This is a genomic window from Pseudomonas asplenii (assembly GCF_001293465.1).
Taxonomy (GTDB): Bacteria; Pseudomonadota; Gammaproteobacteria; order Pseudomonadales; family Pseudomonadaceae; genus Aquipseudomonas; species Aquipseudomonas fuscovaginae_B.
In genome coordinates this window covers 28106-83266 of the sequence record NZ_JSYZ01000027.1, presented here as the reverse complement: position 1 = coordinate 83266, position 55161 = coordinate 28106, and the positions used below count along the sequence as shown (strand labels likewise).

Annotated in this window: 56 protein-coding genes (1 of these 56 running past the window's edge); 28 read left to right on the top strand and 28 right to left on the bottom strand. The window is 63.3% G+C overall.

Annotated features, from left to right (window positions below):
- A protein-coding gene (locus PF66_RS28875) for a TetR/AcrR family transcriptional regulator (RefSeq protein WP_054056971.1) crosses the window boundary here: on the bottom strand, positions 1–292 show its start. The gene continues 332 nt to the left of window position 1, outside the view; only the first 292 of its 624 coding nucleotides appear in the window; the start codon lies at positions 290–292; the stop codon falls past the left edge of the window.
- Positions 293–497: 205 nt separating this feature from the next.
- On the opposite strand from PF66_RS28875, the gene PF66_RS28870 reads away from it, so the two are divergent.
- A complete protein-coding gene (locus PF66_RS28870) occupies positions 498–2018 on the top strand; it encodes a phytoene desaturase family protein (protein ID WP_054056970.1) in 1521 nt (506 codons plus the stop codon).
- The gene (locus PF66_RS28865) at positions 2011–3174 is read left to right on the top strand and encodes a 2Fe-2S iron-sulfur cluster-binding protein (RefSeq protein ID WP_054064549.1); all 1164 of its coding nucleotides are present in this window, start codon (positions 2011–2013) and stop codon (positions 3172–3174) included. The genes PF66_RS28870 and PF66_RS28865 overlap by 8 nt, the downstream gene beginning before the upstream one ends.
- 19 nt (positions 3175–3193) lie before the next feature.
- Here the strand turns inward: PF66_RS28865 and PF66_RS28860 are convergent, their stop codons facing one another.
- Genes PF66_RS28860 through PF66_RS28845 form a run of 4 tightly spaced genes read right to left on the bottom strand, consistent with a single transcriptional unit; the run spans position 3194 to position 5487 of the window.
- The gene (locus tag PF66_RS28860; RefSeq protein WP_239687910.1) at positions 3194–3607 is read right to left on the bottom strand and encodes a DoxX family protein; all 414 of its coding nucleotides are present in this window, start codon (positions 3605–3607) and stop codon (positions 3194–3196) included.
- Positions 3608–3618: 11 nt separating this feature from the next.
- Positions 3619–4371 (bottom strand): DNA-binding domain-containing protein, encoded by a 753-nt coding sequence (locus PF66_RS28855; protein ID WP_054056967.1) that lies wholly within the window; start codon positions 4369–4371, stop codon positions 3619–3621.
- Positions 4368–5192 (bottom strand): DUF692 domain-containing protein, encoded by an 825-nt coding sequence (locus PF66_RS28850; RefSeq protein ID WP_054056966.1) that lies wholly within the window; start codon positions 5190–5192, stop codon positions 4368–4370. Before PF66_RS28850 ends, PF66_RS28855 begins: the two co-directional genes overlap by 4 nt.
- A gap of 1 nt (position 5193) precedes the next feature.
- Entirely contained in the window at positions 5194–5487 is a 294-nt protein-coding gene (locus PF66_RS28845; protein WP_054056965.1) for a DUF2282 domain-containing protein, read from the bottom strand.
- Positions 5488–5704: 217 nt separating this feature from the next.
- On the opposite strand from PF66_RS28845, the gene PF66_RS28840 reads away from it, so the two are divergent.
- From PF66_RS28840 to PF66_RS28820, 6 genes are all read left to right on the top strand, one after another.
- The gene (locus tag PF66_RS28840; protein WP_054056964.1) at positions 5705–6289 is read left to right on the top strand and encodes a sigma-70 family RNA polymerase sigma factor; all 585 of its coding nucleotides are present in this window, start codon (positions 5705–5707) and stop codon (positions 6287–6289) included.
- On the top strand, positions 6279–6920 hold the full coding sequence (locus PF66_RS28835; protein ID WP_054064548.1) for a DUF1109 domain-containing protein: 642 nt from the start codon (positions 6279–6281) through the stop codon (positions 6918–6920). Before PF66_RS28840 ends, PF66_RS28835 begins: the two co-directional genes overlap by 11 nt.
- Positions 6921–7082: 162 nt before the next feature.
- Positions 7083–8441: a Na+/H+ antiporter NhaA gene (gene nhaA / locus PF66_RS28830; protein ID WP_054056962.1), complete on the top strand. Its 1359-nt coding sequence runs from the start codon at positions 7083–7085 to the stop codon at positions 8439–8441.
- 243 nt (positions 8442–8684) lie between these two features.
- Positions 8685–8894: a hypothetical protein gene (locus tag PF66_RS28825; protein WP_026145362.1), complete on the top strand. Its 210-nt coding sequence runs from the start codon at positions 8685–8687 to the stop codon at positions 8892–8894.
- Positions 8895–8924: 30 nt separating this feature from the next.
- Positions 8925–9086 (top strand): hypothetical protein, encoded by a 162-nt coding sequence (locus PF66_RS33130; RefSeq protein ID WP_162491358.1) that lies wholly within the window; start codon positions 8925–8927, stop codon positions 9084–9086.
- Between the two features lie 210 nt (positions 9087–9296).
- Positions 9297–10481 carry a sugar transporter gene (locus PF66_RS28820; RefSeq protein ID WP_054056961.1) on the top strand — a complete coding sequence of 395 codons (1185 nt, stop codon included), beginning with the start codon at positions 9297–9299 and terminating at the stop codon, positions 10479–10481.
- Positions 10482–10485: 4 nt separating this feature from the next.
- Here the strand turns inward: PF66_RS28820 and PF66_RS28815 are convergent, their stop codons facing one another.
- On the bottom strand, positions 10486–11502 hold the full coding sequence (locus PF66_RS28815; protein ID WP_054056960.1) for a GlxA family transcriptional regulator: 1017 nt from the start codon (positions 11500–11502) through the stop codon (positions 10486–10488).
- Positions 11503–11589: 87 nt separating this feature from the next.
- Between PF66_RS28815 and PF66_RS28810 the strand changes: the two genes are divergently transcribed.
- Positions 11590–12702 (top strand): DJ-1/PfpI family protein, encoded by a 1113-nt coding sequence (locus PF66_RS28810; RefSeq protein WP_081005889.1) that lies wholly within the window; start codon positions 11590–11592, stop codon positions 12700–12702.
- Between the two features lie 177 nt (positions 12703–12879).
- Here PF66_RS28810 and PF66_RS32395 read toward each other — a convergent pair whose 3' ends face one another.
- Positions 12880–13008 (bottom strand): type II toxin-antitoxin system RelE/ParE family toxin, encoded by a 129-nt coding sequence (locus PF66_RS32395; protein ID WP_239687909.1) that lies wholly within the window; start codon positions 13006–13008, stop codon positions 12880–12882.
- A gap of 242 nt (positions 13009–13250) precedes the next feature.
- Between PF66_RS32395 and PF66_RS28800 the strand changes: the two genes are divergently transcribed.
- The gene (locus tag PF66_RS28800) at positions 13251–13598 is read left to right on the top strand and encodes a BON domain-containing protein (RefSeq protein ID WP_054064547.1); all 348 of its coding nucleotides are present in this window, start codon (positions 13251–13253) and stop codon (positions 13596–13598) included.
- A 63-nt stretch (positions 13599–13661) separates the two neighbouring features.
- On the opposite strand, the gene PF66_RS32390 is transcribed toward PF66_RS28800, so the two are convergent.
- The 10 genes from PF66_RS32390 to PF66_RS28755 all read right to left on the bottom strand — a co-directional run bounded on the left by PF66_RS32390 (position 13662) and on the right by PF66_RS28755 (position 22412).
- Complete coding sequence (locus PF66_RS32390; protein WP_081005888.1) at positions 13662–14102, bottom strand: type II toxin-antitoxin system YafO family toxin; 441 nt, start codon at positions 14100–14102, stop codon at positions 13662–13664.
- 8 nt (positions 14103–14110) lie between these two features.
- A complete protein-coding gene (locus tag PF66_RS28795; RefSeq protein ID WP_054056957.1) occupies positions 14111–14617 on the bottom strand; it encodes a hypothetical protein in 507 nt (168 codons plus the stop codon).
- A gap of 157 nt (positions 14618–14774) precedes the next feature.
- A complete protein-coding gene (locus PF66_RS28790) occupies positions 14775–15746 on the bottom strand; it encodes an oligopeptide/dipeptide ABC transporter ATP-binding protein (RefSeq protein WP_054056956.1) in 972 nt (323 codons plus the stop codon).
- A complete protein-coding gene (locus PF66_RS28785) occupies positions 15743–16741 on the bottom strand; it encodes an ABC transporter ATP-binding protein (protein WP_193394241.1) in 999 nt (332 codons plus the stop codon). Before PF66_RS28785 ends, PF66_RS28790 begins: the two co-directional genes overlap by 4 nt.
- Positions 16738–17619, bottom strand: a complete 882-nt coding sequence (gene ddpC / locus PF66_RS28780) for a D,D-dipeptide ABC transporter permease (protein WP_054056954.1) — start codon at positions 17617–17619, stop codon at positions 16738–16740. The genes PF66_RS28785 and ddpC overlap by 4 nt, the downstream gene beginning before the upstream one ends.
- Before the next feature lies 1 nt (position 17620).
- A complete protein-coding gene (locus PF66_RS28775; protein ID WP_054056953.1) occupies positions 17621–18637 on the bottom strand; it encodes an ABC transporter permease in 1017 nt (338 codons plus the stop codon).
- A gap of 70 nt (positions 18638–18707) precedes the next feature.
- Positions 18708–20288, bottom strand: coding sequence for an ABC transporter substrate-binding protein (locus tag PF66_RS28770; protein ID WP_054056952.1), 1581 nt, complete (start codon positions 20286–20288; stop codon positions 18708–18710).
- 195 nt (positions 20289–20483) lie between these two features.
- Positions 20484–21023 carry a D-alanyl-D-alanine dipeptidase gene (gene ddpX / locus PF66_RS28765; RefSeq protein ID WP_054056951.1) on the bottom strand — a complete coding sequence of 180 codons (540 nt, stop codon included), beginning with the start codon at positions 21021–21023 and terminating at the stop codon, positions 20484–20486.
- A gap of 35 nt (positions 21024–21058) precedes the next feature.
- On the bottom strand, positions 21059–21919 hold the full coding sequence (locus PF66_RS28760) for a MurR/RpiR family transcriptional regulator (RefSeq protein ID WP_054064545.1): 861 nt from the start codon (positions 21917–21919) through the stop codon (positions 21059–21061).
- Between the two features lie 157 nt (positions 21920–22076).
- Positions 22077–22412: a DUF6124 family protein gene (locus PF66_RS28755; protein WP_054056949.1), complete on the bottom strand. Its 336-nt coding sequence runs from the start codon at positions 22410–22412 to the stop codon at positions 22077–22079.
- A gap of 428 nt (positions 22413–22840) precedes the next feature.
- Between PF66_RS28755 and PF66_RS28750 the strand changes: the two genes are divergently transcribed.
- Both PF66_RS28750 and PF66_RS28745 read left to right on the top strand, forming a co-directional pair.
- Positions 22841–23437, top strand: coding sequence for a helix-turn-helix transcriptional regulator (locus tag PF66_RS28750; protein ID WP_054064544.1), 597 nt, complete (start codon positions 22841–22843; stop codon positions 23435–23437).
- Complete coding sequence (locus tag PF66_RS28745) at positions 23430–24308, top strand: queuosine precursor transporter (RefSeq protein WP_054064543.1); 879 nt, start codon at positions 23430–23432, stop codon at positions 24306–24308. Before PF66_RS28750 ends, PF66_RS28745 begins: the two co-directional genes overlap by 8 nt.
- Positions 24309–24357: 49 nt before the next feature.
- Here the strand turns inward: PF66_RS28745 and queC are convergent, their stop codons facing one another.
- Both queC and PF66_RS28735 read right to left on the bottom strand, forming a co-directional pair.
- Positions 24358–25053 (bottom strand): 7-cyano-7-deazaguanine synthase QueC, encoded by a 696-nt coding sequence (queC, locus tag PF66_RS28740; RefSeq protein ID WP_054064542.1) that lies wholly within the window; start codon positions 25051–25053, stop codon positions 24358–24360.
- Positions 25054–25182: 129 nt separating this feature from the next.
- Positions 25183–25674, bottom strand: coding sequence for a winged helix-turn-helix transcriptional regulator (locus tag PF66_RS28735; RefSeq protein ID WP_054056945.1), 492 nt, complete (start codon positions 25672–25674; stop codon positions 25183–25185).
- A 113-nt stretch (positions 25675–25787) separates the two neighbouring features.
- On the opposite strand from PF66_RS28735, the gene fabF reads away from it, so the two are divergent.
- Both fabF and PF66_RS28725 read left to right on the top strand, forming a co-directional pair.
- Complete coding sequence (fabF, locus tag PF66_RS28730) at positions 25788–27056, top strand: beta-ketoacyl-ACP synthase II (RefSeq protein WP_054064541.1); 1269 nt, start codon at positions 25788–25790, stop codon at positions 27054–27056.
- Between the two features lie 253 nt (positions 27057–27309).
- Positions 27310–28371 (top strand): alpha/beta fold hydrolase, encoded by a 1062-nt coding sequence (locus tag PF66_RS28725; protein WP_054064540.1) that lies wholly within the window; start codon positions 27310–27312, stop codon positions 28369–28371.
- Positions 28372–28404: 33 nt separating this feature from the next.
- Here the strand turns inward: PF66_RS28725 and PF66_RS28720 are convergent, their stop codons facing one another.
- Positions 28405–28890, bottom strand: coding sequence for a PaaI family thioesterase (locus PF66_RS28720; protein ID WP_054064539.1), 486 nt, complete (start codon positions 28888–28890; stop codon positions 28405–28407).
- 95 nt (positions 28891–28985) lie between these two features.
- Here PF66_RS28720 and PF66_RS28715 point away from each other — a divergent pair, with 95 nt between their 5' ends.
- Both PF66_RS28715 and PF66_RS28710 read left to right on the top strand, forming a co-directional pair.
- On the top strand, positions 28986–30326 hold the full coding sequence (locus PF66_RS28715) for a PLP-dependent aminotransferase family protein (protein WP_054064538.1): 1341 nt from the start codon (positions 28986–28988) through the stop codon (positions 30324–30326).
- A 112-nt stretch (positions 30327–30438) separates the two neighbouring features.
- Positions 30439–31617 (top strand): GGDEF domain-containing protein, encoded by a 1179-nt coding sequence (locus PF66_RS28710; protein WP_192842736.1) that lies wholly within the window; start codon positions 30439–30441, stop codon positions 31615–31617.
- A gap of 76 nt (positions 31618–31693) precedes the next feature.
- Here the strand turns inward: PF66_RS28710 and PF66_RS28705 are convergent, their stop codons facing one another.
- Positions 31694–32434 carry a hypothetical protein gene (locus PF66_RS28705; protein ID WP_152973103.1) on the bottom strand — a complete coding sequence of 247 codons (741 nt, stop codon included), beginning with the start codon at positions 32432–32434 and terminating at the stop codon, positions 31694–31696.
- A gap of 595 nt (positions 32435–33029) precedes the next feature.
- The gene (locus PF66_RS28700; RefSeq protein WP_054059267.1) at positions 33030–33950 is read right to left on the bottom strand and encodes a LysR family transcriptional regulator; all 921 of its coding nucleotides are present in this window, start codon (positions 33948–33950) and stop codon (positions 33030–33032) included.
- A 174-nt stretch (positions 33951–34124) separates the two neighbouring features.
- On the opposite strand from PF66_RS28700, the gene PF66_RS28695 reads away from it, so the two are divergent.
- Genes PF66_RS28695 through PF66_RS28670 form a run of 6 tightly spaced genes read left to right on the top strand, consistent with a single transcriptional unit; the run spans position 34125 to position 41033 of the window.
- Complete coding sequence (locus tag PF66_RS28695) at positions 34125–34742, top strand: thermostable hemolysin (RefSeq protein ID WP_054059268.1); 618 nt, start codon at positions 34125–34127, stop codon at positions 34740–34742.
- Complete coding sequence (locus PF66_RS28690; RefSeq protein WP_054059269.1) at positions 34739–36304, top strand: AMP-binding protein; 1566 nt, start codon at positions 34739–34741, stop codon at positions 36302–36304. The genes PF66_RS28695 and PF66_RS28690 overlap by 4 nt, the downstream gene beginning before the upstream one ends.
- A complete protein-coding gene (locus tag PF66_RS28685) occupies positions 36279–37160 on the top strand; it encodes a TauD/TfdA family dioxygenase (protein ID WP_054059270.1) in 882 nt (293 codons plus the stop codon). Before PF66_RS28690 ends, PF66_RS28685 begins: the two co-directional genes overlap by 26 nt.
- A gap of 9 nt (positions 37161–37169) precedes the next feature.
- Positions 37170–38297, top strand: coding sequence for an aminotransferase class III-fold pyridoxal phosphate-dependent enzyme (locus PF66_RS28680; protein ID WP_054059299.1), 1128 nt, complete (start codon positions 37170–37172; stop codon positions 38295–38297).
- Entirely contained in the window at positions 38275–39615 is a 1341-nt protein-coding gene (locus PF66_RS28675) for an aspartate aminotransferase family protein (protein WP_054059271.1), read from the top strand. Before PF66_RS28680 ends, PF66_RS28675 begins: the two co-directional genes overlap by 23 nt.
- A gap of 2 nt (positions 39616–39617) precedes the next feature.
- Entirely contained in the window at positions 39618–41033 is a 1416-nt protein-coding gene (locus PF66_RS28670) for an amidase (RefSeq protein WP_054059272.1), read from the top strand.
- 6 nt (positions 41034–41039) lie between these two features.
- On the opposite strand, the gene PF66_RS28665 is transcribed toward PF66_RS28670, so the two are convergent.
- The 4 genes from PF66_RS28665 to PF66_RS28650 all read right to left on the bottom strand — a co-directional run bounded on the left by PF66_RS28665 (position 41040) and on the right by PF66_RS28650 (position 44492).
- Positions 41040–41951, bottom strand: a complete 912-nt coding sequence (locus PF66_RS28665; protein WP_054059273.1) for a DMT family transporter — start codon at positions 41949–41951, stop codon at positions 41040–41042.
- Positions 41952–42104: 153 nt separating this feature from the next.
- Complete coding sequence (locus PF66_RS28660; protein WP_054059274.1) at positions 42105–43295, bottom strand: cyanate transporter; 1191 nt, start codon at positions 43293–43295, stop codon at positions 42105–42107.
- 159 nt (positions 43296–43454) lie between these two features.
- Positions 43455–43655 carry a hypothetical protein gene (locus PF66_RS28655; RefSeq protein WP_152973102.1) on the bottom strand — a complete coding sequence of 67 codons (201 nt, stop codon included), beginning with the start codon at positions 43653–43655 and terminating at the stop codon, positions 43455–43457.
- A gap of 114 nt (positions 43656–43769) precedes the next feature.
- Complete coding sequence (locus tag PF66_RS28650; RefSeq protein WP_054064537.1) at positions 43770–44492, bottom strand: pirin family protein; 723 nt, start codon at positions 44490–44492, stop codon at positions 43770–43772.
- Between the two features lie 223 nt (positions 44493–44715).
- On the opposite strand from PF66_RS28650, the gene PF66_RS28645 reads away from it, so the two are divergent.
- Together PF66_RS28645 and PF66_RS28640 are read left to right on the top strand one after the other, a co-directional pair.
- Entirely contained in the window at positions 44716–45666 is a 951-nt protein-coding gene (locus PF66_RS28645) for a GlxA family transcriptional regulator (RefSeq protein WP_054059277.1), read from the top strand.
- Between the two features lie 185 nt (positions 45667–45851).
- Entirely contained in the window at positions 45852–47303 is a 1452-nt protein-coding gene (locus PF66_RS28640; protein WP_054059278.1) for an ATP-binding protein, read from the top strand.
- Here PF66_RS28640 and PF66_RS28635 read toward each other — a convergent pair.
- Positions 47295–50081, bottom strand: coding sequence for an ATP-binding protein (locus PF66_RS28635; RefSeq protein WP_054064536.1), 2787 nt, complete (start codon positions 50079–50081; stop codon positions 47295–47297). The genes PF66_RS28640 and PF66_RS28635 overlap by 9 nt on opposite strands.
- 243 nt (positions 50082–50324) lie before the next feature.
- On the bottom strand, positions 50325–50780 hold the full coding sequence (locus PF66_RS28630; RefSeq protein ID WP_054059280.1) for a helix-turn-helix domain-containing protein: 456 nt from the start codon (positions 50778–50780) through the stop codon (positions 50325–50327).
- A 260-nt stretch (positions 50781–51040) separates the two neighbouring features.
- Between PF66_RS28630 and PF66_RS28625 the strand changes: the two genes are divergently transcribed.
- From PF66_RS28625 to ycaC, 4 genes are all read left to right on the top strand, one after another.
- Complete coding sequence (locus PF66_RS28625) at positions 51041–51964, top strand: LysR substrate-binding domain-containing protein (RefSeq protein WP_054059281.1); 924 nt, start codon at positions 51041–51043, stop codon at positions 51962–51964.
- A gap of 250 nt (positions 51965–52214) precedes the next feature.
- On the top strand, positions 52215–52631 hold the full coding sequence (locus PF66_RS28620; RefSeq protein ID WP_054059282.1) for a DoxX family protein: 417 nt from the start codon (positions 52215–52217) through the stop codon (positions 52629–52631).
- Positions 52632–52677: 46 nt separating this feature from the next.
- Positions 52678–54516, top strand: coding sequence for an amidohydrolase (locus tag PF66_RS28615; RefSeq protein ID WP_054059283.1), 1839 nt, complete (start codon positions 52678–52680; stop codon positions 54514–54516).
- A 73-nt stretch (positions 54517–54589) separates the two neighbouring features.
- On the top strand, positions 54590–55161 hold a 572-nt coding region (gene ycaC, locus PF66_RS28610; RefSeq protein WP_054064557.1), incomplete at its 3' end, for an isochorismate family cysteine hydrolase YcaC.

Genomic DNA, 55161 nt, shown 5'->3' with positions numbered 1-55161 from the left:
CCAGGCTCGCGTTACGCAGTTTCCGCACGCCTTCGCTGTGGGCATCCCTGATCACCAGCACCTTGCCCAGTTCGCGAAAACCCTGGGCGGCCAGATGGCCGATGAGTTCCGCGCGGTTCGCGTAGTGGTGGTACGCCGCGGTTGAACTGACTCCGACCCGCTCCGAAACCGCCCGCAACGAGAGTTTGGTCGGTCCCACTTGCTCGAGCATCTGTCGCGCGGCGTCGAGCAGTTGCGGCGCCAGGTTGCCCACGTGGTAGGTATCGCGTGAGCGGGCGGAGGTCTTGGTCATGCGGGGGTGGTCTCGACAGCAGGGAATTGGAAGGTATCAGCGTGGCCACGATCTTAGCATGGCGAAGTATCTTGACAGTGCTAAGATTGCTTCGTAGCCTGTGCCCCACAACGAGGCCGAAGTCGTGAGTCGTGCGAACGGAGGCCAGCCCGTCCGGGGTGTTTTTTTAGCGTGATCTTAGCACTGATAAGTTAAGGGGAAGAACATGCAACACTATGACGCCGTCGTGATCGGCGCTGGCAACGCCGGATTGACCGCCGCAACGGCCTTGCAGCGGGGCGGCTGTCGCACCCTGCTGCTGGAGCGCCACAACATTCCGGGCGGTTGCGCCACGTCCTTCGTGCGTGGCGATTTCGAGTTCGAAGTGGCGCTGCACCAGCTCAGCGGCCTGGGCACCGAGGACAAACCCTTCGTCATGCGCAAGCTGTTCGACAAGCTCGGCGTGCTGGACAAGGTCGAGTTCGTCCAGGAGCAGGCGCTGTATCGCCTGGTGGTGCCGGGGGAGATCGACGTCACCCTGCCTGCCAGCTGGTCGGGGGTGCGCGATACCCTGCAGGGGCTGTTTCCGGCGCAATCCCAGGCGATTGCGGACTTCCTGGCGCTCTGCGAGAAGATCACCGTGGAAAGCTTCATGACCCTGCCCCAGGCGCGCCGCAGCAACAGCCAGGCGATGCTCGAGTCGATGTGCCCGTGCTTCGTGAAGTACGGTTTCCGTTCGGTGAAGGAGGTGCTGGACGAATTTTTCAGCGACCCCAAGCTGAAGCGGGTGGTGGCCACCTATTGGCTCTACCTCGGCGTGCCCCCCAGCAGGCTGCCGTTTCCAGACCTGGCCGCGATGTTGTATGCCTACGCGGCATTCAAGCCCTGGCATATCAAGGGTGGCTCCCAGGCCTTGTCCAGTGCGTTGGTGGAGTCGTTTCTCGAAGCCGGTGGCGAAGTCCGTTTCAACTGCGGCGTAGAGAAGATTCATACCCGCGACGGTCGCATCAGTGGTGTACGCCTTGAGGGGGGCGAGAGCGTTTCCTGTGCGGCCGTGGTGTCCAATGCCAGCCCACTGACCACCTTCAACGAGTTGCTGGATCTCGAGCAGCCCCCGCTCAAGGTCCGGCAGGATTTCAAATCCCGGCGCATGGGGACCTCGGCCTTCGTCATCTACCTGGGCCTGGATTGCACCCCGCAGGAACTGGGCGTCACGCAAGCGTCCAGTTTCATCTACGAGACCCTGGACGAAGAGCAGATCTTCCAGCGCATGGGCAGCCTGGAACCCCCCCTGGGCGGCATGCTGACCTGCTACAACCTCGAAGATCCCGAGGCCGCGCCCCCCGGCAAGAGCCAGGTGGTGCTGGTTTGCCTGCAATATGCCGAGCCCTGGAAGGCCGTGTCGCCGGAGCATTACGCGCAAACCAAGTACGCGTTCGCCGAGCAACTGATCGGGGTGATCGAGAAGGTCTACCCGAAGGTGCGCCAGTACATCGAGGAGGTCGAAGTCGCCACGCCGCTGACCATGATGCGCTATCTCAATACGCCGGGTGGCGCCATCTATGGGTTCCAGCAAAGCACACAGGATTCGGCCTTGCTGCGCGAGCGCCTGGAGGGTGTGCCCGGTCTCTATATCGCCGGCTCATGGACCACCATGGGCGGCTTCCAGCCGACCTACATGGCGGGTGAATCCACCGCCAGGGCGGTGCTCAAACAGTTGAAAACCAGGGAGGTGGAGCATGTCTGAGCAGAACCTGCTGAATGCCGTCGCGGGCTTTCGTGAAGCCTGGCAAGCCAAGGAGGTGCTGGAGCGGACGGGCAGCGACTTCCGCGAAATCAGGGGGGAGGTCGCCAGCACCGTGGTGCAGTTGCATCCCAAGCGGCTGGAACTGGAGGTCGCCGAGATCATCGATGAGACCGCCAGCACCCGGACCTTGCGCCTGGTCGCCGCGGACCGTGGCGTGCTGCCACCGTTCCAGGCCGGGCAGTACATCAACCTGTTCGTCGACATCGATGGCGTGGCCACCGCTCGACCCTATGCCATGTCTTCTTCGCCCGCGCAGCGTTCCCATTACGACCTGACGGTGAAGCGGGCCGCAGGTGGTTTCGTGTCCAACCATCTGCTCGACAGGGTCGTGGTGGGGCAGCGCCTGCTCGGTTCCGGGCCGATGGGCAGCTTTCACCACAATCCGCTGTTCCATGGCGATGACCTGGTGTTCCTGGCCGGCGGCTCGGGCGGTGCGCCGGCGCGCAGTATCCTGCTGGACATCCTCGAGCGTGGCCTGCCGTACCGTTTCCACCTCATTTACGTGAACAGCTACATCGATGATGTGATTTTCGATGATGAACTGCGTGGCCTGGCCGATCGCCATGCCCACTTCACCTTGAGCGAGGTGATTTCCCGTCCTCCGGCCGACCACCGGGGCCACACCGGTCGCCTGACGCAGCCACTGCTGCAGCAACTGCTCGGCGAGATCGGCGACAAGATGTTCTACGTGTGTGGTCCCACGCCGTTCAATGACAGTTGTATCGAGCTGCTCATGGCACTGGGTGTGAAGCGTCGACGTATCCGCGTCGAGGCCAATGGTGCGCCCAAGGCGCCGAATGAGCAGCCAGGGTGGCCTGAAGGCGTCTCACTGGATGATGAGGTCACCGTCACGGTCAATGGGCGCGGTCAGTTCCGCAGCCGCGTGGGCGAGCCCTTGCTCAATGCCCTGGAGCGCAATGGCTACGGCACCGAAAACGCCTGCCGTTCAGGCGAGTGCAGCCTGTGCCGGGTCAAGTTGCTTCGTGGCACGGTGTTCAATCCGCAGGAGGCCCATTTGCGCAAGTCCGATCGTGACTTCGGCTGGATCTACTCCTGTGTCGCGTTCCCCACGGGAGATATCGAAATCCTGCTCTGAAAGGGCGACTACCGCGATTTCAGCGCCAACCCAGGCGTCGATCCAGCGCCCAACTGCCAGCACCGCGGCCGACCAGCAGCAACAGCAGGGCGGCCCAGGTCAGGTGGGTCGGCCAGGCATCGGGGTAGACGAATATCTCGATCACCAGGGTCATGCCCAGCAGGGCCAGGGCCGAGAACCGGGTGGCCAGGCCCAGCACCAGCAGCAGGGGGAACAGATGCTCGGCGTAGGTGGCCAGGTGTGCCGCCAGCTCCGGGGGCAGCAGGGGCAGGGCATATTCATCGCGAAACAGCGAATAGGTGCCGGGCCTGATCGTCAGCAGGCCTTCGACCTTGGTGCGCCCGGAGAGCCAGAACACCGAAGCGATGCCCAGGCGGGCCAGCAGCAACAGGAGGTTGTCACTCAGCAGGCGGGTCAGCACGGAAGCGTTCATGGAAGGTACCTTCATTCGAGTGGGAGAGGGGCGAAGACCTGTGCGGCCATCAACGTGCCGAACAGCGTTGTGAAATCAAGATCCGGTTCACGCCGCTGGGCGTGGGTGCTGGCGGCGTCCAGCGACAGCCCGTCGGCGCAGGCGTCGAGAAAGGCCACCGCGCCAGCACTCAGGGGCGCATGGGTGACCCCGTCCAGTTCGCCGACCAGCAAGGTGCCTTCCCCGTGCCAATGGGCTGGCTGCCGGGCGATGCCCTCGAAACGGCTGCAGTACCACAAGGCATGGGCCGGGTGTTGCGCGCACCACTGCCAGCGCACACTGGTGCGGGGGCGCAGTGCCTGTCTGCCGAGCGCTTCCGGCGCGACGCTGGCCAGTGCCGCAGGCGCCAGGGCCGCTTCTACCGTCGAGCAGAAGGCTTCCAGCCAGAGTCGGTCCAACTGCGCCACATCCGGCAGGTAGGGCAAGTGCTGGGCGCCGGGATGTTCCGCCAGGAATGCCGGGAACTCATGGCCATACAGCGCCAGCCGTGCATCGATGGGGGGGTGTGCCTGGGCGTAGGTGTCCGCAGCGGCCCGCATCCATGCTTCGCCCACCAGGGTGAGCACGCTCGGGAAGTTGTCGCACAGGGCGTCGATGCACGCGGCTCGCACGGTGTTGCGGTACACGGCGAAACCCGGCTGTGCGGTGAGCGACTCCAGCGCCGGTGCCGGGTGTTGGTAGAGGGCCGCGACGAAGTCGTCCTGAAAACGGGCCAGGGTACTCATGGCGTGTTCTCCAGCAGCGTTTGCGCTTGCGTGCGCCCGCTCATCAACGTGTCGAAGTCCGGCAGCGCGTCATCGCGTTCGATCAGGGTGGGCAGGGGCCCCGTGCGTGCCAACAGGTTCCGGTAGAGCGCCCAGACCGGTTCGCTGATCTCGGTGTCGTGGCTGTCGATCAGCAGTGCGCTGGCGTGGTCGGCGCGATGCCCGGCCAGGTGCACTTCCATCACCTGGTCGAGAGGAAAGTCCCTGAGGTAGACGTCGGCATGTTGGCCGAGGTTGTGGGTGCTGACGTAAACGTTGTTCAGGTCCAGCAGCAGGCCGCAACCGCTGAGGTGGGCCAGTTCTCCGAGGAACGCCGGCTCGTCCAGCTCATGGCCTTCCAGGTGCAGATAATGGCTGGGGTTTTCCACGGCGATGCGCCGGCCCAGTGCATCCTGGGTGCGGGCGACGTTGTCGGCGATACGTGCCAGGGCCGTGCGGCTGCGTGGGCACGGCAGCAGGTCAGGGTAGTAGTGGCCGCGCCAGGTGGCCCAGGCCAGGTGTTCGGAGACCAGCACCGGCGCCACGGCATCAGCCAGGTGGCGCAGGCGGGCCAGGTGTTGTGGGTCGGGTGGGGCGTCGGCAGCCAGTGACAGCGATACCCCGTGCAGGGCCAGTGGATGGCGCTGGCCGAGGCGTTCGAGCCAGGCACGGCGGGGGCCGCCGAGCAGGTAGTTCTCCGCGTGCACCTCGAACCACAACCCGGGGGCTGTGGCCTCGAGTGCCTCGGTGAAGTGCTGGGGCTTGAGCCCCAGCCCTGCGCCCAGTGAGGCGGTGCTGTTCATCTCAGGCGTTTTTCGGGGTCAGCGAGCCGGCGCCGTTGGGCGTCATGATCCCGGTGCAGGTGCCGGCCGGCACTTCCTTGAAGGCGTTACCCTGATAGTCCTTTTTCGCGGTGCCTGCGCAGGTGGTACCGGCACCGGCCTTGCAGTCGTTCTCGCCGGCCTTGGCCACGCCGTAGCATTTTTCCATGGCCGGGTTCTTGCTCATGGCGGCGCCTTGGCTGGTGGTGTCGGCCATGGCGGTACCGGCGAGGGCGGCCAGGGCGAGGGCGGCGGCGCTGAGGGCAATAGCTTTCATGAGGTGGACTCCAATGATGTTCAGGATTGAATGGGCCACTGTTCGCAGTGGTCAGTAGCTAATTCGTTGCGCCCTGAGGTTTGGTTACAGCGGTACCGATTTTTTTTCAGAGGGTCTGTTTGGGTCGATCTTGTGAGTCCGCCGGGAGCTTGGGTAGGATCTGCCGCTTGCAACGGCCCGTGCATTTTTCAGCCACGGGTTGTAACCAGGGCAGCGTATGCAACGAACTAACCATCAGGAACGCCTTGCCGAGCGTGAACAACAGCTCAAGAGCCTGCTGCTCGCCGGATTGGCCGGTGATGCCGCTAGTTATCGGGCGTTCCTCACGGCATTGGCCGGTCACCTGCGCGCGTTTCTGGGGCGGCGTCTGATCGGCCGGCCGGCGGAGGTGGAGGATGTGGTGCAGGAGGTGCTGCTGGCGGTGCACAATGCACGACACAGCTACCTGCCCGGGCAGCCGGTCACCGCCTGGGTGCAAGCCATCGGGCGTTACAAGCTGGCTGATTACCTGCGCACGGCACGACGCGTCCAGGATCGGCAGCTGCCGTTGGACGATCAGGCCGAATGGTTCGCCGAGACTGACGACCAGGCCACCGAAGCGAGCCGGGACCTGGGGCGCCTGCTGAGCCAGCTGCCCGACCGGCAGCGCCTGCCCATCGAGTACGTCAAGCTCGAAGGGCTGTCGGTGGACGAAACCGCGCACAAGGTGGGGCAGTCCATCTCCGCGGTGAAGGTGAACATTCACCGTGGCCTGAAAAGCCTGGCGAAAATGATTCGAGGTGAGCGTAACGATGAACACTGACGAACTGATCGGGCTGCTGGCCACCGGCAACCCCCGGGTGCCGCCCCATGTGTTGGCGCGCCGCCTGGTACTGGCGCTGGCCGCCGGCGGGCTGGGTGCCGTGCTGCTGATGGCCAGCCTGTATGGCGTGCGCCCGGACCTGGCCGAGGTCGCACGTACGCCGCTGTTCTGGGCCAAGCTGGCCTTGCCGGGTGTACTGCTGGGCGTGGCACTGGTGTTGGTGCACCGTCTCGCTCGCCCTGGCGTGAAGACCGGGCCGGCCGCAGGAGCATTGCTCATACCGGTGGCACTGGTGTGGCTGGGGGGCGCTCTGGAGTGGTTCGGCGCATCGGCGGGTGATCGCACAGGCCTGTTGTTCGGCACCACCTGGAAAACCTGCGCGCTGAACATCGCGCTGCTTTCGCTACCGGCGCTGGTCGCCAATGTGTGGGTGCTGCGCACGATGAATCCGACCCGCTTGCGCGCCACAGGGGCTGCCGGTGGTTTGCTGGCGGGCGCCACCGCCACGCTGGCCTACTGTCTGCATTGTCCGGAAATGAACGTGACCTTCTGGTGCGTATGGTATCTGGCCGGGATGCTGCTGCCCACGGTGCTGGGGGCTTGGTTGGGACCGCGACTATTGAGGTGGTAGCGGGCCCGAACCCGATCGGTTCGCAGCGCAGGGCCTGGTATATCGGTTCGACCGGGTTGCAGCCACACTGGCATTCACCCTACGATATACAGGGGTGTGGCTTTCCATCGAAAGGCGCAGGTTAAAGACTTACGCCGGTCGGGCCGCTGGTGAGGATGGCTCATGCCCGCACCCAACACACCCGCGTCCCACTCTATCCCTCGCGTTCAGCAACTCACCCAGCAGGCGCTCGCCGCCATCGAACGCTTCAGTCATATCGAAGCGGTCAGCGGTATCGTGCTGCTCATTGCCGCCATCGTCGCCCTGCTCTGGGCCAACCTGCCGACATCTGTCGGTTACGAGGCCTTCTGGCATGCCCGCCTGAGCATTTCATTGGGCAGTTTTTCCGCCGGAGCGACATTGCACTACCTGGTCAATGACGGCCTCATGACGATCTTCTTCCTGGTGGTCGGGATGGAGATCCGCTCTGAGATGAAGGACGGTTCCCTGTCCAACATGCGTATGGCGACACTGCCGGTCATGGCGGCTTTGGGCGGGGTGGCAGTGCCGGCCCTGGTCTACGTGTTCTTCAACGCCGGCCATGCGTCCATCAGCGGTTGGGCCGTGCCGACGGCGACGGATATCGCTTTTGCCGTCGGGGTGCTCGCCCTTCTCGGGAAAACGATTCCTTCCGGGGTGCGGGTGTTCCTGCTCGCCCTGGCGATCATCGACGACATCGTGGCGGTGCTGATCATCGCCCTGTTCTATACCAGCTCACTCAATCCGCTGGGCGCCGTGGTGGCGCTGGCGGGGATCCTGGCGGTGCTGCTGTTCCAGCGAATGGGGATCGCCAATGCCTGGCTGTACCTGATTCCGGGCGCCATTCTCTGGGCCGGCTTTGCCATCCTGGGCGTGCATCCAACCCTGGCCGGGGTGGTGCTGGGGCTGATGACCCCGGTCTATTCCCGACCCGCCACGGAGCGTCCGCTGGCGACCCTCAGCCAGGCCATTCGTGAGCTGGTCGTCCACGTCAGTGAGCGTCCGGACCACGATGCCGTGCATCAACCGCTCGCTCGGATTCGCCAGGCCCATCGTGAACTGCTGGCACCGGTCAAGCGCGTGCAGGTTGCCCTGCATCCCTGGGTGGCCTACGGCATCATGCCGCTGTTCGCGCTGGCCAATGCCGGGGTCGAGATGGGCCATCTGTCGCTGGATTCCGGGTCTACCCAGGCGGTCATGGTCGGCGTTTTCCTGGCTCTGGTCCTGGGCAAGCCGCTCGGAGTGGTGCTGTCCTGCCTGGTGCTGGTCAAGACGCGGCTTTGCCAACTGCCGGAAGGCGTGGAGTGGCGGGGCGTGGTGCTGATCGGTCTGCTGGCCGGTATCGGTTTCACCATGTCCATCTTCATTGCCGGCCTGGCCTACACCGACCAGAGCCTGCTGGGGATTGCCAAGCTGGGTGTGCTGTCGGCTTCCGGCTGCGCTGCGCTGCTCGGGTTGCTCTGGGGGCTGGGGGCGTTCGTTTTCCGGCGCGTCAGATCCTGATTGTCCGGCCCTGGCGCCTTAATTCATTTTTTCAGGCAGCCAGGGCAGTGTTCTCTCTGTGGTGTACTGTCTTGGAGAGATAGCCACGAACACATCGCAGCCTGGCGGCGTTGCACGGCGGCTTGTGAAGCTGCCGTGGCGAGACACGTTCTTCGGGTCGCCAGGAAGACAAACGTGTCTTACTTTCAGTAGCGGGCCTGGCGTGGTAAAAAACTCCATCCCTCCTCAATCGAAGTTCGAAAAATGCCCAAGACACAGCTGGCAGGTAGCTCGGCAGCGACAGCGGCCGATATCGAAAAGTCGATCCAGGCCCTGAACAAAATGGCCGAACGCCTTTGGGGTGATGGTCGGGAAGCAGAGGCCCAGGCGCTGCTCAATGCCCTGGACGCCTTGAATCGTGCGCTGGACCGCATCCGGATCGGCCAGAGTCGTCGCGCGGCGACGCTGCACTGAAAACAGGAGGAACCCGCGCTATGGATGCACATGAGCGAGCTACTTGATCTGATCGCCGGGATTCTGAATCTGCCGGACGGTTCGAACCATCGCAGAAAACGCGTGTTTTCTCCGGGATTCCTGATTTTCGCGGCGTGTGTAGCCTTCGTGGAACTGGTGCTGCTCAATGCCTGGTATGGGTCAGGCGCTTGAGTATCGCTGCCACTGTCCTATCTGCGAGGCAGTACAACTGTTATGTTGCAACGTGACCGGGGCATGCTCGTCAGTTTCCAGCCATCGAGCTGCCTCAGGGAGCGAGCCTTGCACCCTGTGCGTCACCCAGGCTTCACCTGCTTTTCTTCGGGCGTCGGGCCCCTGAGCCGTCGATGGCCCGATCCTCGATAGCGTAAGACGGATTGGCAAATGACCACCCCAGCAACTGAAAACACCGGCAACTGGCAACAGGTGATCGCCCTGGCCCTGGCCGCCTTTGTCTTCAACACCACCGAATTCGTGCCGGTCGGGCTGTTGAGTGCCATCGGCGAGAGCTTCGACATGTCGACCGCACAGGTCGGCCTGATGCTGACCATCTACGCCTGGGTGGTGTCGCTGACTTCGCTGCCGATGATGCTGCTGACCCGTAACGTCGAGCGACGCAAGCTGCTGATCGTTCTGTTCGGGTTGTTCATTGCCAGCCATGTACTGTCGAGCATCGCCAGCAGTTTCGGCGTCCTGCTGGTGAGCCGGATCGGCATTGCCCTGGCCCACGCATTGTTCTGGTCCATCACCGCGTCCCTGGCGGTACGGGTGGCGCCGGCGGGCAAGCAGGTGCAGGCGTTGGGGTTGTTGTCGACCGGGACGTCCATGGCGATGGTGCTGGGGATTCCGCTGGGCCGGTTGCTGGGCGAAGCCATGGGTTGGCGTACGACGTTCCTGGTGATTGCCGTATTGGCTGGCGGCCTGGTGCTCTGGCTCGGGAAAACCCTGCCGTTGCTGCCGAGCCAGAACTCGGGGTCGCTGAGAAGCCTGCCGGTGCTGTTCAAGCGCCCGGCGCTGGTGGCGGTCTACTGCCTGACGGCATCGGTAATCACTGCGCAATTCACTGCCTACAGTTATGTCGAACCGTTCATCAAGACCGTGGCGGGCATGAGTGGCGAGGTGGTCACCCTGATCCTGCTGCTGTTCGGGGGTGCCGGAGTCCTGGGCTCGTGGCTGTTCAGCAGGTTCAACCGGCAACACCCGCAGCCGTTTCTGCTGGTGGTGACCTCGTTGCTGACTGTTTGCCTGCTCCTGCTGTTGCCGTTGAGTGGCAATGTTTCGGCACTGAGTGTGCTGAGCGTGTTCTGGGGCGTGGCGATCATGGGCTTTGGCCTGTCGCTGCAGCGCAAGGTGCTGGAACTGGCGCCGGACGCCACCGACGTGGCCATGGCGATGTTTTCCGGGATCTACAACATCGGCATTGGCGGTGGGGCGCTGGTGGGGAGCTGGGTAGGGCGGCAGCTGGGGTTTTCCTACATCGGCGTGGTCGGCGGTGCGCTGGCGGGTGTGGCGTTGGCGCTTTACTGCGTGTCGCTGTACCGCCACTCACTCAAGGGTGCCCAGGGCTAGGGTCTCAGTAGTCGGGTGGGCCCCGGTCAGCGCGTTGTGCTCCAAATCGCTCACGATAGAAGCCCGGCGTTGCGCCTACACGTTTGAGAAACGCCCTGTGCAGGGCGTCCAGGCTGCCGAAACCGGCGCGATCGGCAATTCTTGCCAATGGCCACTCCGATGTTTCGAGCAATAGCTTGGCCCGGTCGACGCGAGCGGTTTCGATGAAGTAGCCCGGTGGATGGCCTGTTTCCTTGCGGAACATCCGCGACAGCGTTCTTTCACTCATACCGGCCCGTTGAGCCAGCGCCGGACCGCTGAGGTCCCCACTGGGGTCGTCGATGATTTCGGCTATCAACGAGCGCAAGCGCGGTGTTGCGTTCGCTGGAACCTTCAGTCCGGCACTGAACTGCGACTGCCCGCCTGGTCGACGCATATAGAGCACCAGCTCACGGGCAACGGCCAGGGCGACAGCCGCCCCACAGTCGGCTTCTACCAGTGATAGGCACAAGTCGATCCCTGCCGTGACACCGGCCGACGTGTAAAAAGGTGGTTGGGCGACATAGATCGCATCCGGCTCGACGTGAATCGCGGGTCTGAGTGCCTTCAGCAACTCGCAGGCGTTCCAGTGGGTGGTCGCGCGACGATTGTCGAGAAAGCCCGCTGCCGCCAGTACGAAGGCGCCTGTACAGACGCTGGCGATGCGTCTTGTCTGGGTGGAGCGCTCGCGTAACCAGGGCAAAACTCCGTCTTCGCAAGCAGCACTACGCAGCGCATCCTCACTACCTCCGGCAATGATGATCGTGTCCAATTCTGCGGGTAGGTCAGCAAGGGCGATGGCTCCAGCGAGTCGAAAACCGGCGTGGGTGGCGATCTCATGGCCATCGGTCGAGGCCAGTACGACCTCATATGGAGCCACCTCGGCAGGGCTGTGGCGATTGGCGACGGCGAATACTTCCATCGGCCCGACTACGTCCAGTGACTGAACACCGTCGAAGCCGACGACGGCGACCGTGCGGGTTTTTCGTTGCAGATAAGTCATGGCGGAAAATGCGACTGAATTGACCTTTTGGTCACGTCATGGTGCGTGTAATTTTCCTGGCGAGCAATCAGGCAGAAGAGACGCTTCATGACGCACGCCCACCGTAGCGCAATCGTGGTACTCGCATTGGGATTATTGCTGCTGGTGGCCTGCTCCGTTCCGTCGCATTCCGAGTCCCCGAAACAGGTGGTTCGCGATGATGTGGGGAGACTGATCCAGGTGCCGGCGCCCAAGCCGGGGCGCAGTCGCCCGCTTGCGGTGGTGCTGGCTGACAACGCGGGTACCGAGACCACCGATTTTCTGGTGCCTTATGGCGTGCTCAAGGAGTCCGGGGTGATGGAGGTGATCGCCGTATCGACCCGGCCTGGCAGGGTAAAGTTGATGCCGGCACTCGAGATCCAGGCGCAGATGACCACCGCCGAGTTCGACCTTGCCACGCCGGAGGGCGCCGACATTCTTGTGGTGCCAGCCATGCACCGCGCGGATGACCCGGCGCTGCTTGCCTGGGTGCGCAAACAGGCAAGCGCGGGTGCGCGGATCGTCTCGATTTGCGACGGCGCCTGGGTGCTGGCCAATGCTGGACTGTTGCGCGACCGGGTTGCGACTTCACACTGGTATTCGCTGGCCTCGCTCAAGCGGCAGTACCCAGACACCACCTGGGTGCAGGGTCGCCGTTACGTGGCCGATCGCAACGTGATGACGACCACGGGTGTGAGTGCGTCGATTCCGGCGTCTTTGGCGCTGGTCGAGGCCGTCGCAGGCCGCTCGGCAGCCGATGTTACGGCCAGGCGCCTGGGTGTGGATTCATGGGGGCCAGCCCACGACAGCAGCCAATTCAAGTTGACGACGGGTCTGGGTTTTGTCGCGTTGGCAAACCTGTTCGCCTTCTGGAGGGATGAGACGGTCGAGGTGCCGGTGGAGGAGGGCTACGATGAGATCGCGCTGGCGCTGACCGCCGATGCCTGGTCACGTACCTACCGTTCCCATGCGCTGGCGAGCAGTACCCGTACAAGCGTTCATTCAAGGCATGGCTTGCTGTTGCTGCCTGAGGTGCTTGCAGGTTCCGGCCAGCCAACGTTTGCCCCCCATACCGGTGCAGCGGCGGGCGCGCTGGATCTTGCGTTGGAAGGCATTGCCAGTCGTTACGGTGCGGCGACAGCTGATTTTGTGGCCCTTCAGCTTGAGTATGTCAAAAAGTGAGGTTCAGGGCGGCCAACGAGCCCATCTTCGAATCAATTCGAGGGATCAGCGTCTTCGAACTCGATTGCTTGCAAATCCTTTGTCCGCAAATGATGTTGAGCAGTTTGAGGGCCGGCCCGGCAGGGCGTGTATCGGCTTGCTCCCACTTGCGCACGAGCGAGATCGCCACGTAGGGATTCAATGATTTCCCAAGTCTGCATCGATCAGTCCCTTTTCCATCTCCATGACGGCTTTGCACAAGATCGCATCGGACTGCTTTTCGCCTGTTTGCCAGCGCGAAAAGTCTTTGCGCTTGAGAGTGATCATGCGGGCTCGATCCATTAGGTATACCCGTAACGGGTATGATTTGAAGCCTGTTCCGTGTGACTGCATCGGACTCTTCAGGAGAGTGGCAGGCCTTGCCCTGGCGCTGCGCCGCCTGGCCGGCCGCGTCATGCTCCCCGACGCCACACACTATACTGATTGAGTGTTGGTGCGGCTGCGGCGCGTACTCCACAACCACACCCTGGGCATGAACAGTACGTCTGCAACCGACAGAGGGTTCTGCCATGAAACAACCATCCCTGCAGCATCTATCCCATGATCTGGGCATGGCCGTGCACGACACCTGGACCACCGCCCGGGTCAAGTCCGCCCTGGCCATGGCGGATTCCGCCCAGAGCCTGCACATCCATGTGAAAACCCATGCCGGGATGGTGTCCCTGAGTGGGCGGGTGATGAATCATCGCCAGTATGAGCGGGTGGTCGACCTTGTGCACCGGGTGCCCGGTGTCCTCGACGTCGATGCCCATGAACTGCTGACCCACGTGTTCATACCGACGGGCTCGATGCAGCCGCCGAATGCGGAAGAGAGCAGCGAGTACCGTTCGCCAATGCCGCCGCGCAAGGACGAATGATCTCTTCGGATAATCCGGGCAGGAACGTTGATTACCAGGCGTTCCTGCCTGCGGGGTGATCCGTCAGTTTTTCTCTCGCCATTCCTTGGCCAAGCGGGCCAGGTACTTCATGGCTGCCTGGTTTCGAGCTTTGCCGTGCGCATCAGGCCAAAGGAAGGCCAGAATCAGATATCTGCTTTCATACAGCTCTCCAGGCACGTATACGAGCGCAGCATCCTCGCCTGGCCGACCCGCTTTGCAAACTCTATCTCGCTGAGGGGTGCCCTCACGAAATCTGGCCGGTGGAATTCTGACATGGATGTGCATCATGCATGCCTGGAGCGCGAGTGAGGGCTGGGTGTAGGGTGCATCTCTTCCAAAAATAGAGGGTAAGCACGACCGGTTTGACCCGATGTAGCGCTCAAACTCGTTCTTCAAGGCAGAGGAAAATCCAGGATGCTGGGCGTCAACAGGTTCAAAGAATTCTGCAAACGTTTTGGGGTGGAAGGAAACCTCGACTGCCATTCAATCCCTTAGGTCAATTCTCTTAACCGATGGCTGGTGTGCTCAGCAAGATCTCGAAGTGCAGAGGGGGAGAGTTTGCTTTCGAACTCCTCAGGGCGTGAGAAGAATTGCTTGTACAAGCTGTCGATCGTGGCAAGTCGGGTTCTGACCTTGGCTACTGCTCTACGAAGTGCCTCATGGTCGTCAGTAAGGGCCAAGGGTACTTGTGCCTTTCTGAGGTCATCCTCCAACTGTCGAGTAGCTTTCAGCAACTCGATATTCCTCAAGAACCGCTCATCGTCAAATGTTGTCGATGAGGCCAGTGAGGTGATGTTTCCCGAAAATACGGTATCCAGTTCCTGCCAGCCCTTCGTCAGCCCGGTTATCACCCTCTGCAGGTCGCTAAGGGTTGGCTTCTCGACCATGGATTCCCTTGTCGATGACGATGAGCTTTTTCCCGAAAGGTTGGTGTAATCACCGACCAAGGCGAGAGCCGCGACAATGAGCGCTGTCGGTGCTGCCGCTTTGATAGACATGGGGCCTCCACGGGACGATGGCATTTGTACCGAAATTCAGAGGGTGATTATCGGTTCTGCACTTCACTAGTACAACGACTGGACATGGCATGAAATGAAAAACCGATAATCTGCAGTTCCTGACGCTCAGTGTAGATCAGCCCGGTTGGTCCCTCGATCAGCGCTGGATATGACACCGGACCCGTTGCTGTTCCGAGCCCACCATGACCTGGGGCTTCTCACAGCCCACGGTGCAGATCCGGCAGCGCTCGCGAAAGAAACACCCCTGCGGCAGACGCCGATTGCCCGGCAGCTCGGTCGGCGCCGCCACCTGGTCGGCCTGTAGCGGCACACCCAGGCGTGGCACCGCCTCGAACAGCAGGCGGGTGTACGGATGCCGCGGCGTGTCCAGCACTTTGGCGGCGCTGCCCAGTTCGACGATCTGCCCCAGGTACATCACGGCCACCCGATCGGCCATGTGCCGCACCACCGAGACGTTGTGGGAGATCAGGATGTAGGTCAGCTGGCGCGCGCGTTGCAGTTCCGCCAGCAGGTTGAGGATTTGCGCCTGCACGGAGATGTCCAGGGCCGAGGTCGGTTCGTCGAGGACGATGATGTCCGGGTCCGAGGACAGTGCACGGGCAATGGCGATCCGCTGGCGCTGGCCGCCGGAGAACTGGTGCGGGAAGCGATCGAGGTATTCCGGGCGTATGCCCACCTGGGACGCGACCTTGGCGGCGACTTCGCGCATCTGTTCGCGGGACTGGTGGCCGCGGGCATACAGCGGTTCGGTGATGATGCGCCAGATCGGCAGGCGCGGGTCGAGGGACGACTGCGGATCCTGGAAGACGATCTGCACGTTGTGCCCGGCCTTGCCGTTGTCGTGCTCGGGCCAGTTCAGGGCGCCGCTGCTGGGGGCGATCAGGCCCATCAGCAACTGCGCCAGGGTGCTTTTGCCGCAGCCCGACTCGCCGACAATACCGAGGGTTTCGCCTGCCCGGACCTGCAGGTCGATGCCGTTCAGCGCATGGGCGTAGCCCCGTGGGCGGCCGAGCCAGTCGCTGCTCACCGGGAAGCGCACACGGACGTCGTCGAGCCGCAGGATCTCGGGTGCCGTTTCCGGCCGCGGATGAATGATGGCACTGTTCATTGCGACAGCTCCTTGGCCGGCAGCCAGCAGGCGCTCTTGCGTTGCTCGTTGCCGTTGATGGGGGTGAGGGAGGGACGCTGGGCGCAGGCGGGCATGCGATGTGGGCAGCGTTCGCCGAAGGTGCAGCCCTCGGGCAGGGCGGCCAGGTTCGGTACCTGCCCCGGAATGGTCTGCAGCGGCTGGCCCGGTTCGACCATCTCCGGCAGGCCGCTGAGCAGGCCGCGGGTGTACGGATGCTGCGGATTGCCCATCACCTCGGCGGTGTTGCCCTGTTCGACCACGGCCCCGGTGTACATCACATAGACCCGGTCGCAGAACTGCGAGACCAGTGCCATGTCATGGGTGATCAGCAGGATGGCGGTGCCTTTCTGCCGGGCCTGCTCGCGCAGCAACAGCAGCACCTGGCGTTGTACGGTGACATCGAGCGCCGTGGTCGGCTCGTCGGCGATCAGCAACTGCGGTTCGCAGGAGAACGCCAGGGCGATCATCACCCGTTGGCGCATGCCGCCGGACAGTTCGAAGGGGTAGGCGTCCAGCACCTGCTCGGGGCTGGCGATGTGCATGTCGCGCAGCAGGGCGATGGCCTTCTGGCGGGCCTCGGCGGCGCTGATCTTCTGGTGGTGGATGATCACGTCGAGCATCTGCCGGCCGATGCGCCGGGTCGGGTTCAGGGCGGTCATCGGTTCCTGGAAGATCATCGCCGCATCGCGGCCACGAATGTGCAGCAGATCCTTTTCGGACGCGGCGAGCATGTCGCGCTGGAGCATGCTCAGGCTGCCGGCGGTGATGCGGTAGCTGCGTTCGGGCAGCAGGCGCATGCTGAGCATGGCGGTGACCGACTTGCCCGAGCCGGACTCGCCGACCACGCCGACGATCTCGCCGGGATTGACGTGCAGGGTGACGCCGTTGAGCGCCTTGACGTTGTTTTTGTAGGCCGGGAACTCCAGGCTCAGGTTGTCGATGGCCAGGACGGGAGCGGGTGTGGGCATGGTCATTTCCCCTGTTGCCGTGGGTCGAGCAGATCGCGTACGCCATCGCCGAGCAGGTTGAAGCCGGTGGCGGTGATCAGGATCGCCAGGCCCGGAAAGGTCGAATACCACCAGTTGTCGAGGATGTAGTTGCGCCCGGTGGCGACCATCGCGCCCCATTCGGCGGTGGGTTGCTGGGCTCCAAGGCCGATGAAACCGAGCGCCGAGGCCATGAGGATGGCGCTGCCGATGTCCAGGCTCAGTTGCACCAGCAACGGCGGCATGGCATTGCGCGCCACGTGCCAGTGCACCAGGTGCCAGCGCCCGGCGCCGAAGGTCTGCGCGGCCTTGACGTAGCCCATCTGGCGGATGCTCAGGGATTGGCCGCGGGCCAGGCGCACGTAGGACGGAATCCGCACCAGGGTGATCGCCAGCATGGCGTTGAACAGGCTGGCGCCCAGGGCGGCGGCCAGGGCCATGATCAGCACCAGCGAGGGTACCGACAGCATGATGTCCATCAGGCGCATCACCAGCGCGTCGAAGCGGCCGCCAATGACGCCGGAAAAGCAGCCCAGCAGGCCGCCGATCAGGCACGAGGCAAAGGCCACGAACAGGCCGACACCGACCGACTGCTGGCTGCCGAACAACACGCGGCTGAAGAGGTCCCGGCCGACTTCATCGGTGCCGAACCAGTGCTCGGCCGAGGGTTCGGCCAGGCGCTCGGCCAGGTTCAGCGCATTGGGGTCGTGGCTGGCCAGCCAGGGCGCGAAGATCATGCACAGCAGCACGATGGAGGTGATCGCAAGGCCCGCCAGGGTCAGCGGGCTGCGGCGGACCTGGTAGGCCAGGTAGGCGAACGTGTCGCTCCAGCGCGGGCTGCGGGTTGCACTCAAGGGGACGGACATTTCAGCTCACCTCGCCGATGCGTGGGTCGATCACGCGGTACAGAAGATCGATGGCCATGTTCAGCAGCACATAGATGAAGGACACCAGGATCGCGAAGCCCATCACCGCCGGGAAATCCAGCGACTGGATCGACTTGACCACATAGGCGCCCATGCCGGGCCAGGCGAACACGGTTTCGGTCAGCACGGCGCCGTAGAGCAGATCGCCGAGGGTCAGGCCGAGCACGGTGACCGAAGGAATCAGCGCGTTGGGCAGGGCATGGCGCAGGATCACCGTCCAGCGCGACAGGCCATAGGCCCTGGCGGTGCGGATGTAGTCCTCGCCGAGTTGATCGAGCATCGCCGAGCGGATCTGCCGGGCGACCACGCCCAGGGTCACGAAACCGAGGGTGGCGGCGGGCAGGATCAGGTGCTGCAGCGCATCGCCGAACAGGCTGCCGTCGCCGGCGAGCAGCGAGTCGATCAGGTAGAAACCGGTGAAGGTCGGTGGGGGTGTCAGCCCTTCGGACAGGCGACCGCCACCGGGCAGCCAGCCGAGTTGGCCGTAGAACAGCACGATGGTGCCCAGGCCCAGCCAGAACGCCGGGGTGGAAATGCCGGTCACCGCCAGGGTGCGGGCGATCTGGTCGATGGCGCGGTTGTGGTAGACCGCCGACAGCACGCCCAGCGGCACGCCGACGAGAATGGCCAACAGCAGCGCCACCAGCGCCAGTTCCAGGGTGGCGGGGAAGAACGCCTGCAAGTCTTCCAGCACCGGCCGGTTGGTGCGGATCGAGGTGCCCAGGTCACCGTGCAGCAGGTCCATCAGGTAGCGGCCGTATTGTTGATACAGCGGCAGGTCCAGGCCCAACTGGTGGCGGATGCCGGCCACCAGTTCATCGCTGGCGCGATCGCCGGCGATCAGCCGGGCCGGGTCCCCGGGGATCAGGTGGGAAATTGCGAAGGTAATCAGCGAAACACCGAACACGACCAGTACCAGGCCGAGCAGGCGCTTGCGCAACAGAGTCAGGAAGGCCATCTGGCACCTCAGTCACACGAACGACGGGAACGCCGCGCCAGTCGCGAACGACCGGCGCGGGCGAGCAGGCTTACTTGCTCATGCTGCCCAGGTTGAACACCTGTTCGAGCATCGGATTGAACACGTAGCCCTTGACCGAATCACGCATCGGCAGGGTGTAGCTCTTCTGGTAGAGGTAGGCGTAGACGCTGTCCTTGAGCACCCTTTTCTGCGCCGTCTGGTACAGCTCGACGCGCTTGGCGGTGTCACTGGTGGCCGCCGCTTCACGGATCAGCTTGTCGACCTCGGGGTTGCTGTAGAACGAGCGGTTGCCCTGCAGGCCCTGCATCCTGGAGTCGAACCAGAAATTCATGAACATGTACGGATCGGCGAAGTCCGGGCTCCAGGCGCCGGCGGCGATGTCGTAGTCGGCCTGGCCGACGCGCTCGCGCAGGGTCGCGTTGGCGAGTTTTTCCAGCTTGAGGTTGACTCCCAGCGGGGCCAGCGCCGCCTGCAGCGTCAGGCCGATCGGTTCCCAGTTCGGGTCCTTGTCGGAGTACAGGTAGCTCAGGTTGGTGACTTTCTGCGGGGCCTTGGCCAGGCTTGCCTTGGCGGCGGCGAGGTCCTGCTTCATCGCCGGCAGGGTGCTGTCGTAGGCCCACATGCCATCCGGGATCGGCCCGTTCATCAGCTTGGCCTTGTCCTTGAGGATGCCCTTGACGATACCGCTGTAGTCCACCGCCTCGGTGATGCCACGGCGGGCGTCGACGCTGGTCAGCGGGCCCTTCTTGTTGTTCAGGTACAGGTAGGTCACGCGCAGCGACGGGAATTCCCTGACCGCCACCCCGGGCTTCTTGGCCAGTACGCTGAGCTGGTCTTCGGGCATGTCCTCGATGATGTCCAGGTCGCCTTTTTCCAGTTGCAGGCGGCGTACCGACGGCTCGGCGATGATCTTGATGATCACGCTTTTCAGCGCCGGCCTGGCACCGGCGAAATAGCTGTTCGGTTCCAGGGTCAGCGACTGGCCCTTCTGCCAGTTGCTCAGGCGGAAGGGGCCGGAACCGGCGGTGTGGCTGGACAGCCAGGCGTTGACGTCGCTGCTCTTGTTCACCACATCCGGGTTGATGATCGAGGCGCCGTTGTGGGCCAGGGTGAACAGGAACGGCGCGAACGGTGTCTTGAGGGTGAAACGGATGGTCTGCGGGTCGACCACCGAGACCACCATGTCCTCGGGGAAGGCGCCGGACGGGCCTTGCTTGAGGGTCATCAGGCGGTCGAAGGAGAACTTCACGGCGGCGGCGTCCACCGGTGCGCCGTCATCGAACTTGTTGCCGGCCTTGAGTTTGAACTCCCAGACCAGGTTGTCCGGAGAGACGGTCCAGCTTTCGGCCAGGTCGCCCTGGACTTCGGTGCTGCTCCTGTCGCCTTCGACCTTGTAGCCGACCAGGCGCTGGTAGGACGGGTAGGTGATGGTCCAGTCGTTGTTGTCGAAGGTCACCGCCGGGTCGAGGGTCTGTGGGTCGGCGGGCTTGCCGATGACCAGCGTGTCCTGTGGCGTGGCCGCGCTGGTGGCCTGCCAGGCGCCGAGGCTCAGGGCGCTGCACAGCAGGGTCAGCAGCAGCTTGCCGGTGCCGGGGACGGTCTTGCGGGTCACGGTGTCGATTGGGTTCATGCCGGTTTCCTTGATCATTCGATGTATGGAAGTTCGTCAGGTTTTTTATAAAAGCTATAACCGGGCAGTTGCAGGTGAAGCGTAAGTCGCGCGGGTTATTGTTGTTTTCAGCCCCTTTGAGGCGGCTGTGCTGCGTAGCGTTCGAGGCTCTCTGGCCGCGTTGGTATCGGGTTGGAACGGTTACTGGGCGTTTGTCTATTCGTCCTCCAGCAGGGGGTAGTCGTCGGCATTGGGCAGCTCGTAATGCCACCACTCGGTGGCGATGGCCTGAAATCCGGCCGCGAGCATCACGCCGAGCAACAGCAGGCGATTGCGCTGCACCAGGGCGGGCAGGTCGGGGTAGAACTGATGGGAGCGTTCTTCCATGGTGTCGAAGGCGCTGCCCATGTCCAGCGGCTGGTTGTCGCTGTCGACCAGGGTCAGGTCCACCGCCACGCCACGGCTGTGGTGCGAGCCCAGGTGCGGGTCGCGCACGTAGTCGTTGTTCGGCAGCGCTTCCCACAACAGGTGTTGGGCGTAGGGCGGCCGGTAGGCGTCATAGATGCGCAGGGTGTAGCCGGCCTGGCGGGCCAGCCGGCTGGCCAGTTCCAGGCGTTCGGCGGCTTCGCGGTGCAGCCGGCAGCGGGCAGTGGGGTAGATCACTTTCCCGGCCAGGTTGTCCGCGCTGGCGTAGATCATTTCGATCTGCACCTGGTAGCGCCGGGCATCGATTTCTACAAGGGGGTTGCTGTTCACACAAACACTCCGGTTGGGACTTGCTGGGCGTTGAATCAACCTTCGAACTGGCCGAAGGCTTTCTGCAGTTGGCGGTTACGGGCCAGGCGCTCGTCGAGTCGATCGCCGTACTTCTCCGCCACCGCCGAGACCACCAGGTTGAGCAGGCAGGTCAGTGGTGCGAGGGAGTCCCAGAACTGGCCGACATCGGTTTTCAGTTGCAGCAGGTCCAGCTCATGGTCGCGGGCCCAGGGGCATTGCAGGTCGGTGATCAGCGCGAGGGGCAGGTCGTTGTCCCTGGCCACCTGGCAGAAGGTCTGGGCCACGCTGGAGTAGGCGCGGAAGTCGGCGATGATCGCGTAGGGGTTGGCGAAGCCGGAGTTCAGCGTTTCGGCATAGATGCCCGAGAGGCCGTCGACGTAGTAGACCTTGGGGCGAATGTATTCGAGGTGGCTGTGGAAGGCGGTGAGAATCCCGCGGGTCGACTGGATCCCCAGGATGAATACGGCATCGGCTGCATGGATGCGCTGCACGATCCGGGCAAAGGCCTCGCTGCGTGCCAGACCGTAGGCATGCTCGATGGCCTCGATTTCGCGGTGCATGGAGCGGTCGAGGGCGTCTCCCTGGTTGGCCTCGGCCCGAAAGGCGCCGATGCGGTCGGTGATCAGCCAGGATGCCGGAGCCTCGCCACGCAGGCTCTTCTTCACGTCGTCGATGTTCTGGTAACCCAGTGAACGCAGGAAACGCCCCACGGATATGCCGGTGGTCGAGGCGTGCTGGGCGATGCTGTCGGCCGACTCGAACGGCAGCTGTTCCGGGTTGCCCAGCAGGTAGCTGGCGATGCGCTTGCCGGTCGGGGTCAGGCTGGAGAACTGTTGCTCCAGTTGCTGCAGGAAGCGGTTTTTTTCCGTGGACATGTCGGCGTGCCAGCGTCTGAGTTGTTATATCTATGTCATTTTCATGTTGCTTGTTATGAAAATAACATTGCTTTTCGAGATAGCACAATGCCTTTTTTCAGGCGCTGATCGGGGGGCTGGGCAAAGCGGATGTCCTATCTGGGCTGGCGAGCCGGATTCAGCATGGGTTCTCCACTACGGCTTCAGACAGTCCTGCCGGTGGCTCCAGATTGTTCAACGCCCGGTTGACCAGCAATTCCCCCAGCTCAGTCAGTTGCTGCACCGCCAGTACGACACTGCGGTGTGAACCTTCCAGTTCGCTGGCCAGGTCGGTGGTCATGACGTTCAAGGAGGCAAGGGTCTCGCTGGCGTGACAGAGCAGTGATCGGGTGTCGATATCTGGCACTACGGTGAAGAGCGGCGGCCAGCGGCTCGCAGGTTGTGAACACCTTTGAGGGTTGCACCTGGAAAGGAGGCGGTCCGACTCCGGGGCGTGGGGGGTGGCCTTTTTCATGCTTGAGCTCCTTGCGGGGTGGGTGTCGGACTCATGGGCAAGCGGCATTGCATGGCAGTCACATGAGCGGACGGACCGCTAGTTATTACCAGAAAAACTCCATTGAATTAATCAAAATAATGAACATCGGTAAAAATAAGCCGTTGGCGTAGGAAAGTTCTGTGAGGTAATTCTATTAAAAGGGTGGGAGGTTTGTTTTTGTTGGGTGGGTGTAATATTTTTCCGTAAGGATTTTCTTGTTTTGATGTGTAGGTTGTTCTGGTGTTTCGATGAAGGCGGTATCGTGGTAGGAAGGTGTCTGGTTATTCGTGGGGTGCTATCAAGGTGATTTTCCAGGGTGGTGTGTATAAGGTGATTTCAGGTTGAAAGGATTTTCCGGCTGATACACGAAGGCGTGTTGTCTTTGCGAGGATAAGGAAGTGGTGTGTATGTACAAAAGGGACAAGGTGGAGAATCTGAAGAACAATATCAGATACCTCATGAAGAGTCGCGGCGAGACAAGGTTGTCGTTGTGCAGTGCCAGTGGGCTGACCAGGACGACGATCTACAATATTCTGGAAGGTAGGGTGGTCAACGTCCAGCAATCGACCATCCGCAAGATATCCGACTTCTTTGGGGTTTCCTACCAGGAAATAGAAACCGTCGACCTTGAACGCAGGGAAGTTGTAGAAAACAGTGTTTCCCTGCATGGAAACATGAATCCGGCGGCGGTGCCGATTATCAGGGAGCGCTCGTTACCCGATAAACTTGACAGGAGAATCGGTGAGTTGGTCGTCAGCCATCCACTGACCTACTATTTCGGGGCGGCTTGCAACCTGATCGGGGTGCTTCTGGAAAATGGTATTCGAGGCATCAATGAGCCGGGAGACTTGCTGATCGTCAGAAGGAGCGCGTCTGGCAGCGAAGGGCAAAAGCTGGTTTATGAAAGGGAAACCAACGAGTTGCAGGTGGTGGGCGAGGCGCTTGTGGACTCTGCGGCATTTCTGCTGGTGGGCGATATCATCGAGGAACGGTTCAATGGTTGAGCACAGGAAGAGCGAAAACAGCAGGTATAAGTTATTGGGTTTTGAAAATAACAAGAGCCTCGCCGTGGTCATGTTGATTTCTACAGGCAGGGTCATCAAGGTGAGGCTGGATGAGCTGCTCAAAAGTGAAATGCTGGATGACTTGAACAAGTCTGAAATCAAGGAGGTTTACCGGAAATTCTATTCGGGTGGCTCCGTGTTGACGGCCTACGAAATGAATGACCGGAATGAGCGCTCCTGGATGACCTATGTGGTCCTCAATCTGGCTTTATGCGCCATTTACATTTTTACCAATGTCTCTGCGGCAAAGCTCATACATGTCGAAGCGCTGGACGTTGTCGTGACCCCTGGTGTGTTTCTCTATCCGCTGACGTTTCTGGTCGTGGACCTGTTGAATGAGTCCTATGGGCTCAGGCTGGCAAGACGGGCGATATTGTTTGCTTTTGTGAACAATGCTTTCATCCTGTTGCTGCTGAGTCTTTCCAGTTGGGCCCCGGGCCTGCCCGGTTGGGCACTTGGGGCCTCCTACGGTGAGGTGGTCGGCCATGTTTCCTCGGCATTGATTGCTTCTTCGGTTTCGTTTCTGTTTTCCGAGTATGTGAACTCGTACCTGTTATGCAGGATAAAGCGGCTTACGAACTCCAGGTTTCTTTTCCTGCGCGTGTTTGTCAGTACTTTTTTTGCCGTGATCATAGACAGTTTTGTTTTTTGCTTTGTGCTTTTTTACGGAACGATGCCGAATGAGAAAATCCTGGATCTGATCTATGTGCAGATTGTCATAAAGATGTTTTTTGCCTTCTTCAATGTGCTGCCTGCCTATGGCGCCAGGGCACTGTTCAGACGCTATGTTTTCCAGGCTCGGCCGGCATAGGGGGGAAAGACGAGCCATGGAAGTGGCTCGTCCCCTTGAGCGGGTGTCGTCAGAGACCCAGTTTTTCTTTCAGGCTACCCATGACCTCGCGCCGATGACCCAGGAATTGCTCCAGCCCCTTCGCGCGAAGATGGCAGGCATCACACTCGGCACAGCCATCTCCTTTCACGCCCCTGTAGCAGGTCAGGGTCTCCCGCCGAATCCGCTCCAACTCTCCGTGGTGGTCCGCCAATGCCCAGGTTTCGGCCTTGCTCAACCACATCAGCGGAGTCTCGATCCGCAACGGGTAGTCCAGGCCCAATTCAATGGCCGGGTTCAGCGCCTTGATGAAGTGGTCACGGCAATCCGGATAGCCGGAAAAGTCCGTCTCGCAGACGCCGGTGACCACGGTTCGTGCACCGAGCTGGTGGGCATGGATCGATGCGAGTGTCAGAAACAGGATATTGCGGCCCGGCACGAACGTGCTGGGCACGCCGCCTGCCAGGCTGTTGGCCGCAGGGACCGGTATGGCGTCGCGGGTCAGGCTGCTGACGGCCAGTTCGTTCAACACCGTGGTGTCCAATACCTTGTGCGTGGTGACGCCCAATTGTTTGGCCAGTTGCCGCGCCACTTCGATCTCGGCGCGGTGGCGTTGGCCATAATCGAAGGTGATGCAATGGATTTCGTCGTACAGGGGGCGGACATGGATCAGACAGGTCGTCGAGTCCTGGCCACCGCTGAAAACGATTACTGCTTTTTCGGTCATTATGCTCATCCCTGGGCGGTTGTGGGTTCGCGTCGACCCTACCGCAAATGACCAACCGGCTGGCGTGGGACGTTTCTGAAATTGCGCGTGCCGTCAGGGATGACACGGTCGCGCCCGGCCAGGCTGAACTCAGGCGTCGTCCCGGCGACCTTCCAGGCGCTGACGCATCTGTTCGCTGGCGGCCGGCCCGGGCTTCACGGTGCTGTTCTGCAGCGGTACCGGACGGCCATCGGCGACGTCCGCCAGCATGAAGTGCAGTGGCCGTCCGCTTTCGCGTTCGACGATCTGCACGCTTTCGCCTTCCGGCGCGTAATGGCGATTGCCCCATTCCACCAGCGCCATCAGCACCACGCGAAAATCCCGGCCCTTGGCGGTCGGTACGTACTGGTAGCGCAGCGGGCGCTGGCTGTAGGCCTGGCGTTCGAGCAAGCCGTCTTCCACCAGCCCGTTCAGGCGCCGGGTGAGCATATTGGGGGCGATGTCCAGGCTGCGGGAGAACTCGTCGAAGCGTTTCAGCCCCTGCAGGGCGTCGCGCATGATGAGGATATTCCACCATTCGCCAACCCGCTCGAGGCTGCGGGCGATCGGGCATTCGGCATGGGCCAGGGTTTTGCGCTGCATGACGGCTCCTGCAGGGGGAATCGGATTTTTGTGAGGTCATATGTTACTTTCATGATGATAGTAACGTCCACAGGCCATTACCTTGCTCAATAACCTGCAGGAGTTGGATTGTCATGAACAAACGTATCGTTGTCACGGGCATGGGCGCACTGACCCCGTTGGGCTGCGGTGTGGAGTCGAACTGGCAGCGCCTGTTGGCCGGACAGTCGGGGATACGGCCGCTGCCGCAAGACCTGATCGGTGACCTGGCGATCGGCATCGGCGGCCAGGTCCCGGACCGTGCCCAGGACCCGGAGGCGGGCTTCGATCCCGACCTGCTGCTGGCGGCCAAGGAGCAGCGCAAGATGGACCGCTTCATCCTGTTTGCCCTGGCGGCGGCCGAGGAAGCGCTGGCCCAGGCAGGCTGGGCGCCCGATACGCTCCAGTCGCAGGCCCGTACCGGTACCATCATCGCCACCGGGGTCGGCGGTTTCCCGGCCATTGCCGAGGCGGTGCGGACGACCGACAGCAAGGGGCCGCGGCGCCTGTCGCCGTTCACCATCCCGTCGTTTCTGGGCAACCTGGCGGCCGGGCATGTGTCGATCCGTCATGGTTTCAAGGGGCCGCTCGGCACGCCGGTGACCGCCTGTGCCGCGGGCGTCCAGGCCATCGGCGATGCCGCGCGAATGATCCGGGCCGGGGAAATCGACGTGGCGATCTGCGGTGGGGCCGAAGCCTGTATCCACCGCGTCAGCCTGGCCGGTTTCGCGGCGGCCCGGGCGCTGTCGAGCGATTTCAACGAGACCCCGCAACGGGCTTCCCGACCGTTCGACCAGGCCCGTGACGGCTTTGTCATGGGCGAGGGCGCCGGCCTGCTGGTGATCGAGGCGTTGGAGCATGCCCTGGCACGTGGCGCGACGCCGCTGGCCGAACTGGTGGGTTACGGCACCAGTGCCGACGCCTATCACATGACCGCCGGTCCCGAGGACGGCGACGGTGCCCGCCGTGCCATGCAGCAGGCGCTGCTGCAGGCCGGGATCGACCCCTCGCAGGTCCGTCACCTGAACGCCCATGCCACTTCGACGCCGGTGGGTGACAAGGGCGAACTGGCGGCGATCAAGGCCGTGTTCGGTACCCGGGGCGGCCCGGCGATCAGCTCGACCAAGTCCGCCACCGGGCATCTGCTGGGGGCCGCCGGCGGCATCGAGGCGATTTTCACGGTGTTGGCGTTGCGCGATCAGGTGGCACCGGCGACGCTCAACCTGGAGAACCCCGATGAGGCAGCCGAAGGGCTCGACCTGGTCCGTGGTCAGGCCCGACCGTTGTCGATGGACTATGCGCTGTCCAATGGCTTCGGTTTCGGTGGGGTGAATGCCAGCGTGCTGTTCAAGCGCTGGGTATAGAGAAAAGGGTTTGCCCCTGTGCATGGCATCGCCTGTCTCGACACCTTGTGGGCGGGGCAGGCTTCGCGTAGCACACAGGCGATTTGCAGGCGGTTTTGTATCAGTGTGTATCCTGGCCGTTGCGCGATACACAGGCTTTCCCAATGGCCCGGAACTCGACACAGGCCGGATACGTCATGGCGGTCAAATGCATCCACGGTTTGCAGGGCGTCATCCAGACCCCTGACCCATGGCTGGCAACGGAGAGATCACCATGAAGAAGGCACTGCACAACAACAGGAACGGCCTGGGCCGCCTGGCCGGTTCGTCGATGCTCGCACTCGCCCTGTTCGGCATTTTCGGGGCGACCCAGGCGCAGGCGGCTGCCTCGGCAACGGTCGATACAACCAGTGCCAGCACCTCCCACTCCGCACCTTCGCCTTTCGGCCCCCTCAAGCACATCAAGGCCGGGCTGCTTGACGTGGCCTATGCCGAAACCGGCCCGGCCGATGGCCCGGTGGTGATTCTGCTGCACGGCTGGCCGTATGACATTCACAGCTATGACAACGTCGCGCCGTTGCTGGCCGCCAAGGGCTACCGGGTGCTGATGCCCTACGCCCGTGGCTACGGCGATACCCATTTCCTCTCCGCGAAAACCCTGCGCAACGGTCAGCCCGCGGCGTTGGCGAGCGACGTCATCGACTTCATGGACGCGCTGAAGATCAAGCAGGCCGTGCTGGGTGGTTATGACTGGGGCGCGCGCTCGGCGGATATCGTCTCGGCCCTGTGGCCGGAGCGGGTCAAGGCGCTGGTCTCGGTCAGCGGTTACCTGATCGGCAACCAGGCGGCTGGCAAGAACCCGCTGCCGCCCAAGGCCGAATTGCAGTGGTGGTACCAGTTTTATTTCGCCACCGACCGCGGTCGTGCCGGCTACGAGAAGAACACCCATGACTTCGCCAAGCTGATCTGGCAGACGGCTTCGCCGAAATGGGCATTCGACGATGCCACCTACGACCGTAGCGCCAAGGCGCTGGAGAATCCCGACCATGTCGACATCACGGTCTTCAACTACCGCTGGCGCCTGGGCCTGGTCCAGGGCGAGCCTCGATACGACGCGCTGGAACAGAAACTGGCCACGGCGCCATCGATCAGCGTGCCGACCATCACCCTCGAGGGTGATGCCAACGGCGCGCCGCATCCGGCGCCCGAGGATTACGCCAAGCGTTTCACCGGCAAGTACGAGTTCCGCCTGATCAGCGGCGGTATCGGTCACAACCTGCCGCAGGAGGCTCCAGAGGCCTTCGCCAAGGCAGTGATCGACGCGGATCATCTCTGAGGTCACGGCTGTCCGTTCCCGAGCTGCGCACGTTCAGCGGCCCCTGGCCTGTTCGTCGCGCAGCGTCATCACCGCACTGTTGATACTGGCAACGAGCTTGCCATCTTCGCGTTCGATTTCGCACAGATAATGACTGATCGTTCGGCCCAGGTGAGTCGCCCTGGCCCGGGCGTGCAGTCGCGACTGCCAGACCGGGCGCAGGAAGGTCGCCTTGAGATCGATGCTGGTAAAGCTTTGCGCTGCCTGCATCAACGTCGAATGGGCCGTACCGATGGCCGCGTCGGCCAACTCGCACAGCAGCCCACCGTGGACCGTGCCCTGCTGGTTGCCGTGCAACGCCGCATCGGCATCGAGTGCCAGGGTCGCCGTGGCCTCGCCGATGGCGACCAGACGAAAGCCCAGCAGGCGGGAAATCGCCGTGGGGTACTGCATATGGGTGATGTCACTTTCAGCCAGCGTGCCGTCAAGCTGGCGCTGCAGGTACTCCAGTACCGGGAGTGGACGAACGGGTGCGGTCATGCAACCTCCTGTCGAGTGAGTGCCAGCGATTGGGCGTTTGCAGTGTGTGCGCCTAGAATGGAACAATCAAAAAATTGTCCTAGGGACATCCCCCGATGGCTGTTTCTTCTGTTTCCCGGGCGCTCGAAACGCTGGTGGCCGATATCCGCAGTGGCCGCCTGCCACCCGGCACGCCGTTGCCCACCCATCGCCAGCTCGCCCGCCAGCACGGCATGGCGATCGCCTCGGCGAGCAAGGTCTACGCCCGGCTCAAGGCCATGGGGCTGGTGGTCGGCGAGACGGGGCGGGGCACCTTCGTGCGTGATCGACCCCAGCAGCGCGAATGGGACAGTGGCGATGAGGCGCGGCTGAGCGCCAGTGCGATCGATCTGTCGTTCAACCATCCCGTCTGGCCGGGCCAGGCGGAACAGTTGCGCAGCCTGTTGCGCGACTTGGCGAACAGCGGCGACCTGGCGGCATTGCTGCACCAGCAGCCGCCGGGCGGGCGGCGCCACGAGCGGCGCATCGTCGGCGAGTTCCTGGCCAGGGCACGCGGCCTGGCGGTTGACGCGCAACAGGTGTTCCTGGTCAACGGTGCGCAGCAGGGGCTGGACGTTTGCGTGCGAGCCTTGCTCCGACCGCATGACGAGGTGGCCGTCGATGCCTTGACCTATCCCGGCTTCAGGATGCTGGCCGGTGTCCACGGGCTGGTGTTGCAGCCTGTTCCGGGCTTGAGTGACGGGCCGGACCTGGACGCGCTCGAGGAGGTGTGTCGGCAGCGACGGATTCGGGCGATCTACACCATGCCCACGTTGCACAATCCGTTGGGTTGGGTGCTGGACGCGAGCCAACGCCAGCGGCTGGTGACGATTGCCCGTCGGCATGATTGCCTGCTGATCGAGGATGCCGGCTACGCCTATCTGGTTGACGAGGCACCGCCGGCGCTGCTGAGCTTGGCACCGGAGCGCACCCTGTATGTCTCCAGCCTGTCCAAGAGCCTGGCCAGCGGGCTGCGCTTCGGTTTCGTCGTGGTGCCTGCGGCTTGTGCCGCTCGAGTGAAGGAAGTGATTCGTGCCAGTTCCTGGAGCATGCCCAGTGTGGTCACCGCCATGGCCACCCGCTGGATCGCCGATGGCACCGCCGCCCGTCAGGAAAGCTGGCTGCGCGACGAGGCCCGCCGTCGGCAGGTCATCGCCCGGGAGGTATTGGCCGGCATGGAGATCATCGCTCACCCGGCCTCTTTGTTTCTCTGGCTCCGCTTGCCGGAAGCATTGCGCATGGATCGCATCGCCACCGCTCTGGCCGAAAACGGCATTGCCGTGTCCAGGGCCGAGGCCTATGCGACCACCCGGCATGCGCCGCATGCCTTGCGCCTGGGGCTGAGCTCAGTGCCGTCGGCACAGTTGCCAGCGGTGCTGGCGCGGGTCAGGCAAGTCATCGAAGACTTCCCGATCTAGGCGTTCAGTCCGTCAGAAAGTTGGCAAAAAGCCATCTATGGGCAGGCTGTCTGCAATGAAAAGCATTATGATTGACGCTTTTGTCCCGTAAGTCAGAAAGGCCAGTCCGTCTATGTCGCTTGACCCCGTCACGTTGTTGACACTCACGATCGCCCTGGCGGCGGCCGCCGCGTTGTACTTGGCGGTCGAGTGGCGCAGTGTTCGTGAGCCATCACTGCTGTTCTGGAGTTCGGGTTTCGCAACGATCAGCATCGGCTCGACTCTCGCCCTGCTGCGTGGAAGCGGTTTTCTGCTGCTGGGTATCTGGTTCGCCAACGGCCTGCTGGTGACCGCGCACTGGTTTTTCCTGATGGGGGTTGCGCGGTTCACCGAAACCCGGCTCTCCCGTAGCTGGTTACTGGTTGTCGTGGTCTGGGTCGCCATGCTGTTTCTGCCCAATGACCCGTCGTGGTCGAAGATCATGATGCTGGTCAATTCGTTGATGGTTGCCCTGGTGACCTTGCGTGCCAGCTTTCTCCTGCGCCCCCATGGCAAGTCGTTGAGTGTGGGGGCGGTGCAGTTGCGCTATGTGTTGCTGATCCACGGGGTTTTCTATCTGATCAAGGCCTTGTCGACGATCATCCCGGGCACTTTGATCGACCTTGCCGCGTTTCGTGGCGAGATCATCCAGATTTCGCTGGTCGAGGGGGCGATGGCGATCATGCTGATTGCGTTATCGATGACCGGCACCGAACGATATCGCCGGGAAAAGCGTATTGCCCGACTGGCGGCCCGTGATCCGTTGACCGCCATGTACAACCGTCGGGCCCTCGAAGTGCGTGCGCCGCGCCTGCTCGAAGAGGTCTCGGATACCCGGCCGGGAGCATTGCTGCTGATCGATGTCGACAACTTCAAGCTGGTCAACGATCTCTACGGTCATACGGCCGGCGATCGCCTGCTCGTGGCGCTGAGCGAGATGATTCGTTCGGTGTTGCCCGAAGGTGCACTGGCTGCCCGGTTGGGCGGAGACGAGTTCGTCATTCTGCTGGGCGGCACGTCGGGTGAGCAGGTCATTCATCTGGGCAGCACGCTGCGTGACCAGTTTCAGCAGGCTGTTCGCCAGACGTTCGACACGCCCCAGGCGGTGACCCTCAGCATCGGCGCCAATCTGTTCGACCAGCCGCCCAGCAGCCTGGCGGCCCTGATCGAACGCAGCGATGCGGCACTCTACGAGTCCAAGCGTGGCGGGCGTGACAGTATTCGCCTGATCGACCGGACCGCTCCCCGCAGCGAGGCTCAGCGCACATCCTGATTCGCGGCTGTCGCCAACTGACGGGGAGGGGGGAGGCAATGGCGGCCAACAAGGATCGGGCTGCCAGGTTGAGCCGCTATTGGCCAAAAATCATGTCGAAGGCGAGCCGGCCCAGCGGGAGCATCAGAACCGCAAAGATGATGCCTAGCTGCCAGTACACCAGTTTGAATCTTGATTCGGTGTCCATTTTCAATTCGGTGATCGACGTCTTCAACGTGAAGCCCTGATCCTTGATGGCTGCGCGCAGTTCGTTACCTTGTTTTTCCATCGCCATACGCAGGTCATTGCCTTGTTTCTGCATCGCCATGCGCAGTTCGTTGCCCTGTTTCTCCATGGCCATGCGCAGTTCGTTGCCCTGTTTCTCCATGGCCGTGCGTAGTTCGTTGCCTTGTTCCTCCATCGCACTGCGCAGTTCATGCCCCTGTTTTTCGATCTCACCACGCAACTCGTGGCCTTGTCTTTCCAGGGCCAGGTGAAATTCGTGGCCTTGTTTCTCCATCGCAAGGCGGAATTCACTGCCTTGCTCCCTGATTTCCGCTCGAAGCTCAACCCCTTGCACGGAGACGGCCTTGGCCAGGGTAGCTATCTGCTCACCTTGCTGCCTGACCGCGCCTTGCAGTTCCCTGACCGAGCCTTGCAGCTCCCTGATCGGGGCTCGCAGGCTCTGGCCCAGGTCGGCAATCTTCTGATTCATCTGCTTCTCGACGCGAATCAGGGCGGATCTTGATGCAGGATTTTGCATTTCGCCTCCCAGGCCCTGGCGACGGCCCCGGGTCCTTCGGGTGATGCGTTCATGGGATGTCTGCACGTTGTTCATATCCTGGCCTCGAAGATTGAAGCCACTAAAGGGGCCTTCTGCCCCTGGCAACAAGCCTGATCACATAATTGAACCGGATACCCCAGGTGAGATAGTCAGTGCGTTCTCCGGTGGCCGTAAGAAAATACTTCGCGTGTTGCGTGCAAAGGAACGGTTATCCCCCTTGGGCGGGTCGAAGGATTGGGGCCGTTCCGTTCGGGCTTATTGAGCCTGCGGTATTGGGAGTACGGTTGTCCTACGATTGGGCCAACAAGGGCATGGCAGTATTTGCAAAAGAGTATTAACAAGGCAATGGCGCCAATATATTGCCGAGATTGCCTGTCCACTGGGGGAAAACCTATTTAAAGAGGGCAGGTGATCCGAACCCGGCGCAAGAGGATTAAAAGGATATCTTCCGGCGCTGTGGACAGTGATGTCTCTTTTTGGTGCGGCGGAGCATCGTAATGGATAGATTGTCCGACGTTTTTCAATTAATACCTGCTGTTGCTTAACAGATACATATGCTGTTGCTAATCAATTGCACTCATGCGGTGCAACTCCGGCAAGGCGGGACCGGTGCCGGGCAAGGGCACTGGTCCGAAGTGGGGCAGGCCTTTCAGGCACAGACCTTGGCGATCTGCTCGCGCAGCCAGGCACTGGCGCTGTTCTGGCCGCTCTTGCGGTCCCAGAGCATGTCCATGGTGAAGCTGGGCAGGCCCACCGGCGGCTTGCAGAAGGCGAATTTCGTCTCGTCGCAGATGAGCATCTGGATGCGCCGGGGCAGGGTCAGGACCAGTTCCGTCCCGTTGATCATTTCCAGTGCCGCCACATAACTGTTGGAACGGGCGACGATCTGTCGGGTATAGCCTTGTTTGCCCAGCCAGCCATCGACCATGTTGGTATCCGATATCCAGGGCGTGGGAAATACATGCTGGCGGGCAACAAAACTTTCCAGATTGAATTTGTTTCCGGTGGGGGTGAATTTCTTGTCGACGACACAGACCAGATCATCGTCGAGCAGTACTTTTGACTTGAAGTTTCTGGCGTCGCGGTGAAAGTTTGGCCCGGAACAAATTACCAGGTCGAGGCGGCCGTCTGAAAGTTTTTCCGCGGGGATATCCTTGTTGAACTTGTGAACGTTTATGATGACCGGGAAACTGCTTTTGATGAAACTTTTCAGAAGTGTCGGAAGTATCAGTAACTCGAAATACTCGGGAGCGCAGATGTTGAACGTTATCTCTTTCTTTGCCGGATCGAATGGCTTTGTTTCCGAATGACAGAGATTGATGCTTTTAAGGATGTTGATGACATGGCTGTACATGCTGGTGGCCTTGCTGGTGGGCCACATGGCATTGCGGGTATGGATGAACAGTTCGTCCTCGAAGCTGGTACGCAGCTTCTTCAGGCAGTAGCTGACGGTGGACTGGCTGACGCAAAGGGTTTCGGACACCTCGGTAACGCTGCTCTGCTCATATATCGCAACAAATACCATCAGGTCCTGCATGTCCAGCTTTCTAAGCAAATTGCTATTGAGCATAAGAGATCCGTCTCGATGAAAATCCAATGGCGCTAATTCGTCACATTCCAGTGATTCATTCTATTTGTATATTAGCGGAAGCAATTTATTTTTTAAATAGCCTCGGCGAAGCCTCCTCCCTATATTCGCGTCTCACATTTTGATTACCCCTGCACAGGGACGGAGGAGGACGAAATGTTGGTACGTGTCACGGAAAATCAGACACCGTTGTGGATACAGGCGACGGAAGTTGTGAAAGAAAAATTTCGCAGCTCTTATAAGGCCAGTGTAGAACCCAACCCGCAGTACTTTGCTTTGACGCAGGATGCCGATGAGCAGATTCTCTCTTGCGCCGGTATAACGTTTGCCGATCACCGGACGTTGTTCTCCGAACAGTACCTGTCGGAGCCGATCGAGGTGATTCTGTCGCGGCGCTTCGAGAAGACCATCGATCGCTCGAACATCGCCGAAATTGGCAACCTGATTTCCCACCATCTGACCGCGGGCATCATCATGGTCAACATGATCCCGCTGCTGGCCTGGTGCATGGGCGCCCATTACCTGCTGTGCACGGTCACACCGCGGGTGCGGGAGATGATGGAGAGCTGCCAGATCGTGTTCGAGCCGCTGCTCGCCGCCGATCCGGACCGTCTGGTCAATGACGACGGCAAGAGCTGGGGCAGCTACTACTCGAAACAGCCGGTGACCGGTTTCATTCGCGTCGACCCGCAACGCTCGCGCTTCGCCGCCTTGACCCTCAATACGCTGTTCAGCCAGTTGCCGACCGACCTGCCAGCGAGGGCGCAACCATGAGCGGTGCATTCATTGCCGACTTGCGGCAGGCCTTGCAGGTCAATCGCGATGCCATCTGCGCGGTCGATTGTGCGGCAAACGGCCTGGAGCAGGGGGGCACCCTGACTTATGGCCAGTTGGAGCAGCGAGCCCTGAACCTGGCCGCCGAGCTGCAACGGCGCTTCAGTGCCGGCAGCGCGGGTGAGCGGGTGGTGCTGGGTATTGCAACGCGCAACAGCAGTGACTGGTTGGTGGCCGACCTGGCCTGCCTGTTCGCCGGCATCACCGCATTGCCCTTGCCACTGGCCTTCAGTCAGTCCCAGGCCGAGCACCTGGCCACGCGCTGCGATGGCTTCCTGGTCGATCACGCGGGGCTGCGTACCTTGACCGAGCGCTGGCTGCTGGACTTCCCCGAGGAGCGTCTGCGCCGGCTCGACCTGCCGGCCATCGAGCAGCCGCTGCTGAATGTGGCGGGCGATGACGAGTGGATCTGCAAGATCATCCATACCTCGGGCACCACCAGCCGGCCCAAGGGGGTGCGCCTGAGCACGGCGGCGGTAGGGGCCGTGCTGGCCTCGTTGCGTCAGGGGATGCCTGCCGATGCCCACCGTCGCTACCTGTCGCTGGTCCCGTTGAGCCTGCTGCTGGAACAGGTCACCGCTGCTTACCTGCCGCTGCTCGCAGGGGGGACGGTGTTCTTCCTGCCGGAAGCGGAGCCGCTGTTGGGGGAGCCGGGGGCTTCGCCACAACGTCTGATCGACTGGCTGCTGCGGGTCGAGCCGACGGCGATGACCGTGCCGCCGGTGATGCTCAACCGTTTCTACGAACAACTGGCCCAGGGCGACGAGCCGGGTGAGCGACTGTCGCGCTACCTGCATTCGGGTGTGCACATCACCTGTGGCGGTGCGGCGGTCAGCGTCGACATTCTCAAGGCCCTGGCCGAGGATGGGATCCCGGTGTTCCAGGGCTACGGGCTCTCCGAGAACGCCTCGGTGGTGAGCATGAACACTGCCTTGCACCAGCGTCTGGGCAGCGTCGGCAAACCGCTGGCGCACGTCCAGGTGCGCATCGGCGCCGACCAGACCATCGAGGTCAAGAGCAGCTCGCTGTTCAGCGGTTATTCGGGCCTGGACCCCAGTGCCTGTTCGATGTCCGAGGATGGCTGGATGGACACCGGCGACCTGGGCTCGCTGGATGCCGATGGCTACCTGTACGTCCACGGGCGCAAGAAGAATGTGATCTGCCTGCCCAACGGCCGCAACGTCAGCCCGGAGCAGGTCGAGCTGGAATACCGCGAGTACCCGGGGGTACGCGACGCCGCAGTGTTTTTCGATGAAGAGCATGGCCTGGTGGCCCTGCTCTGCGTCGAGTCTCTGCCGGAGCGGACCGAACTGGCCCACTGGTCGGCGCGACGCTTTTCCGACATCGAGCGGCCCAGCCGCCTGTGGCTGCTGACCAAGGACGATCCGCTGCTCGAACAGCTCTACACCGTGACCGGCCGCCCGAAGCGCGCCGACATCGCCACTGTTTTCTCCACACTGCAAGGGAATGCAACCCATGAACTCGCCTGCCTATCACTCTGAAAGTCCCGCCGTCTCGATTATCGAGCCCCGGCATTTCACCAGCCTGGGCAAGCCCGAGCTGTATGAACTGCTTGGCCACTACGGCATCGTGCTGTTTCGCAATTGCATCCACAGCGCCGAAGACTTCAGTGCCTTCGTGCGCCAGAACAGTTCGCGGTTGAGCCTGGACCCGGCACGGGTCATGGTCGGCGGCGCGGCGCAACTGGTGGATGCCGGGCGCGATGCGGTCGGCCTGCACTGCGAGAACGGCAACTCGCCGTTCTGGCCCGACATCACCTGGTTCTACTGCCAGGAAGCACCGCGCAAGGGCTCGCAGACCACCCTGTGCGATGGCGAGAAGGTCCTGGGGAAATTGTCGGCCGAGTGCCGCGAGTTCTTCGAGCACAACTCGATCCGCTACAGCCGCACCGTGGCCGGAGACAAATGGCGTCGGCTGGTCTGCCACTATTCCTCGACGCTCTCGGATCCGTCCGCGGTGACCATCGAGGATTTGTTGCAGATCACCGGTGATGACCCACGCACGCAGATCACCTTCAACCCGGCCGACGACTCGATCCACTACGCCTTCAGCACGCCGGCGATCCTGGTCTCCGAATTCAGCCAGCGTCCGGCTTTCGCCAACAGCATTCTCGGCCCGTCCTTCAACTATGAGGCGCCGGTGATCGATACCGTCTCCGGCTTGCCGATCCCGGCCGAGTTCCTGGCCGAAATCGCCGCGGTGACTGCCCAGGAAACCTACCCGGTCGGCTGGCGCGACCACGACATGGTGATGATCGACAACCGCCGGGTCATGCATGGTCGTCAGGCCATCGTCGATGACCGTCGACGCATCTTCAATGCCCTGAGCTACCGTTGAGAGCTTTTCATGAAAAATACTGACAAACAGATCATTACCGGCCAGTACGAGACCTATACCGACGGTGAGGGTCGCAAGATCATCGACTTGAGCGGCGGTTTCGGTTTCCAGGTACCTCAGGTGATCGAGGCCGTCAGCCGCCAGGCCGGCCTCATGGGGCTGTCCAATCGCGTGCTGATGTCCGAGCCGCTGATCGGCCTGTGCCGCACCCTGTCCGAGCTGTTGCCCGCGCCGCTGGTCAGCTCCTATGTCTGCAGTTCCGGGGACGAGGCGTTCGAAGGTGCGTTGAAACTGTGCAAGGGCCTCAAGCCCAAGGGCAACACCATCGTCTTCATCCAGGGCGGCGACTACGGCTCGTTGAGCTACGGGCGCTGCTTGAGCACATCGACGGACTATCAGGAAATCCAGCGTTTCCTCGGCTTCGAGCGGGTGGCGATCCAGCAGGTCGCCGACCTGGACAAGGTCGACTGGGCCGACTGCTTTGCGGTTTGCCATACCAGCACGGTGATCGACGAGGGCGGTCGCCTGCGGCTGATCGATCAGGCGCTGCTCGACCAGTTGTATGCCCGCGCCGCCAAGGCTTCGGCACCGGTGATCGCGGTCGATGTGCAGACCTGCCTGGGCAGCCTGGGCCAGCTGTTCGGCTTCCAGCGCTACCAGAACAGCCCGGACATCGTGGTGCTGGGCGGGGCGTTGGGCGGTGGGGCGATTCCCATCGGTACCTACACCTGTAGCGAAGAGATGGCCTACCAGGTCTATGGCCGCAGCAGCCCGGCGAAACACGGGAGCACCACTGCGGGCAATCCGATGGCCTGCCTGGCCGCGCTGACCGCGCTCGACTATGTGCGTCAGCATGACTGTGCCAGGCAGTGCCTGGACAACGGTCGGCTGCTGGCTCAGACGCTCGCTCCGCTGGGGGCGGTGGCCTACGGAGGCTGGGTCAGCCTGCCGCTGGCGGGCGATCTGAAACCGGCCCAATTGTGCCAGATCCTTTACGAACGCGGTGTCTACGTCACCGTGCCACGGGGCCGCGAACTGATTCTGCGGTGCCCGGTTACCGCGCGCCCCGAACCTGTCCAGCGTGCCGCCCAGATCATCAAGGAGACTCTCAGCCATGTCCTTAACTCTGCCGCATGAACAACTGCTGGACGATTGCCAGCGCCACTGGAGCGCCTCGGCAGCCAAGCTCTACCGCCTGGGCAAGACCAGCGTCGAGCAGCACACCGACGGTATCTACGTCACTGACCATGCCGGCAAGCGTTTCATCGACTGTGCCTGCAGTTATGGCGTGTTCATCGTCGGCCATCGCAACCCGCTGGTGCGCGAGCAGGTGCAGAACCAGCTGAACCGCATGGCCTGGGTCCCGGAAGGACGTGTGCACCCGCTGCAGCATGCCTTGTCCGAGCGCCTGCGGGATGTGGTACCGGGCGAATGGGGGGATGTCCAGTACATGGTTTCGGGCGCCGAGGCCATCGAACAGAGCCTGCGTTATGTGCTCAAGGTACAGAGCAACCGCCGCGGCATCGTGGTGATGGGCGACTCCTACCACGGCAAGACGCTGGCGGCGATGAGCATCCTTGGCCAGCAACAGCACCATCGCAGCTATGGCACCCATGCCCCACAGGTGACCTACGTGCCGTACGGCGACTTCGCCGCCCTGCAGAAAGCGGTGGGCGAGGGCGTGTGCGCGGTGTATGTCGAGCCGATTCTCGGGGGGGCGCACCTGCAGGTGCCGCCGGTGGGCTACATGGCCAACATCCGCGCCTTGTGCGATGCGACCGAGACCCTGCTGGTGGCCGACGAGATCCAGACCGGCTTCGGCCGTTGCGGCAAATGGTTCGCGGTGCAGTATGACGACGTGGTGCCGGACATCATGATCCTCTCCAAGGGCCTGACCGGTGGCTACACCTCGTTCGCCTGCGCCATGTACAGCCAGCGGCTGAGCCGGCAGTTCCCGCTGGCCGAGATCGAACCCGACCAGCGCACCAATGGCGGCCATCCGGTGGCCTGCGCCTCGGCGCTGGCGGCCATCGACTACATCGAGGAGCACGACCTGGTCGAGCAGTCGCGGATCAACGGCGGCCTGCTGCGCCATGGCCTGCAACGACTGGCCGAGCGCTATCCGGCTATCATCGAGGATGTCCCGGGGGTGGGCCTGATGACCGGCCTGCGTCTGCGCGGTTCGGTGTATGAGGCACTGATGAGCATGGAACTGGGCAAGCGCGGTATCCATGCCGGGCATTCGATGAATGAAAAGGCCCGGCGTCCGGTGCTGCGTTTCTACCCGCCACTGAACATCACGCCCGAGGCCCTGCGCCATGTGCTGACCATGACCGAGGAGGCGCTGGAAGCCATCGCCCGGCGGCCAAGGCTGGGGATCAAGGCGTTCTCCCTGGTGGTGCGCAACATGTATCAGATCCCCAACAAGCTGCTGCGCAGCAAGGCGGAGGGGTGAGCATGTTCAATCCGGATACCCTGACCCTGCGGGAAATGGCCGGTCTGCTGCGCCGCGGCGCGCTGACCAGCGTCGAGCTGCTGGAGTTCTATCTGCAACGCATCGCCGAGCGCAACCAGGCGATCAATGCCGTGATTCAGCTCGAGTCCCTCGACGAGTTGCTGCGCCAGGCCCGGGAAGCCGATGAACTGGCCAGCCGCGGCAGGTTTCTCGGCCCTCTGCACGGGGTACCGCTGACGATCAAGGATGTCTGCCACGTGCGCGGCTTCCGCATGTCGCGCGGCCTGGAGGAACTGCTCGGCGAGCCCAGCCGGCAGGACGCCACGGTGGTCGCGCGGCTGCGCGAAGCCGGTGCGATCATTCTCGGCATCACCAACGTGCCCGAGCTGTGCATGGCCTTCGAAACCGAGAACCTGTTGTACGGGCGCACGCTCAATCCCTACGATGCCCAGCGTTCCGCCGGTGGCAGCAGCGGCGGTGAGGCGGCGGCCATCGCCGCCGGTTGCTCACCGGCCGGGCTGGCCTCGGACGCCTGTGGCAGCGTGCGGATTCCGGCGCATTTCAACGGTATCTGCGGGCTCAAGCTGACCCAGGGGCGGGTGCCCCTGACCGGCCAGTTCCCCAACGACCGCTCCGGGCTGTTCCACCTGACCTCGGCGTTTGGCGTGATGGGCCGCTATGTCGACGACCTGGCGCTGCTCGGGCCGTTGATCAGCGGGGCCGACGGCCAGGATCCGGATACGGTCGATGTGCCGTTCGCCCAGAGCAAACCCCTGGGCGAGCTGCGGGTGGCACTGTCCTGGGAGTCCAGCCGGACCCGGGCCAGCGCCGCGGTGAAAGAGGCGCTGCAGCGCGTCGAGGCCTGCCTGCAAGGTGTGGTCGCCGACGTGAGTCCGGCGCTCCCTTCGATGCTCGACGAAGCCTGCGATATCCTCTGGCGGGTGTTCATCACCGGCGCGGACGCCGGCCGTGGCTGGCAGAAACTGTTCCAGGCCATGGGCAAGCAGGCCTATACCCCGGCCACGGCGGAACTGGTTCGGCGCAGTGAGCAGGTCGAGTTGAGCGTGGATGAGCTCAAGCGTGACTGGATCGCCATCGATACCTTCCGCTACCAGTTGGCGAAGTTTTTCGCCGAGCACGACCTGTTCATCTGTCCGGTGTACCCGGACGTCGCCTTCGCCCATGGCGAGTCGCTGGAAGACCGCGATCGCTACGCTTTCGTGTTCCCGTTCAGCCTGTCGGGTTCGCCGGCGGTGGTCATTCGCGCCGGCCATGATCCCGACACCGGCCTGCCGATCGGCATCCAGCTGGTGGGGCCGCACTGGCAGGAAGCGCGTCTGCTGGCGGTGGCGGCGCTCCTTGAGCGTCAACTGGAACGCTGGGCCCCGGTGGCGCCCCGGGGCACCGTCCTGCGCTGAGGTTTCTCAGGCCAGGACCGGCTTGGTGCTACGGCTGCCCAGCACCAGTGCGCCCATGCCGACACCCACCAGCACGGCACCGACGGCTTCCACCAGCGTCGGTTGCTGGCCCAGCCAGAACCAGTGGAACAGGGTCACGAACAGGGTATTGAGGTAGACATAGGAAATCACGGTCGACGGGGCGATCACCCCGATGGCCCGATGCAGCAGCCAGAAGGTCGCCAGGGTGCCAAACAGCGCCAGGTACACCAGCCAGAACAGATCCCGCCCCGTCAGCAGCGCACCGCTGCGCCAGCCACCGCTGAATACGCAGAACACCAACAGAAACAGCGAGCCGAAGAGCATGTTCCAGAAGGTCATCGCCACCGGGTCGCGTCCTTTGAGCACCTTGTTCTTGAAGCGCTGGCTCAGGGGCGAGTAGAGCGCCATCGCCAGGCAGCCGATGATGAAGACGATCACCGGGTAGGGGGCGGGCAACTCGCCCGGAGCGGCCCCCTTGAGAATCAGCAGCACGGCGCCCACCGCGGCGAGCGTCATCGGCAGCAGGCGCGCCCTGAGGCTGGCGCTGGGCAACAGAAAGGCCTCGAAGCCCAGGGTCATCAGCGGCACCAGGGTGTACAGCGTCGCGGTGTTGACCGCCGTGGTATAGCGCAACGCCTCGAACAGCGAACCGAAATACGCCGCCAGCAGCAGGCCCAGCACGGCGTGGGCCAGCAGGCCCCTGGCGGTCAGCGCAGACTTGTTGTTCAGAAGCAGCAGCGGCAGGAACAGCAGCGCGGAAAACAGCAGGCGCAACCCGGTCAGCAGGATCGGGTCAATCGATTGGCCGACTTCGGCGGCAGCGAAGAATGACGCAGCGATCAGCAGCGCCCAGATCAGCATGCCCCAATGTGCGGCAGCGAAACCGACTTGTTTCATGAGTTTCTCCAGGAATGAGGGTGAGTGGCCCGGGTGGGCGAATGCCCCGTGCCCGGTTTGAACAGGGACAGACGGGGCAGGGGGGTGTCGCAGCAGAAGAGGCGGTCCTTTCAAGCCATGCCGGGCGACCTGGCTTGAAAGGACCGTCGATGACTAGCGGATATGCTGGGCGTAATGCTTGGGGTTGAACCGCAGCACCATCAGGATCATCACGGCCATCACCGCGGCCAGCGACCACCAGGCCCATTCGAAGCTGCCCAACTGGTCGCGGATCACCCCGGCGATCAGCGGCGACAGGCCGGCGATCAGGTAGCCGATGCCCTGCACGAAGGCGGTCAGGCCACCGGCGCGGCGGGGGTCTTCCAGGTGATCGAGGGAGACGATCAGGCTCATCGGGAACAGGCCGCCGATACCCAGGCCCAGGAGGCAGGGCCAGAGCAGGGTGAAGTGTTGCGGGCTGAGGATCAGGCCACAGAAACCGGCGATGATCAGCCCCAGCAATACGGCCAGCACCAGGCGCCGGTCCTGGCTGCGGTTGGCCAGCGCCGGGGTGACCAGGCCGGACACCACTTCCATGGCGGTCAGCAGGCCCAGCAGCAGGCCGGCGCTCTGTTCGCTCCAGCCTTTCTCCACGTAGTAGGGGGCCAGCCAGGCCAGCACGCAGGTATAGGACGCCGTGCCGAGGCCGAAGAAAATCGCCAGCAGCCAGGCCCGCGAGTTACCGGCGAACGACTCCTGCCGGGTTTTGCCGGGCGCCTGTGGCAAGGCCGGTACCGCCGAGCGCTGGGCGTACCAGATGACCAGCGCCACCAGCGCCAGCAACGCCCAGATCGCCAGGCTGATGCGCCAACTGCCGGTCTGGGCCAGGACGAAGGGCGAGAACGAAGCCGCCACCGCCGCGCCGCCCATGATCGAGGTGACGTACACCCCCATGAACAGCGAGACGTTGTTGCTGAAGCGTGACTTGATCAGCGCCGGCATCACCGCCTGGATCAGGGCGATCCCGAGGCCGGCCAGCACCGCACTGAGGATCAGCTCGGTGGTGCTGTTCAGGTACAGCCGCGAAGCGGTGGCCAGGCCGATCACCAGCAGCGACACGACGATGGTGCGGTGTTCGCCGAAGCGCAGGGCCAGGCGCATGCCGAGAAACATCGCCAGGCCCATGGCCATGACTGGCAACATGGTCAGCAGGGCGGCAGCACTGAAGCTGAGTGGGATATCACCGCGAATCGCCGAGAGCAGCGGGCCGACAGCGGCCATCGAGGGCCGCAGATTGAGCGCGACCAGTACCACGCTGACCATCAGCCAGACGGCATGAGCGCTTGAAGCTCTAACGTTTTCCATGTGGGAGCCTTCCATGACAAAGCTCCAATTAGGCCACCGCTTGTCGACAGGGGCAATTTGAAAAACTAATGGGGGCGATTGAAAAATTAGGTGGATACCGGGTTGACGGTACCCACCGGCAGGCGCCTGGCAGGCGTTCGGCCCCGTCCTGCCTGGTCGTCATGACGGGTCGAGCGGTATGCGCCGCAGCCGGCCGGTCAGGGGCGCGTTGCCTTGGTCTGGCATGGGCAGCGAGCGCCCGGACAGTCCCATGCCCGCGCAGACGATCACCGCTCCCGGCACCGGGCACAGGTTGGAGGGGGTATCCAGCTGACGAGCGAGCACACTGACCGTGGCGGCTTGCAGGTTGCAGCTCAGCATGCCACGGGCGATGCCGAACACAACCAGCGGTCTGATGCCACAAGCGCGGGCCTGCGGGTAGCCGGCCCATGGGTACGGCCCGAGGGCAACAGGCCCCCGGGCTGTCGATTGGCCTCATGGCATTTGCGGCAGTTCTTCGGGGCGCAGGTCGAACACCAGCACTTCGGCATCCGCGCCATTGGCCAGGGTCAGCAGGCGTTCCTGACGAACCCGCACGCCGTCACCGGTCTGCAGCACCAGGCCGTTGAGCTCGACGCTGCCGCGGGCGACGTGGACATAGGCGTAACGGTTCTCGGCCAGTTCCAGGCTGGTGCTTTCCTTGCCATCGATCAGGCCGGCATAGACCCGCGCGTCCTGGCGGACCTTCAACGAGCCCTGGTCGCCATCGGGGGAGATGATCAGGGCCAGACGGCCACGCTTCTGTTCTTCGCTGAAATGCTGCTGCTGATAACGCGGGGTGGCGCCACTGACGTCGGGCACGATCCAGATCTGCAGGAAGTGCACCAGCTCGTCGTGGGAGTGGTTGAACTCACTGTGGGCCACGCCGGTACCGGCGCTCATCAGTTGCACGTCGCCGGGGCGGATCACCGAACCGGTGCCCAGGGTGTCCTTGTGTTCCAGGGCCCCTTCGAGCACATAGGAGAAAATCTCCATGTCCCGGTGCGGATGCTGGCCGAAGCCCTTGCCGGCCGCGACGCGGTCATCGTTGATCACCAGCAGGTCGGAAAAACCCTGCTCGTTGAGGTTGCGATAGTTGGCAAAGGAAAAGGTGTGGAACGACTTCAACCAGCCATGGTTGGCAATGCCGCGGTCGGAAGCTTTACGAAGCGTGAGCATGATGAATTCTCCTTGGGGGACGTGGATTCGTCCGAGTGAGGAGCAGCTTAATGTTTACTCATCAGTTCAATAAGTAGATGGAAATTGAAAGACCGTCTCTCTCCAGTTGACAGTCTGGGTCGCCCCTCCTGTATCCTTGCCATGCACCACAGTCGCGCCGGGTAGCCATCCCCCGGGTGATCGTGTGGGCGCTCCCCGTTGAAAGTGAAGTGATGTCCAAGCAATGAAAACCGTGGCTATGGTGCTGTTTCCTGACTTTCTGCTGCTCGACATGGCCGGGCCCATGGAGGTGTTCTCCATGGCCAACCGCTACCTCAAGCCCGCTGACCACTATCAGCTCCTGACCATTGGCAGCGAACCGGGAGCGTTGCGCGCCTCCAACGGCGTGCGCGTCCAGGCCGACCAGGGCCTCGACCAGCCGCCTTCGGCCTACGACCTGCTGCTGGTCCCGGGCGGTCCCGGTGGCTACAACCGGACCCATCCGCAATTGGTCGACTGGCTGCGGCAGGCGGCCGAAAAGGCCACCAGCTATGGTTCGGTTTGCACGGGGGCCTTTGTGCTGGGGCATGCCGGTCTGCTCGACGGCCACCGTGTCACCACCCACTGGAACTACACCGAGCGCCTGGTCAAGGCCTTTCCCGCGGCCATGGTCGAGACCGATCGGATCTACCTGCGCGATCGCAGGCTGCTGACCTCCGGTGGTGTCACCGCCGGTATCGACCTGGCGTTGGCGGTGGTGGCCGAGGACCACGGCAAGAAGGTCGCCCAGGACGTGGCGAAGGTTCTGCTGGTGGTGATGAAGCGTCATGGCGGGCAGGCGCAGTTCAGCCCGCTGACCGCGGCGGTCGCACCGCAGCAGACGCCGGTGACCCGGGTGCAGAACCATGTGCTCGAACACCTCGACGAAGCGTTCAGCATCCAGAGCATGGCTGCCCTGGTGAACATGAGCCCACGCCATTTCTCGCGAATGTTCCTGCGCGAGACGAACATGACGCCCATGGCGTTCGTCCAGAACGCCCGCATCGATTACGCCCGGAGCCTGCTGGAAAGCACCGACCTGCCGCTCAAGACCGTGGCCTACAAGAGCGGTTTCGGCAGCGTGCGACACATGCGTTTCCTGTTCGGTGAAAAACTCGGGCTGACCCCCATCCAGTACCGCGAGCAGTTCAGCTGAGGCACGTTTGTCCGCCTCGCGCACCGGGAAGTCCGTAACGCTCCCCCAGGGACGGTTGTTCCGTCACCCATGCCTGCCAAGATGGATGCGGATATTTCGCAAGGGAGGTGTGGGTCCGCTGGAACACTTCGCGCGTCGGCTCTGGCCACGTCGATGTCGGGGCCGGCTCGGGCCTGCGAGTATAGATGAACAGCCTCAGACAATGGGCGGGCGATGCGCTGCTGCGCTTTGGCCCCTATGCCTTTCACCTGCGCCAGCGACTGGTCCTGGAAGGCGAGCGACCGCTGCGCATGGGTGGCCGTGCGCTGGATATTCTGCAGGTGCTGCTCGAACAGGCGGGTAGTGTGGTCAGCAAGGACGAACTGATCGCCCGTGTCTGGCCGACCTCGGTGGTCGAGGAAATCAACCTGCGTGTGCACATTGCCGCCTTGCGCCGGGCCCTGGGTGACGGCGAGGGTGGTCAGCGCTACATCATCAACGTTCCGCAGCGCGGCTACAGCTTCATTGCCTCGGTGCAGCGCGAACAGGCGGCGTTGCCGGTCCTGCTGGAAACCGCACTCAGGCCCCAGCACAATCTGCCGGCCCGGCTGACGCCGGTGACCGGACGCGATTCGCTGGTCGGCAGCCTGGTGCGTCAGTTGCCGGTGCGGCGCTTCATGACCCTGACCGGACCGGCCGGTGTCGGCAAGAGCACCACCGCGCTGCGGGTCGCCGAACTGCTGTTGCAGCACTACCGCGATGGTGTGTGGATGATCGACCTGGCCACGCTCGAGGATCCGGCGCAGGTGGTCGGGCAACTGGCGCGCAGCCTGGAACTGGACAACGACCTGAACGGCCTGGCCGAACGGCATACCCTGGTGGTGCTGGACAACTGCGATCAGTTGCGTGACGACTGCCGGGCCCTGACCGGGCAGTTGCTGGCGGCGGCACCGCGGCTGTCGCTGCTGGTCACCAGCCGCGAGCCGCTGGCGGCCTGCGATGAATACGTACAGCGCCTGCCCCCCCTGGCGGTGCCACCGGCGTCGGCACTGCACAGCGTCGAGCAAGCCATGGGCTACTCGGCGGTGCAATTGTTCGTCAGTCGGGCCCGGGCTTGCCAGCAGGGCTTTTGTCTGCGCGAGCGGGATCTGCTCGCGGTCCGCGATATCTGTCGTCGGCTCGACGGTCTGCCGCTGGCGATCGAGCTGGCGGCAACGCAGATCGGCGCATTGGCGCTGGTGGGCCTGCAGGCCCAGCTCGACAACTGTTTCCAACTGCTGACCCAGGGCCGCCGAACCGCCGAGCCGCGCCACCGGACGCTCAAGGCGGCGCTTGACTGGAGCTACGAGCGCCTGGCACCGCCGGAACGCATCCTGTTGCAGCGCCTGGCGGTCTTCAAGATGGGCTTCACCGTGGAGGCGGCCATCGCGGTCGTTGGCTTTGAACCGCTGGAACCGGCGCAACTGCCGCCATTGCTGGCCAGCCTGACCGACAAATCGCTGCTGGGAGTGGAGCAGGGCAGCGGTGCGCCGCGTTACCGCCTGCTCAACACCACCCGCACCTATGCGCTGGAGCAGTTGCAGCGTAGCGGGCACCAGCGCCTGGTGGAGCAGCGCCATGTCGAGTATCTGGGGTGGGCGCAGCGGGTCTCAGGCTGACCGGCGTGGCTCCAACTGATCGAGCAGTTGCACAGCCACGAGCAGGTCGGGTGTCTCGCCGCCTTCGCTGAACCGCCGATGGACCGCCGCCAGCAGTTCGTGGGCCGGGCAATAGCGACCCTGCTGCTGCCATAGCCGTGCCAGCGAGGTGGCACTGCGCAGTTCCCAGGCCAGGGCACCTTGCGCCCGGGCTATGTCGATGGCCTTGAGCAGCATGGCTTCGGCGGCTTCCAGGTGATGCTGTGCCAGCAGCTTTTCGGCCTGGGCGCGCAGGATCTCCGCGCAGCTCCAGCCGGCCGCACCGCTTTCGGCGCGTTCGAGCAACGCGTCGTCGACCAGGCGGCGGTCGAGGGTCACCAGGATCTCCTTCACCAGGCCGCTGCTGGCCGGGATCAGGGTGACCGGTGTTTGCTTGTCGATCACCTGGGCGTAATGCCGGCCCCAGTTCTGGAACAGCGCGACCGAGTGCTTCTGCGCCTGGCCCAGCAGCGTCTGCAGCAGTTCCCGGGCGGTTTCGGTGTCGCCGTTGCAGTAGGCGATCGGGCAGCCGGCCAGCGCCAGGGTGTAGCAGATCGAGGTGCCATGATTGACCTGCAGGGCGAGGTCCAGTGCCTGCCGGGCGGTGCGCCAGGCCTGCTGAGGCAGGCCCTGCAGCCAGAGGATGCGTGCCAGGACGGTCAGGGCGGCGACGCCCTGGTCGTACTGCACGCCAAAGTCGCGGGTGAAACGGTTGACGTGATCGCTGTGGGCCAGGCGCTGCAGTACCTGTTCGGCGAGCTCCCGGGCCAGGTGCTGGTCGCCGGAATAGTGCAGCGCCAGCACCCGCAGGCGCTGGGTGCCGAGCGACAGCGGGGTATCGCCCAGCGCCAACTGGTCGAACTGCCGGCTCAGTTCCAGGGCCAGCCGGTAGTTGCCGTTGCTGAGGTTGGCGGTCATGTGCCCGGACACCGCCTTGAGCTGGCCGCCGAGTTCGCCATGGTATTCGGCCAGGGCCTGGGCGCTGCTGAAGGTGTCGATGGTTTCGCTGCTGCCGCCCTGGCTGTGGTAGCAGGCGTTGCCCAGGGCCAGCTTGAGCGCGATGGTCAGGCGTGGGCAGGGATCGGCCGTCCTTTCGAGCAGCTTGAGCGCCTTGCGCACATGGTCGCCGTGTTCCTTGGGCAATGACAGCTCCTGCCACAGGGGCGCCGAGGCGGCCGCCAGGCGGATTGCCAGGCTTTGCGGGCCCTGGGGCCCCAGCCCCCAGTCCAGCGCCGCGCGCAAGTCTTCCAGGCCGCGGGCGTAGCGCTCCAGCCAGCGTTCGGTAGCGGTGTGTTCCCACTCGACCTGGGCCTGTTCCATCAGGGCCAGGCAGCGTTCGGCGTGGCGCCTGCGGGTTCCCGGCAACTCGCAGGCCAGGTCGAGTTTTTCCAGGGCGTAGTGGCGGGTGGTGTCGAGCAGCCGGTAGAACACCTCTTCGTCACCCACCTCGACGTTCAGCAGCGACTTGGCCACCAGTTGCGTGATCGAGGCGAACACCTCACCGGCTTCGACGTTCGCGCCCCTGATCACCGCGGTGGCCGAATCCAGGGTGAAGCTGCCGCGGAACACCCCCAGCCGACGCAGGCAGGTCTGCTCGTTGGCGGTCAGCAGTTGGTAACTCCAGTCCAGGGTGGCGCGCAGGGTCTGGTGGCGGCCCAATGGCGTCTGGCCGCCTTGGGCCAGCAGGCGAAAGCTGTCCTGCAACTGCGTGAGCAGGCCGTCCAGGCCGAGGTCGTCGACCTGGGCGGCGGCCAGTTCGATGGCCAGTGGAATGCCGTCCAGGCGGCGGCAGATCTCGATGGCCTGGGGCAGTTGCTCCCGGGTCAGTTCGAAGCTGTCCTGGCTGGCCATGGCCCGCTCGACGAACAACTGCAGGGCGGGGAAATCCAGGGCCCGGGCGTGGTCCTGGGCGGCTGCCGGCGGCGGGCAGTCGAGCGAGTCCAGACGCTGCACGAACTCGCCTTCGGCTCGCAGGCTCTCGCGGCTGGTGGCCAGGATATGCACCTGCGGGGCGCCCCGCAGCAGGCTTTCGCACAGCGGCGCGACGGCGTCGAGCAGGTGTTCGCAGTTGTCGATCACCAGCAGCATCTGCCGTTCGCGCAGGCAGGCGACGATGCTGGCGGTGGGGTCCGTCTCCTGCACGGGAATTTCCAGCAGCGTCGCCAGATGCGTGGCGGCCAGCGCCGGATTGTCGAGCGGGGCCAGGTCGAGCAGGCGAATGCCGTCCCGATAGCGGCCGATCAGTTGCTCGGCGACGCTCAGCGCCACGGTGGTCTTGCCGATGCCGCCGGGGCCGACCAGGGTGATGAAGCGCTGGTACGAGAAGTGCCGGAGCATGGCGGCGAGCAGCGCCTGGCGACCGATCATGCGGGTCCGGCGTATCGGCAGGTTGTGGCTGGCCGGCGCGGCGCCTTGCGGCTGTTGTTCGAGCAGGCCCCGCTGGCAGGGGGCGACGAAGCTGTAGCCGCGCTGGGCCACGGTGACGATGTAGCGCTGCCCGGCCTGGCCGTCGCCCAATGCCTTGCGCAGCGCGGCGATGTGCACCCGCAGGTTGATGTCCTCGACCACGCTGTCGGGCCAGACCCGGGCCATCAGCTCCTGCTTGCTGACCAACTGCCCGGCGTGCTCGAGCAGGATCAACAGGATGTCCATGGCCCGCCGCCCCAGTCGCAGAGGGCGGTCGCCCTCCAGAATCAGGCGTTGTCCGGGATAGGTTCGATAGGGGCCGAAACGCACGGCCTGCTCGAGTGAAAGGGTCAACGGGTCACTCCTGCTCGCTTTTTCTTCTGATCGTCCTCCGTGGTTCGTCGACGGAGGCGGCGGATGATCCGGGGCGCACGCAAGGCCCTGTCCATCACGCAATATCCGTGCATATTCCTCAGGTTTTGGCGGTTGTGCAATGTAGTGGCAGGTTGCCCCTGGCCGCCGGGGCAACTGCCATCCGTTTCACGACGGATGACCGGCAGGGTGTGGCGGCGAGGGGCAGGGCGGTGGAGCTCGGGATTACCGGGCGCAAGGCTTCTCGACATAGCACAGGTGGCGCTCACCCCGTCGGGCAGGCCTGTCGGCCAACTGTTGGCAGCGCCAGGCGAACGGGTTGATCCCCTCACTTCGCGTGAAGATGTGGCAGAAGTACGCCTGGTCGCAGAACCCGCAGTCCAGGCTGATCTGCGTCAGGCTCAGGTCGGTCTCGCGGATCAGGTGCTTGGCCCGCTCGATCCGCTGCTGGCGAATCCAGTCCTGGGGCGAGAGTCCGGTGCTGCACTTGAAGGCCCGGGAGAAATGGCTGCGCGACAACGAGCAGGCGCGGGCCAGCTCGCTGATCTCCAGGGTTTCGCTCAGGCGCTCGAGGATCAGTTGCTTGACCAGGTTTTCCCGCCAGGGCGACAGGCCGCCGGTGGTGGAATTGCGGGTTTCGCTGGCACAGGGCGCAGCGGCGATGTGCTGTGTTTGAACCATGGCCAAAGTCCGTGTCGAGGTGAGGGGCGCTGGCGCACAGCACGTCGAGTCAGCACCGTCCCACGGGAAATACAGGTAGGGGTTGAGGTCACCATTGTTGGACGAGGGCCGTTAAGGGGCGAGTTAAACGTTGTTAATTCCGTGTCCGGCCAGGGTGTGGCGCAAGGCTGGCAACTGAGCACATGCTTTCAAGTATAGAAGGTGGGCGCCGATGGATACTGGAGGATCGCCCCCGGCTGACCGATGAGGAGACTGTGCCGATGAACCGAAACGACCTGCGCCGCGTCGACATGAACCTGCTGGTGATTTTCGAAGCCCTGATGTTTGAAAAGAACCTGACCCGGGTCGCGGAAAAGCTCTTCATGGGCCAGCCGGCCGTGAGCGCGGCCCTGGGCCGCCTGCGCGACCTGTTCGACGACCCGCTGCTGTTGCGCAACGGCCGCGGCATGGAGCCGACGGCACGGGCCCTGGCGATTCTCAAGGAACTGCAGCCGGCCATGGACACCATCTCCGGCGCGGTCAGCCGGGCCAAGGATTTCGATCCGGCGACCAGTCGCGACGTGTTTCGCATCGGCCTGTCCGATGATGCCGAGTTCGGCCTGTTCCCGCCGTTGCTGAGCCAGTTGCGCGAGGAGGCGCCGGGGATCATCGTCGTGGTGCGCCGGGCCAACTACCTGCTGATGCCGTCGCTGCTGGCCTCCGGGGAGATCTCCGTCGGCGTGAGCTACACCACCGACCTGCCGGCCAACGCCAAGCGCAAGATGCTGCGCGACATTCCCTGCAAGGTGCTGCGTGGCGACGACCGCCCGGGCCCGCTGACCCTGGACGAGTACTGCGAGCGGCCCCATGCGATGGTGTCGTTCTCCGGCGACCTGAGCGGCAACATCGACCTTGATCTGGCGAAGATCGGCCGCACCCGCCGGGTGGTACTGGGCGTACCGCAGTTCAGCGGGTTGCGGGCGTTGCTGGCGGGGACCGAGATGATCGCCACCGTGCCCGACTATGCCGCCTGCGCCCTGGTCGAAGGTTGCGCCCTGCGCGCCGAGGACCCACCGTTCGAGATCGATGCGGCGCAACTGTCGATGGCCTGGAGCGGCGTACATGACAACGACCCGGCCGAACGCTGGCTGCGTTCGCGGATTGCGCAGTTCATGTCCGCGCCACTGAACATCCCCGCGCCCTAGAGGGCCTTCGCCGATGAGTCCCCCACAAGGCCAGCGCCGCTCTCAAGGCATGCGCTGCGTGGCAGTCGGATTCATCCGCGAAGAGGCCATCGAGCCTTGCCCGGGCTCTCGACGGCCGCCATGACAGCCTGAACACCGCTTCTCTGGAAAGAGAGCACGTACATTCAATTTTTCCGCAGCCCGCCCCCGCACTATCGGTAAACAGTCCGGCGTCCCGACGCCGGTGGTTTCTCTTGGTGATGGGTGGATCATGAACGCTTCGTGCTGGAATGAACGGGCGCAGGCCCTCGGCTTGCTATTCATGCGCGTCAGCGCCGCGGTGTTTCTGCTCTGGGTCCATGGCCTGCCGAAACTGCTGCACTACAGCGCCGAGCTGCAGAACATCGAAGACCCTTTCCACTTGGGCGCGAACCTGACCCTGCTGCTGGCGATCTTCGCCGAAGTGTTCTGCCCGCTGCTGATCATCGCCGGCGTACTGGTACGCCTGGCCTGCTTGCCTATTCTCTGTGTATTGCTGGTGGCACTGGTGTTCGTGCACCCGGAGTGGACCCTCGCCGAAGGCCAGTTCGCCTGGCTGCTGCTGATCCTCTTCACCAGCCTTTTCATCGCCGGTCCCGGACGACTGGCGCTCAACGATCGTTTCGCCGGGATCTGGCGCATTGCCTGAGCCGCTGGCGAGCCTTTTCCATTTCTACCCTGACGAAGGAGACGCGATGAACGCCGATCTGATTCTGTTCAATGGTCAATTCCATACCGTTGACCGTGAAAAACCCCGGGCCAGCGCCGTGGCCATCCGTGAAGGCCGCTTCGTGGCGGTCGGCACCGATGCCGAGGCCATGGCCTTTCGGGGTGCGGGCACCCAGCTCATCGACCTCAAGGGGCGTTGCGTGATTCCGGGTCTGAACGACTCGCACCTGCACCTGATCCGTGGCGGCCTGAACTACAACCTCGAACTGCGCTGGGAAGGCGTGCCCTCGCTGGCCGATGCCCTGCGCATGCTCAAGGACCAGGCCGACCGCACGCCGACGCCACAGTGGGTGCGCGTGGTCGGCGGCTGGAACGAATTCCAGTTCGCCGAAAAACGCATGCCGACCCTGGATGAGCTCAACCAGGCCGCGCCTGACACTCCGGTGTTCGTACTGCACCTGTACGACCGTGCCTTGCTCAACCGCGCCGCCCTGCGCGTGGCCGGCTATACCCGTGACACGCCGAACCCGCCGGGTGGCGAGATCGTGCGTGACAGCAACGGCGAGCCGACCGGCATGCTGGTGGCCCGGCCGAACGCGATGATTCTCTACTCGACCCTGGCCAAGGGGCCCAAGCTGCCGCTGGAATACCAGGTCAACTCGACCCGCCAGTTCATGCGTGAGCTCAACCGCCTGGGCCTGACCAGCGCCATCGACGCCGGCGGTGGCTTCCAGAACTACCCCGATGACTACCAGGTGATCGAGCAGTTGGCCAAGGACGGGCAACTGACCGTGCGCATCGCCTACAACCTGTTCACCCAGAAACCCAAGGAAGAACTGGCCGACTTCAAGAACTGGACCGGCAGCGTCAAGCTGCACCAGGGCGACGACTTCCTGCGGCACAACGGGGCCGGCGAGATGCTGGTGTTCTCCGCCGCCGACTTCGAGGACTTCCTCGAGCCGCGTCCGGACCTGCCGGCCAGCATGGAGGCCGACCTGGAACCGGTGGTTCGCCACCTGGTCGAGCATCGCTGGCCGTTCCGCCTGCACGCCACCTACAACGAATCCATCAGCCGCATGCTCGACGTGTTCGAGAAGGTCAACCGCGACATTCCGTTCAACGGCCTGCCCTGGTTCTTCGACCATGCCGAAACCATCACCCCGCAGAACATCGAGCGGGTGCGGGCGCTGGGCGGCGGTATCGCGATCCAGGACCGCATGGCGTTCCAGGGTGAGTACTTCGTCGATCGCTACGGTGCCAAGGCCGCCGAAGCCACGCCACCGATCAAGCGCATGCTGGCCGAAGGCGTGCCGGTCGGTGCCGGTACCGATGCCACCCGTGTCTCCAGCTACAACCCGTGGACCTCGCTGTACTGGCTGGTCAGCGGTCGCACCGTGGGCGGCCTGTCGCTCTATGAGGAAGGCCTGTCCCGGGCCACCGCCCTGGAACTGTTCACCCACGGCAGCGCCTGGTTCTCCTCCGAACAGGGCAAGAAAGGCCAGATCAAGGTCGGGCAACTGGCCGACCTGGCGGCCTTGAGCGCCGACTTCTTCAGCGTCGAGGAAGAAGCCATCAAGTGGATCGAGTCGGTGCTGACCGTGGTCGGCGGCAAGGTGGTATACGCCGCCGACGACTTCGAGAAGCTCGGCCCGGGCAGCCTGCCGGTGCTGCCGGACTGGTCGCCGGTGGCCAAGGTGCCGGGGCACTGGCGTCCGAATGCGCCGATGCAGGCGCAGGTCCACCTGTGCAGCGGCCCTTGCGCCGTGCACGCCCACAGTCATGAGCGGGCCCGTCAGTCGAACGTGCCGGTCAGCGACTTCCAGGGCTTCTGGGGCGCCTTCGGCTGTTCCTGCTTCGCCTTCTGATTTCCCACCCTACGGCGCCGGTCGATCCGACCGGCGCCCCTTCACCTCGCTGTCTAATAGATGGAGCCTCGAAATGAGCAACGTTCCCTACAAACGCCTGGACAAGAATGACGCGGTGGTTCTGCTGGTCGACCACCAGACCGGCCTGATCTCGCTGGTGCAGGACTTCTCGCCGAACGAGTTCAAGAACAACGTGCTGGCCCTGGCCGACTGCGCCAAGTTCTTCAACCTGCCCACCATCCTGACCACCAGCTTTGAACAGGGTCCCAACGGCCCGCTGGTGCCGGAACTGAAAGAAATGTTCCCGGATGCGCCGTACATTGCCCGTCCAGGCCAGATCAACGCCTGGGACAACGAAGACTTCGTCAAGGCGATCAAGGCCACCGGCCGCAAGCAACTGATCATCGCTGGCGTGGTGACCGACGTTTGCGTGGCGTTCCCGACCCTGTCGGCCTTGGCTGAAGGCTTCGACGTGTTTGTGGTGACCGATGCTTCCGGTACCTTCAACGACACCGTACAGCAGGCTGCCTGGAACCGCATGACCCAGGCCGGCGCGCAGATGATGAACTGGTTCGCGGTGGCCTGTGAGCTGCACCGTGACTGGCGCAACGACATCGAAGGCCTGGGCAACCTGCTGTCGCAGCG

Excerpts from the sequence above, each read along its gene's own strand:
- PF66_RS28870 (WP_054056970.1), top strand. The coding sequence starts at position 498 with ATGCAACACTATGACGCCGTCGTGATCGGCGCTGGCAACGCCGGATTG.
- PF66_RS28865 (WP_054064549.1), top strand. The coding sequence starts at position 2,011 with ATGTCTGAGCAGAACCTGCTGAATGCCGTCGCGGGCTTTCGTGAAGCC.
- PF66_RS28860 (WP_239687910.1), bottom strand. The coding sequence starts at position 3,607 with ATGAACGCTTCCGTGCTGACCCGCCTGCTGAGTGACAACCTCCTGTTG.
- PF66_RS28855 (WP_054056967.1), bottom strand. The coding sequence starts at position 4,371 with ATGAGTACCCTGGCCCGTTTTCAGGACGACTTCGTCGCGGCCCTCTAC.
- PF66_RS28850 (WP_054056966.1), bottom strand. The coding sequence starts at position 5,192 with ATGAACAGCACCGCCTCACTGGGCGCAGGGCTGGGGCTCAAGCCCCAG.
- PF66_RS28845 (WP_054056965.1), bottom strand. The coding sequence starts at position 5,487 with ATGAAAGCTATTGCCCTCAGCGCCGCCGCCCTCGCCCTGGCCGCCCTC.
- PF66_RS28840 (WP_054056964.1), top strand. The coding sequence starts at position 5,705 with ATGCAACGAACTAACCATCAGGAACGCCTTGCCGAGCGTGAACAACAG.
- PF66_RS28835 (WP_054064548.1), top strand. The coding sequence starts at position 6,279 with ATGAACACTGACGAACTGATCGGGCTGCTGGCCACCGGCAACCCCCGG.
- nhaA (WP_054056962.1), top strand. The coding sequence starts at position 7,083 with ATGCCCGCACCCAACACACCCGCGTCCCACTCTATCCCTCGCGTTCAG.
- PF66_RS28825 (WP_026145362.1), top strand. The coding sequence starts at position 8,685 with ATGCCCAAGACACAGCTGGCAGGTAGCTCGGCAGCGACAGCGGCCGAT.
- PF66_RS33130 (WP_162491358.1), top strand. The coding sequence starts at position 8,925 with ATGAGCGAGCTACTTGATCTGATCGCCGGGATTCTGAATCTGCCGGAC.
- PF66_RS28820 (WP_054056961.1), top strand. The coding sequence starts at position 9,297 with ATGACCACCCCAGCAACTGAAAACACCGGCAACTGGCAACAGGTGATC.
- PF66_RS28815 (WP_054056960.1), bottom strand. The coding sequence starts at position 11,502 with ATGACTTATCTGCAACGAAAAACCCGCACGGTCGCCGTCGTCGGCTTC.
- PF66_RS28810 (WP_081005889.1), top strand. The coding sequence starts at position 11,590 with ATGACGCACGCCCACCGTAGCGCAATCGTGGTACTCGCATTGGGATTA.
- PF66_RS32395 (WP_239687909.1), bottom strand. The coding sequence starts at position 13,008 with ATGATCACTCTCAAGCGCAAAGACTTTTCGCGCTGGCAAACAGGCGAA.
- PF66_RS28800 (WP_054064547.1), top strand. The coding sequence starts at position 13,251 with ATGAAACAACCATCCCTGCAGCATCTATCCCATGATCTGGGCATGGCC.
- PF66_RS32390 (WP_081005888.1), bottom strand. The coding sequence starts at position 14,102 with ATGGCAGTCGAGGTTTCCTTCCACCCCAAAACGTTTGCAGAATTCTTT.
- PF66_RS28795 (WP_054056957.1), bottom strand. The coding sequence starts at position 14,617 with ATGTCTATCAAAGCGGCAGCACCGACAGCGCTCATTGTCGCGGCTCTC.
- PF66_RS28790 (WP_054056956.1), bottom strand. The coding sequence starts at position 15,746 with ATGAACAGTGCCATCATTCATCCGCGGCCGGAAACGGCACCCGAGATC.
- PF66_RS28785 (WP_193394241.1), bottom strand. The coding sequence starts at position 16,741 with ATGACCATGCCCACACCCGCTCCCGTCCTGGCCATCGACAACCTGAGC.
- ddpC (WP_054056954.1), bottom strand. The coding sequence starts at position 17,619 with ATGTCCGTCCCCTTGAGTGCAACCCGCAGCCCGCGCTGGAGCGACACG.
- PF66_RS28775 (WP_054056953.1), bottom strand. The coding sequence starts at position 18,637 with ATGGCCTTCCTGACTCTGTTGCGCAAGCGCCTGCTCGGCCTGGTACTG.
- PF66_RS28770 (WP_054056952.1), bottom strand. The coding sequence starts at position 20,288 with ATGAACCCAATCGACACCGTGACCCGCAAGACCGTCCCCGGCACCGGC.
- PF66_RS28760 (WP_054064545.1), bottom strand. The coding sequence starts at position 21,919 with ATGTCCACGGAAAAAAACCGCTTCCTGCAGCAACTGGAGCAACAGTTC.
- PF66_RS28755 (WP_054056949.1), bottom strand. The coding sequence starts at position 22,412 with ATGAAAAAGGCCACCCCCCACGCCCCGGAGTCGGACCGCCTCCTTTCC.
- PF66_RS28750 (WP_054064544.1), top strand. The coding sequence starts at position 22,841 with ATGTACAAAAGGGACAAGGTGGAGAATCTGAAGAACAATATCAGATAC.
- PF66_RS28745 (WP_054064543.1), top strand. The coding sequence starts at position 23,430 with ATGGTTGAGCACAGGAAGAGCGAAAACAGCAGGTATAAGTTATTGGGT.
- queC (WP_054064542.1), bottom strand. The coding sequence starts at position 25,053 with ATGACCGAAAAAGCAGTAATCGTTTTCAGCGGTGGCCAGGACTCGACG.
- PF66_RS28735 (WP_054056945.1), bottom strand. The coding sequence starts at position 25,674 with ATGCAGCGCAAAACCCTGGCCCATGCCGAATGCCCGATCGCCCGCAGC.
- fabF (WP_054064541.1), top strand. The coding sequence starts at position 25,788 with ATGAACAAACGTATCGTTGTCACGGGCATGGGCGCACTGACCCCGTTG.
- PF66_RS28725 (WP_054064540.1), top strand. The coding sequence starts at position 27,310 with ATGAAGAAGGCACTGCACAACAACAGGAACGGCCTGGGCCGCCTGGCC.
- PF66_RS28720 (WP_054064539.1), bottom strand. The coding sequence starts at position 28,890 with ATGACCGCACCCGTTCGTCCACTCCCGGTACTGGAGTACCTGCAGCGC.
- PF66_RS28715 (WP_054064538.1), top strand. The coding sequence starts at position 28,986 with ATGGCTGTTTCTTCTGTTTCCCGGGCGCTCGAAACGCTGGTGGCCGAT.
- PF66_RS28710 (WP_192842736.1), top strand. The coding sequence starts at position 30,439 with ATGTCGCTTGACCCCGTCACGTTGTTGACACTCACGATCGCCCTGGCG.
- PF66_RS28705 (WP_152973103.1), bottom strand. The coding sequence starts at position 32,434 with ATGAACAACGTGCAGACATCCCATGAACGCATCACCCGAAGGACCCGG.
- PF66_RS28700 (WP_054059267.1), bottom strand. The coding sequence starts at position 33,950 with ATGCTCAATAGCAATTTGCTTAGAAAGCTGGACATGCAGGACCTGATG.
- PF66_RS28695 (WP_054059268.1), top strand. The coding sequence starts at position 34,125 with ATGTTGGTACGTGTCACGGAAAATCAGACACCGTTGTGGATACAGGCG.
- PF66_RS28690 (WP_054059269.1), top strand. The coding sequence starts at position 34,739 with ATGAGCGGTGCATTCATTGCCGACTTGCGGCAGGCCTTGCAGGTCAAT.
- PF66_RS28685 (WP_054059270.1), top strand. The coding sequence starts at position 36,279 with ATGAACTCGCCTGCCTATCACTCTGAAAGTCCCGCCGTCTCGATTATC.
- PF66_RS28680 (WP_054059299.1), top strand. The coding sequence starts at position 37,170 with ATGAAAAATACTGACAAACAGATCATTACCGGCCAGTACGAGACCTAT.
- PF66_RS28675 (WP_054059271.1), top strand. The coding sequence starts at position 38,275 with ATGTCCTTAACTCTGCCGCATGAACAACTGCTGGACGATTGCCAGCGC.
- PF66_RS28670 (WP_054059272.1), top strand. The coding sequence starts at position 39,618 with ATGTTCAATCCGGATACCCTGACCCTGCGGGAAATGGCCGGTCTGCTG.
- PF66_RS28665 (WP_054059273.1), bottom strand. The coding sequence starts at position 41,951 with ATGAAACAAGTCGGTTTCGCTGCCGCACATTGGGGCATGCTGATCTGG.
- PF66_RS28660 (WP_054059274.1), bottom strand. The coding sequence starts at position 43,295 with ATGGAAAACGTTAGAGCTTCAAGCGCTCATGCCGTCTGGCTGATGGTC.
- PF66_RS28655 (WP_152973102.1), bottom strand. The coding sequence starts at position 43,655 with ATGCTGAGCTGCAACCTGCAAGCCGCCACGGTCAGTGTGCTCGCTCGT.
- PF66_RS28650 (WP_054064537.1), bottom strand. The coding sequence starts at position 44,492 with ATGCTCACGCTTCGTAAAGCTTCCGACCGCGGCATTGCCAACCATGGC.
- PF66_RS28645 (WP_054059277.1), top strand. The coding sequence starts at position 44,716 with ATGAAAACCGTGGCTATGGTGCTGTTTCCTGACTTTCTGCTGCTCGAC.
- PF66_RS28640 (WP_054059278.1), top strand. The coding sequence starts at position 45,852 with ATGAACAGCCTCAGACAATGGGCGGGCGATGCGCTGCTGCGCTTTGGC.
- PF66_RS28630 (WP_054059280.1), bottom strand. The coding sequence starts at position 50,780 with ATGGTTCAAACACAGCACATCGCCGCTGCGCCCTGTGCCAGCGAAACC.
- PF66_RS28625 (WP_054059281.1), top strand. The coding sequence starts at position 51,041 with ATGAACCGAAACGACCTGCGCCGCGTCGACATGAACCTGCTGGTGATT.
- PF66_RS28620 (WP_054059282.1), top strand. The coding sequence starts at position 52,215 with ATGAACGCTTCGTGCTGGAATGAACGGGCGCAGGCCCTCGGCTTGCTA.
- PF66_RS28615 (WP_054059283.1), top strand. The coding sequence starts at position 52,678 with ATGAACGCCGATCTGATTCTGTTCAATGGTCAATTCCATACCGTTGAC.